At 58.5% G+C, this 54,791-nt stretch carries 61 protein-coding genes, 4 tRNA genes and 2 rRNA genes (1 of these 67 cut by a window edge); 56 read left to right on the forward strand and 11 right to left on the reverse strand.

The annotated features are described in order from the left end of the window. The first annotated feature begins 254 nt into the window (after positions 1-254). The 4 genes from ABGT79_RS07580 (at position 255) to ABGT79_RS07595 (ending at position 3,839) form a co-directional block, all read left to right on the forward strand. Entirely contained in the window at positions 255-632 is a 378-nt protein-coding gene (locus tag ABGT79_RS07580) for a RidA family protein (protein ID WP_346665689.1), read from the forward strand. Positions 633-809: 177 nt separating this feature from the next. Further along, positions 810-2,018, forward strand: coding sequence for a dicarboxylate/amino acid:cation symporter (locus ABGT79_RS07585; RefSeq protein ID WP_346665690.1), 1,209 nt, complete (start codon positions 810-812; stop codon positions 2,016-2,018). A gap of 2 nt (positions 2,019-2,020) precedes the next feature. Next, on the forward strand, positions 2,021-2,827 hold the full coding sequence (locus ABGT79_RS07590; RefSeq protein ID WP_346665691.1) for an amino acid racemase: 807 nt from the start codon (positions 2,021-2,023) through the stop codon (positions 2,825-2,827). Between the two features lie 13 nt (positions 2,828-2,840). After that, complete coding sequence (locus ABGT79_RS07595) at positions 2,841-3,839, forward strand: D-cysteine desulfhydrase (protein WP_346665692.1); 999 nt, start codon at positions 2,841-2,843, stop codon at positions 3,837-3,839. Positions 3,840-3,851: 12 nt separating this feature from the next. Here ABGT79_RS07595 and ABGT79_RS07600 read toward each other — a convergent pair whose 3' ends face one another. Then, positions 3,852-4,067 (reverse strand): hypothetical protein, encoded by a 216-nt coding sequence (locus tag ABGT79_RS07600; protein WP_346665693.1) that lies wholly within the window; start codon positions 4,065-4,067, stop codon positions 3,852-3,854. A gap of 102 nt (positions 4,068-4,169) precedes the next feature. Between ABGT79_RS07600 and ABGT79_RS07605 the strand changes: the two genes are divergently transcribed. Next, positions 4,170-4,838, forward strand: a complete 669-nt coding sequence (locus ABGT79_RS07605; RefSeq protein WP_346665694.1) for a GntR family transcriptional regulator — start codon at positions 4,170-4,172, stop codon at positions 4,836-4,838. A 489-nt stretch (positions 4,839-5,327) separates the two neighbouring features. On the opposite strand, the gene ABGT79_RS07610 is transcribed toward ABGT79_RS07605, so the two are convergent. From ABGT79_RS07610 to ABGT79_RS07620, 3 genes are all read right to left on the reverse strand, one after another. Continuing rightward, positions 5,328-6,440 (reverse strand): L,D-transpeptidase family protein, encoded by a 1,113-nt coding sequence (locus tag ABGT79_RS07610; protein WP_346665695.1) that lies wholly within the window; start codon positions 6,438-6,440, stop codon positions 5,328-5,330. A gap of 152 nt (positions 6,441-6,592) precedes the next feature. Beyond that, positions 6,593-7,891, reverse strand: coding sequence for an adenylosuccinate lyase (gene purB, locus ABGT79_RS07615; RefSeq protein WP_346665696.1), 1,299 nt, complete (start codon positions 7,889-7,891; stop codon positions 6,593-6,595). 8 nt (positions 7,892-7,899) lie between these two features. Continuing rightward, positions 7,900-8,217 (reverse strand): zinc ribbon domain-containing protein, encoded by a 318-nt coding sequence (locus tag ABGT79_RS07620; protein WP_346665697.1) that lies wholly within the window; start codon positions 8,215-8,217, stop codon positions 7,900-7,902. 430 nt (positions 8,218-8,647) lie between these two features. Between ABGT79_RS07620 and ABGT79_RS07625 the strand changes: the two genes are divergently transcribed. The 7 genes from ABGT79_RS07625 (at position 8,648) to ABGT79_RS07655 (ending at position 16,029) form a co-directional block, all read left to right on the forward strand. Continuing rightward, the gene (locus ABGT79_RS07625; RefSeq protein WP_346665698.1) at positions 8,648-9,055 is read left to right on the forward strand and encodes a PaaI family thioesterase; all 408 of its coding nucleotides are present in this window, start codon (positions 8,648-8,650) and stop codon (positions 9,053-9,055) included. Continuing rightward, positions 9,048-10,715, forward strand: coding sequence for a dephospho-CoA kinase (gene coaE, locus ABGT79_RS07630; protein WP_346665699.1), 1,668 nt, complete (start codon positions 9,048-9,050; stop codon positions 10,713-10,715). Before ABGT79_RS07625 ends, coaE begins: the two co-directional genes overlap by 8 nt. 574 nt (positions 10,716-11,289) lie before the next feature. Then, the gene (locus tag ABGT79_RS07635; protein WP_346665700.1) at positions 11,290-12,633 is read left to right on the forward strand and encodes a circularly permuted type 2 ATP-grasp protein; all 1,344 of its coding nucleotides are present in this window, start codon (positions 11,290-11,292) and stop codon (positions 12,631-12,633) included. 33 nt (positions 12,634-12,666) lie between these two features. Beyond that, the gene (locus ABGT79_RS07640) at positions 12,667-13,347 is read left to right on the forward strand and encodes an alpha-E domain-containing protein (protein ID WP_346665701.1); all 681 of its coding nucleotides are present in this window, start codon (positions 12,667-12,669) and stop codon (positions 13,345-13,347) included. Beyond that, positions 13,344-14,171, forward strand: coding sequence for a transglutaminase family protein (locus ABGT79_RS07645; protein WP_346665702.1), 828 nt, complete (start codon positions 13,344-13,346; stop codon positions 14,169-14,171). Before ABGT79_RS07640 ends, ABGT79_RS07645 begins: the two co-directional genes overlap by 4 nt. Further along, the gene (locus ABGT79_RS07650; protein ID WP_346665703.1) at positions 14,168-15,106 is read left to right on the forward strand and encodes a M14 family metallopeptidase; all 939 of its coding nucleotides are present in this window, start codon (positions 14,168-14,170) and stop codon (positions 15,104-15,106) included. The genes ABGT79_RS07645 and ABGT79_RS07650 overlap by 4 nt, the downstream gene beginning before the upstream one ends. Then, positions 15,103-16,029 (forward strand): M14 family metallopeptidase, encoded by a 927-nt coding sequence (locus ABGT79_RS07655; RefSeq protein ID WP_294487704.1) that lies wholly within the window; start codon positions 15,103-15,105, stop codon positions 16,027-16,029. The genes ABGT79_RS07650 and ABGT79_RS07655 overlap by 4 nt, the downstream gene beginning before the upstream one ends. Before the next feature lie 237 nt (positions 16,030-16,266). Here ABGT79_RS07655 and tgt read toward each other — a convergent pair whose 3' ends face one another. The 5 genes from tgt to ABGT79_RS07680 all read right to left on the reverse strand — a co-directional run bounded on the left by tgt (position 16,267) and on the right by ABGT79_RS07680 (position 20,728). Next, entirely contained in the window at positions 16,267-17,415 is a 1,149-nt protein-coding gene (gene tgt / locus ABGT79_RS07660; protein ID WP_346665704.1) for a tRNA guanosine(34) transglycosylase Tgt, read from the reverse strand. A gap of 18 nt (positions 17,416-17,433) precedes the next feature. After that, entirely contained in the window at positions 17,434-18,429 is a 996-nt protein-coding gene (locus ABGT79_RS07665) for a rhomboid family intramembrane serine protease (RefSeq protein ID WP_346665705.1), read from the reverse strand. A 117-nt stretch (positions 18,430-18,546) separates the two neighbouring features. Then, a complete protein-coding gene (gene rpmB, locus ABGT79_RS07670) occupies positions 18,547-18,759 on the reverse strand; it encodes a 50S ribosomal protein L28 (RefSeq protein WP_178581515.1) in 213 nt (70 codons plus the stop codon). Between the two features lie 370 nt (positions 18,760-19,129). Then, complete coding sequence (argF, locus tag ABGT79_RS07675) at positions 19,130-20,149, reverse strand: ornithine carbamoyltransferase (RefSeq protein WP_346665706.1); 1,020 nt, start codon at positions 20,147-20,149, stop codon at positions 19,130-19,132. Positions 20,150-20,173: 24 nt separating this feature from the next. After that, positions 20,174-20,728, reverse strand: a complete 555-nt coding sequence (locus ABGT79_RS07680) for an N-acetyltransferase (RefSeq protein WP_294487688.1) — start codon at positions 20,726-20,728, stop codon at positions 20,174-20,176. A gap of 291 nt (positions 20,729-21,019) precedes the next feature. Here ABGT79_RS07680 and gap point away from each other — a divergent pair, with 291 nt between their 5' ends. From gap to ABGT79_RS07860, 36 genes are all read left to right on the forward strand, one after another. Continuing rightward, the gene (gap, locus tag ABGT79_RS07685; RefSeq protein WP_294487683.1) at positions 21,020-22,066 is read left to right on the forward strand and encodes a type I glyceraldehyde-3-phosphate dehydrogenase; all 1,047 of its coding nucleotides are present in this window, start codon (positions 21,020-21,022) and stop codon (positions 22,064-22,066) included. Between the two features lie 138 nt (positions 22,067-22,204). Further along, positions 22,205-23,989: an NAD-binding protein gene (locus tag ABGT79_RS07690; protein ID WP_346665707.1), complete on the forward strand. Its 1,785-nt coding sequence runs from the start codon at positions 22,205-22,207 to the stop codon at positions 23,987-23,989. A 933-nt stretch (positions 23,990-24,922) separates the two neighbouring features. After that, the gene (rpsJ, locus tag ABGT79_RS07695; RefSeq protein ID WP_077071459.1) at positions 24,923-25,240 is read left to right on the forward strand and encodes a 30S ribosomal protein S10; all 318 of its coding nucleotides are present in this window, start codon (positions 24,923-24,925) and stop codon (positions 25,238-25,240) included. An 11-nt stretch (positions 25,241-25,251) separates the two neighbouring features. Continuing rightward, positions 25,252-25,881: a 50S ribosomal protein L3 gene (gene rplC / locus ABGT79_RS07700; RefSeq protein WP_294487674.1), complete on the forward strand. Its 630-nt coding sequence runs from the start codon at positions 25,252-25,254 to the stop codon at positions 25,879-25,881. Between the two features lie 23 nt (positions 25,882-25,904). Beyond that, positions 25,905-26,534, forward strand: coding sequence for a 50S ribosomal protein L4 (gene rplD, locus ABGT79_RS07705; protein ID WP_294487671.1), 630 nt, complete (start codon positions 25,905-25,907; stop codon positions 26,532-26,534). Between the two features lie 24 nt (positions 26,535-26,558). Then, entirely contained in the window at positions 26,559-26,846 is a 288-nt protein-coding gene (gene rplW / locus ABGT79_RS07710; protein ID WP_178579833.1) for a 50S ribosomal protein L23, read from the forward strand. A gap of 3 nt (positions 26,847-26,849) precedes the next feature. Next, entirely contained in the window at positions 26,850-27,680 is an 831-nt protein-coding gene (gene rplB, locus ABGT79_RS07715; protein ID WP_294487663.1) for a 50S ribosomal protein L2, read from the forward strand. A gap of 12 nt (positions 27,681-27,692) precedes the next feature. Next, positions 27,693-27,977 carry a 30S ribosomal protein S19 gene (gene rpsS, locus ABGT79_RS07720; RefSeq protein WP_077071454.1) on the forward strand — a complete coding sequence of 95 codons (285 nt, stop codon included), beginning with the start codon at positions 27,693-27,695 and terminating at the stop codon, positions 27,975-27,977. Between the two features lie 12 nt (positions 27,978-27,989). Beyond that, a complete protein-coding gene (gene rplV, locus ABGT79_RS07725; protein ID WP_077071453.1) occupies positions 27,990-28,328 on the forward strand; it encodes a 50S ribosomal protein L22 in 339 nt (112 codons plus the stop codon). Between the two features lie 3 nt (positions 28,329-28,331). Next, on the forward strand, positions 28,332-28,973 hold the full coding sequence (rpsC, locus tag ABGT79_RS07730; protein ID WP_294446848.1) for a 30S ribosomal protein S3: 642 nt from the start codon (positions 28,332-28,334) through the stop codon (positions 28,971-28,973). Continuing rightward, on the forward strand, positions 28,973-29,392 hold the full coding sequence (gene rplP, locus ABGT79_RS07735) for a 50S ribosomal protein L16 (protein ID WP_294446851.1): 420 nt from the start codon (positions 28,973-28,975) through the stop codon (positions 29,390-29,392). The genes rpsC and rplP overlap by 1 nt, the downstream gene beginning before the upstream one ends. After that, positions 29,389-29,580, forward strand: a complete 192-nt coding sequence (rpmC, locus tag ABGT79_RS07740; protein WP_077071450.1) for a 50S ribosomal protein L29 — start codon at positions 29,389-29,391, stop codon at positions 29,578-29,580. The genes rplP and rpmC overlap by 4 nt, the downstream gene beginning before the upstream one ends. A gap of 8 nt (positions 29,581-29,588) precedes the next feature. Further along, positions 29,589-29,855: a 30S ribosomal protein S17 gene (gene rpsQ / locus ABGT79_RS07745; RefSeq protein ID WP_294446855.1), complete on the forward strand. Its 267-nt coding sequence runs from the start codon at positions 29,589-29,591 to the stop codon at positions 29,853-29,855. A 30-nt stretch (positions 29,856-29,885) separates the two neighbouring features. Then, positions 29,886-30,254, forward strand: a complete 369-nt coding sequence (gene rplN, locus ABGT79_RS07750; RefSeq protein WP_077071448.1) for a 50S ribosomal protein L14 — start codon at positions 29,886-29,888, stop codon at positions 30,252-30,254. 11 nt (positions 30,255-30,265) lie between these two features. Further along, complete coding sequence (gene rplX, locus ABGT79_RS07755; RefSeq protein ID WP_294487654.1) at positions 30,266-30,586, forward strand: 50S ribosomal protein L24; 321 nt, start codon at positions 30,266-30,268, stop codon at positions 30,584-30,586. 13 nt (positions 30,587-30,599) lie between these two features. Then, positions 30,600-31,139, forward strand: coding sequence for a 50S ribosomal protein L5 (gene rplE, locus ABGT79_RS07760; RefSeq protein ID WP_294446857.1), 540 nt, complete (start codon positions 30,600-30,602; stop codon positions 31,137-31,139). Between the two features lie 10 nt (positions 31,140-31,149). Continuing rightward, positions 31,150-31,335, forward strand: a complete 186-nt coding sequence (locus ABGT79_RS07765) for a type Z 30S ribosomal protein S14 (protein ID WP_077071445.1) — start codon at positions 31,150-31,152, stop codon at positions 31,333-31,335. A 27-nt stretch (positions 31,336-31,362) separates the two neighbouring features. Then, on the forward strand, positions 31,363-31,743 hold the full coding sequence (gene rpsH / locus ABGT79_RS07770) for a 30S ribosomal protein S8 (protein WP_077071444.1): 381 nt from the start codon (positions 31,363-31,365) through the stop codon (positions 31,741-31,743). 44 nt (positions 31,744-31,787) lie between these two features. Further along, positions 31,788-32,330 (forward strand): 50S ribosomal protein L6, encoded by a 543-nt coding sequence (rplF, locus tag ABGT79_RS07775; RefSeq protein WP_294487650.1) that lies wholly within the window; start codon positions 31,788-31,790, stop codon positions 32,328-32,330. An 11-nt stretch (positions 32,331-32,341) separates the two neighbouring features. Then, positions 32,342-32,701: a 50S ribosomal protein L18 gene (gene rplR, locus ABGT79_RS07780; RefSeq protein WP_294446865.1), complete on the forward strand. Its 360-nt coding sequence runs from the start codon at positions 32,342-32,344 to the stop codon at positions 32,699-32,701. Between the two features lie 32 nt (positions 32,702-32,733). Further along, positions 32,734-33,240, forward strand: coding sequence for a 30S ribosomal protein S5 (rpsE, locus tag ABGT79_RS07785; RefSeq protein WP_346665708.1), 507 nt, complete (start codon positions 32,734-32,736; stop codon positions 33,238-33,240). Between the two features lie 19 nt (positions 33,241-33,259). Beyond that, entirely contained in the window at positions 33,260-33,436 is a 177-nt protein-coding gene (gene rpmD / locus ABGT79_RS07790; protein WP_294446867.1) for a 50S ribosomal protein L30, read from the forward strand. After that, entirely contained in the window at positions 33,436-33,912 is a 477-nt protein-coding gene (gene rplO / locus ABGT79_RS07795) for a 50S ribosomal protein L15 (protein ID WP_294487647.1), read from the forward strand. Before rpmD ends, rplO begins: the two co-directional genes overlap by 1 nt. 24 nt (positions 33,913-33,936) lie before the next feature. Beyond that, positions 33,937-35,217, forward strand: coding sequence for a preprotein translocase subunit SecY (gene secY, locus ABGT79_RS07800; protein ID WP_294487766.1), 1,281 nt, complete (start codon positions 33,937-33,939; stop codon positions 35,215-35,217). 2 nt (positions 35,218-35,219) lie between these two features. Further along, positions 35,220-36,020, forward strand: a complete 801-nt coding sequence (map, locus tag ABGT79_RS07805) for a type I methionyl aminopeptidase (protein ID WP_294487644.1) — start codon at positions 35,220-35,222, stop codon at positions 36,018-36,020. A 116-nt stretch (positions 36,021-36,136) separates the two neighbouring features. Beyond that, positions 36,137-36,250, forward strand: a complete 114-nt coding sequence (gene rpmJ, locus ABGT79_RS07810; protein WP_005027799.1) for a 50S ribosomal protein L36 — start codon at positions 36,137-36,139, stop codon at positions 36,248-36,250. Between the two features lie 18 nt (positions 36,251-36,268). Next, positions 36,269-36,637 (forward strand): 30S ribosomal protein S13, encoded by a 369-nt coding sequence (gene rpsM, locus ABGT79_RS07815; protein ID WP_077071437.1) that lies wholly within the window; start codon positions 36,269-36,271, stop codon positions 36,635-36,637. A gap of 65 nt (positions 36,638-36,702) precedes the next feature. Further along, on the forward strand, positions 36,703-37,092 hold the full coding sequence (gene rpsK, locus ABGT79_RS07820; protein WP_294487576.1) for a 30S ribosomal protein S11: 390 nt from the start codon (positions 36,703-36,705) through the stop codon (positions 37,090-37,092). 26 nt (positions 37,093-37,118) lie between these two features. Next, the gene (gene rpsD / locus ABGT79_RS07825; protein WP_294487570.1) at positions 37,119-37,745 is read left to right on the forward strand and encodes a 30S ribosomal protein S4; all 627 of its coding nucleotides are present in this window, start codon (positions 37,119-37,121) and stop codon (positions 37,743-37,745) included. 12 nt (positions 37,746-37,757) lie between these two features. Then, the gene (locus ABGT79_RS07830; protein ID WP_294487569.1) at positions 37,758-38,801 is read left to right on the forward strand and encodes a DNA-directed RNA polymerase subunit alpha; all 1,044 of its coding nucleotides are present in this window, start codon (positions 37,758-37,760) and stop codon (positions 38,799-38,801) included. Then, positions 38,791-39,180 (forward strand): 50S ribosomal protein L17, encoded by a 390-nt coding sequence (gene rplQ / locus ABGT79_RS07835; protein ID WP_294487566.1) that lies wholly within the window; start codon positions 38,791-38,793, stop codon positions 39,178-39,180. Before ABGT79_RS07830 ends, rplQ begins: the two co-directional genes overlap by 11 nt. A gap of 1,443 nt (positions 39,181-40,623) precedes the next feature. Next, entirely contained in the window at positions 40,624-42,327 is a 1,704-nt protein-coding gene (locus ABGT79_RS07840; RefSeq protein WP_294487564.1) for a glucoamylase family protein, read from the forward strand. A gap of 447 nt (positions 42,328-42,774) precedes the next feature. Further along, the gene (cynS, locus tag ABGT79_RS07845; RefSeq protein WP_346665709.1) at positions 42,775-43,215 is read left to right on the forward strand and encodes a cyanase; all 441 of its coding nucleotides are present in this window, start codon (positions 42,775-42,777) and stop codon (positions 43,213-43,215) included. 49 nt (positions 43,216-43,264) lie between these two features. Next, positions 43,265-44,629 (forward strand): CmpA/NrtA family ABC transporter substrate-binding protein, encoded by a 1,365-nt coding sequence (locus ABGT79_RS07850; RefSeq protein WP_346665710.1) that lies wholly within the window; start codon positions 43,265-43,267, stop codon positions 44,627-44,629. A gap of 108 nt (positions 44,630-44,737) precedes the next feature. Further along, positions 44,738-45,496, forward strand: a complete 759-nt coding sequence (locus tag ABGT79_RS07855) for an ABC transporter permease subunit (RefSeq protein WP_346665711.1) — start codon at positions 44,738-44,740, stop codon at positions 45,494-45,496. A gap of 24 nt (positions 45,497-45,520) precedes the next feature. Beyond that, the gene (locus tag ABGT79_RS07860) at positions 45,521-46,315 is read left to right on the forward strand and encodes an ABC transporter ATP-binding protein (RefSeq protein WP_346665712.1); all 795 of its coding nucleotides are present in this window, start codon (positions 45,521-45,523) and stop codon (positions 46,313-46,315) included. A gap of 221 nt (positions 46,316-46,536) precedes the next feature. On the opposite strand, the gene ABGT79_RS07865 is transcribed toward ABGT79_RS07860, so the two are convergent. After that, a tRNA-Arg gene (locus tag ABGT79_RS07865) sits at positions 46,537-46,613 on the reverse strand. Positions 46,614-46,721: 108 nt separating this feature from the next. Next, a tRNA-Arg gene (locus ABGT79_RS07870) sits at positions 46,722-46,798 on the reverse strand. A 188-nt stretch (positions 46,799-46,986) separates the two neighbouring features. Between ABGT79_RS07870 and hflK the strand changes: the two genes are divergently transcribed. From hflK to ABGT79_RS07910, 8 genes are all read left to right on the forward strand, one after another. After that, positions 46,987-48,159: an FtsH protease activity modulator HflK gene (hflK, locus tag ABGT79_RS07875; protein ID WP_346665713.1), complete on the forward strand. Its 1,173-nt coding sequence runs from the start codon at positions 46,987-46,989 to the stop codon at positions 48,157-48,159. Next, positions 48,156-49,007, forward strand: coding sequence for a protease modulator HflC (gene hflC / locus ABGT79_RS07880; protein WP_346665714.1), 852 nt, complete (start codon positions 48,156-48,158; stop codon positions 49,005-49,007). The genes hflK and hflC overlap by 4 nt, the downstream gene beginning before the upstream one ends. Positions 49,008-49,018: 11 nt before the next feature. Next, positions 49,019-49,708, forward strand: a complete 690-nt coding sequence (locus ABGT79_RS07885) for a helix-turn-helix domain-containing protein (protein ID WP_346665715.1) — start codon at positions 49,019-49,021, stop codon at positions 49,706-49,708. Between the two features lie 15 nt (positions 49,709-49,723). Then, positions 49,724-50,302: a flavin reductase family protein gene (locus ABGT79_RS07890; RefSeq protein ID WP_346665716.1), complete on the forward strand. Its 579-nt coding sequence runs from the start codon at positions 49,724-49,726 to the stop codon at positions 50,300-50,302. Between the two features lie 374 nt (positions 50,303-50,676). Further along, positions 50,677-52,224 (forward strand): 16S ribosomal RNA (locus ABGT79_RS07895). Between the two features lie 66 nt (positions 52,225-52,290). Then, a tRNA-Ile gene (locus ABGT79_RS07900) sits at positions 52,291-52,367 on the forward strand. Positions 52,368-52,372: 5 nt separating this feature from the next. After that, positions 52,373-52,448: transfer RNA gene (locus ABGT79_RS07905), tRNA-Ala, on the forward strand. 141 nt (positions 52,449-52,589) lie between these two features. Continuing rightward, positions 52,590-54,791: ribosomal RNA gene (locus ABGT79_RS07910) — 23S ribosomal RNA — on the forward strand (it continues 709 nt past the right edge of the window). Together the 16S and 23S rRNA genes with 2 tRNA genes alongside form the textbook arrangement of a ribosomal RNA operon.

Genomic DNA, 54,791 nt, shown 5'->3' on the forward strand with positions numbered 1-54,791 from the left:
GGCCGCCTTGTTTTTAATGCCGTTTGCGGCTAGTTTGTGAAAAACTGTTACAAGGAGGTGACGGAGGTTTCCGGTCTAAGGGCAGGAGTTCTTTGGATTTTGGTCCAAAAATGTGGATGCGTGCCCGAACCGCGAAACAAAAACATATTACTTTCATAAGAATTTCCAGAGGATCTTGACAAAAGGCAAATATTCACTAAAAATGTCGACATTCGACAACGTAGTTGCTCCATTTTTTATTATGTGAGGACACCATGATTAAAGTTGTTTCCACCACTGCGGCTCCTGCGGCCATCGGCCCCTATTCTCAGGGCATCCAGGCCTGCGGAATGACGTTCTTTTCCGGTCAGCTCGGCATTGATCCCGCGACCGGCAAGCTCGCCGAAGGCGGCGTGAAGGCGCAGGCCGAGCAGTCTCTCAAGAATATTGCGGCTCTTCTCGCCTCCGTGGGCGCGAAGCCTTCCGACATTGTGAAAACCACCATTTTCCTGGTGGACATTGCGGATTTCGCCGCAGTGAACGCAGTGTACGGCAAGTTCTTTGATGGCGCGTACCCTGCCCGTTCCTGCGTGGCCGTGCATCAGCTCCCCATGAACGGTCTCGTGGAAATCGAGGTTGTGGTGGCTAAGTAAGTTCGAGTGTCGGCAGGTTCCGGCTCTTGCCGGAACCTTTCGTCGCCGTCCTGAGAGGAGGAGAGGAGAACAGCACAAGAGGAACTCATAGAGGCAATGACGTGCGAGCCGAATCCGCGTGAAAGTGCGGATGCGGCCGTGAGATAAGGATTCAAGCAGTCAGTATTGAGAGTCGTTATGTCAAAACGTTTAGGTCTTCCCGCCCAGATGGGCATAGGTATGGTTCTCGGCATCGTTGTGGGTGCCATGGCTCCTTCCCTCAACCTGGAAGCCAGCTGGTTCAAGCCGCTCGGCGATCTGTTCATCACTCTGGTGCGCATGGTGGTTGTGCCGCTGGTGTTCACCACGCTCGTGGCCGGCGCGGCCAGTGTGTGCGACGTGAAGGAACTCGGCCGCGTTGCTTCAAAAACGCTTATTTATTATCTGCTCACGACGACCGTGGCCGTCGTTATCGGTCTTATTCTCGCCAATCTGCTCCGTCCCGGTCTCGGTCTGACGCTCTCCATGGAAAACCTGCAGGTGAAGGACGTTTCCGCGCCTCCGCTCATCAAGGTGCTCATGGACATCGTGCCGCTGAACCCGATTGACGCTCTGGCCAAGGGCAACATGCTCCAGGTCATCTTCTTCGCCATCCTGTTCGGCTTCGCCCTCAGCATGCTCGGCGACAGAGGCCGTCCCGCCTTCGTGTTCTTCGACTCCTGCGCCGAAGTCATGATCAAGGTGACCGGCATCGTCATGCGCTACGCTCCCATCGGCGTGTTCGGCCTCATGGCCTTCACCGTGGCCAACCACGGCCTGAGCGTTCTGCTGCCGCTCATCAAGCTGGTCGGCGTCATGTATCTGGCCTGCATCTTCCAGGTGCTGCTGGTCTATCTGCCCTGCGCCAAGTACTCAGGTCTTACGCCCAGCACGTTCTTGAAGGGGCTCTCTGAACCTCTCATGATCTCCTTCTCCACCTGCTCCTCCGCGGCCGCCCTTTCCTCCAACCTGCTTTCCGTGCAGAAGCTCGGCGCTTCCAAGTCCGTGTCCAGCTTCTCCATCCCGCTCGGCAACACCATCAACATGGACGGCGCGGCCATCTACATGGGCGTTGCGGCCATCTTTGCCGCGGAAGTGTACGGCATCCCCATGCCCATCGATAAGCAGCTCACCGTCATCCTGCTGGCCGTGCTTGCCTCCATCGGTTCCATGGGCGTGCCCGGCGCGGCGCTCATCATGATCACCATGGTGTTCACGCAGGTCGGCATTCCGCTGGAAGCCATCGCCCTCATCGCCGGCGTTGACCGTATCATGGACATGGCCCGTACCACCATCAACGTGCTCGGCGACGCCACCGGCGCTATCCTGGTGTCCAAGCTTGAGAACAACGGCGAGTGCAGGGGCTGACCGTGATTCAGCGTTTTGCCGATCATTCGCCCGTGCCCCGCACCATAGGCATCGTGGGGGGGCTTGGTCCCTATGCCGGGTATGACCTCGTGCGCAAGATCTTTCGCTGGACCAGGGCCAGCAAAGATCAGGATCATCTTCCCCTCATGCTTCATTCCTTCCCCGGGTGGATTCCGGAGCGTCCTGCCTTTCTGCTGGGGCAGACGAAGGAAAATCCCGGGGAGGATATCGGCGGCATCATGGCGCAGCTTGCCAGAAACGGCGCCCGCGTCATAGGCATGCCCTGCAACACGGCGCACAGCCCCCGCATTCTGAATGTAGCCCTGGAGCGCCTGCACGAAACCGGTCTGGACGTGACGTTCGTGTCGATCATTGAAAGCGCGGTGCGTCACATGCGCGCCATGTGTCCGAACGGAGGCCGCATCGGTCTCATGGGCACGGTGGCCACGCTGCAGACCCGCCTGTATCAGGACGCTCTGGAAAAGGCCGGGCTTGAGCCCGTGCTCCCGGACGACGACGAGTGCGCTCTTGTTCAGCGCGCCATCAGCGATCCTGAATTCGGCGTGAAGGCTTTTTCCGATCCTGTTTCCCCGAGGGCGCGTCAGATACTTCTCGACACCGCCCGCCGCCTTGTGGAAAAGAAACAGGTATCCGTCATACTTCTTGGCTGCACGGAAATTCCTGTTGCGGTCACGGAGACCAGTCTGCTGGATACTCCTGTCGTGGACGCCACAAGCGTGCTCGCTCGGGAACTGATCCGGGCCAGTTGTCCGGAACGACTTAAGGAACCCTCAAAACTTCAATTTTAGAGAAGGATGCATCATGAATCTCGCTAAGTTCCCCCGTCGTGGTTATGTCAAGGAAGCTACCCCCATCGAATATCTGCCCAACCTGTCCAAGGCCCTGGGCAACAAGGTCAACGTGTACATGAAGCGCGACGACCTGCTCCCCGGCTGCGCCGGCGGCAACAAGACCCGTAAGCTGGACTTCGCCATTGCCGACGCTCTGGCTCAGGGCGCCGACACCGTCATCACCTGCGGCGCCGTGCAGTCCAACCACTGCCGTCTGACCCTCGCCTGGGCCGTGCATGAAGGCCTCGACTGCCATCTCGTTCTGGAAGAACGCGTGAAGGGCAGCTACAACCCCGAAGCTTCCGGCAACAACTTCCTGTATCATCTCCTGGGCGTGAAGAGCATCACCGTGGTGCCTGGCGGCTCCCCCATGATGGAAGAAATGGAAAAGGTTGCTGAAAAGCTGCGCGCTCAGGGCAAGAAGCCCTACATCATCCCCGGCGGCGCTTCCAACCACATCGGCGCTCTGGGCTACGTTTCCTGCGCTCAGGAAATCATGCAGCAGATGTTTGAAATGGGCCTCAACTTCGACCACGTTGTGGTGCCCAGCGGCAGCGCCGGCACTCATGCCGGCATGATCGCCGGCTTCTACGGCAACAACATGGACGTGCCCATGATCGGCATCGACGTGAGCCGCCCCGGCGACGTGGAAGCAGCCATTGTTCACAAGCTGGCTCAGGAAACCCTGGACTACATCGGCGCCGGCGTGAAACTTCCTGAAGAAAAGGTCGTGTGCTTCGGCGATTACTATCAGCCCGGCTATTCCATCCCGAACGACGGCATGGTGGAAGCCGTGAAGATGGTCGCCCGCACTGAAGCCATTCTGCTTGACCCCGTGTACAGCGGCAAGGCCATGTCCGGCATGATCGACCTCATCCGCAAGGATTACTTCCCCAAGGGCGCCAACGTGCTCTTCCTGCATACCGGCGGTTCTCCGGCCCTGTACGCCTACCTGCCCACCTTCCGCTAGCAGGTAGCAGGGTCACCTGCTGAAACAGCCTCTCTCGTTCGCCCCCGGCGTCTTCACGATGCCGGGGGCGTTTTTTTCTTTCGGGTTTGGACCGATACGCTTTTCAAATGCAAAAAAATCTGACACAATCTTGAATTGAAGATTTTCTTTTGTCGGTTTCAGCGCTGCAGACTGTGTTTGCTTAATGACATCGGCGCAGAAAAACGGAATCTTTCCGCGATGTTTCATGGTCGCGGCGGTTGTAATTGAATCGCTCCGGGCGAAAGTTGTTTACCTTCTACGCATCCTTTCCGGAAAGAATGCCTTTTATTTATGATCCTTCCGTCAACTATGCAGTTTAAAAAAGAAACATACAGCATCAAGGCCGCCGAGTATATACGAGGTCTTATTCGTTCCGGAGTGCTTCAGCCCGGCCAGCCCGTGAGGGAAGCTCAGATATCGGAAAAGCTCAACATCAGCCGCGCGCCCATACGCGAAGCCCTGCTTATGCTGGCGCATCAGGGACTCATCTGCTCCGAACCCCAAAAGGGAAAATATGTTCGTTCCATGAGCGCCAAGGAAATTTACGACAGTTACGTTGTGGCAGGCATTCTTGAAGGCGCGGCCGTGGCGCACTCGCTGCCATCGTGGACGAACAAGGAGCGTGACGCCTTTGCCGAAGTGGTTCGTCGTCTCGACGATCAGGTGAACTATGCCGCGCATCTGGATACGCTTGCGGAAATAGACGAGGCCTTTCACATGACGTTGCTTTCCGCCTGCACCAACGAAAGGCTCATCGACATTGCCCGCACGTCCTGTTCTTCGCTGGCGAAGTTCCTTTACTATACCTATTGGCGTACTTTGTTCACGCCCAAGGAGTTTTACGACAGGCACATGATCATTGCCGACACCGTGGCCACAGGCGACGGAAGAAGCATCGAAATGGTGCTGCGCCGGCATTACGAGGAAGTGGGGGAACGACTTTCCCTTCTGGTGCACGAAGGGCACGAGGTTCACTGATCCGGAGAAGGCGAGAACAGGGGCGATTCTTTGTCGTTCATGGTGCGGCCCTTGGCGTCGTATGCGTGCAAGAGGGGGAAACGCGTAGTCTTCTCTGACCCGAGGAAGGAAGGGTCAATTCAGCCCTGCTTTTGTGACATTGGCTGATTTTTGATGCTCTGGACGCTGGGATGCATTGGCGCTGCGACGGGGCAGTCGTTGCGATGGGCCGAAAGCCGGAGCGAAGATTCGTGTCCTGAACTGCGAGACGCGATGAGTTCTGCGGAAGGCGCTCGTGTCGTTCAAGAGCGGCGCTTCATTCTCATGAAAAGTGGATGCAAACGCAGCGTGAGTGCGCTGCGCTTTCCCTGTGCGCCTGCGAAAGAGCTGTTCAACTTTACATCCGGCCGAACAGGAAGGCGGCCTTTCCGCGCACGCCTGCAAAGGTCGCGCCGCAACGCGCCTGCCGGACCGGCGCTTCTGCCGGAGTCGCCGTGAGACTAGCGGAACCTAGTTGTTTATCCACACCTCGCCGATGATGTGATACTCGCCGAGATCATCGGGAATCCAGTAGAGCGCCTGAAGACCGTGATGGTACTGCCCCTTGCGCTCGTAGCTCTTGATGAAGCACGACACCCAGTAGCCGGGCCCGGCCAGCAGCCGGATGCCGTCGCGGTCGAGGAAGAGGTCGTGCTGTCTGCGAAAGTCGGAACGCAGCCTCTTGCGCAGAGCGGAAAATTTTTCCCGGCTGGCGCGCGGGTAGTTTTCCCTGTCGTACATGCTGAAAATGTTTTCAGATTTTTGGAGCCTGTCGTCCATCCAGCGCAGGGTCTGGCGCAGCACCTTTTCATCGTCGCCGGAAGGCGTGACCTGCGGCGCAGCCTGCGGAGCGGACGCGGTCAGGGAAGCGCCCGGCGCGTCTGCCGTCGGCAACGCCGGAGCCTCGGCGGTTTCCGTGTGCTCCGTCAGCGGGGCGGGGACGCCGGGCAGGGTGTTGTCCTGCGCGGGAGGCGTTTGCGGCGGCATGTTGTCTTCGGCGCGGGGCAGCAGCGGCGAGGCTCCCGTTTCCGGCGAGGGCAGGGATGCCAGAGTCTTGTTCCGCACGAAGGGCTCGCCTTCGAGATGCTCCGCAATGACCACGGGCGTGCCCGGCACGAGCACGGCGAGCAGATCCGTGATTTCATGCTGATCGATGGCCATGCATCCGCGCGTGGTCAGGCCCTTTATGGGCTGGCCCTTGCTGTGCAGCCAGATGCCGCCGCCGGTTTTTCCGCGCAGCCGGTCGGCAGGATTGGGGTAGTTCAAATTGAAGGCGTGCGGCCCGTATTCCATGAAGTCGAGCTTCTGCGTGATCTTGTGCGTGATGAAGTACACGCCTTCGGGCGTGCGCAGATCGCCTTCCCGCTGCTTGTCGCCTTCGAGTCTGCCGTGGATGCAGTCGAACTGCCGCGTGATTGCGGCCTTGCCGTCCACGGTCTCTTCGACCTGAAAGAGCAGCTTGCGCGATTTGTCGGCGGCAAGAAAATATTCCGGAGTGCGGGAGGGCAGGCGGGCCGTCCAGTCGGCCGCGGCCTGGATGGGCAGCATGAGACAGAGAATAAGAAGGGAAAGGAGGCGGAACAACGGGAGTCTCCTTGGTTGTAACGTGGCCGGAGGATGCGGCGTCGATCGCCTTTCCGTTTTAAGGGAAAACGTTCGGGAACACAATGCGCAAAAAAAAGAGCGCCGCCTCCGGCGAACCGGGAGCGGCGCTCTTTCAGAATGCGGAAATCAGACTACTTTTCCGCGAGCACGCGGTCGATGATTTCGGCCTCGTAGCGGGTGTAGTGATTGATGTTGAAGATGGCGTCGAGTTCCTCGGGCGAGAGGTGCGCCTGAATTTCCGCGTCCGAACGGATGAGGTCCGGGAAGGACTTGTGGGTTTCCCAGCTTTCCATGGCGCGCTTCTGCACGACTACGTAGGCCTGCTGACGGGGCATGTTCTTTTCAATGAGCGCGGTGAGCACGCGCTGGGAGAAGAACAGGCCGTAGCTGCCCCAGAGATTGCGTTCCACGTTTTCGGGCAGAATGCGCAGGCCTTCGAGCAGGCGGTTGAGGCGGTGCAGAACGTAGTCCATGAGAATGGTGGAGTCGGGAGTGATGATGCGCTCCACCGAGGAGTGACTGATGTCGCGCTCGTGCCACAGGGCCTGATTTTCCATGGAAGCGAGCGAGTTGGACCGGATGACGCGGGCCAGACCGCACATGTTTTCCGCGGAAATGGGATTGCGCTTGTGGGGCATGGCGGAGGAGCCCTTCTGGCCCTTGGCGAAGCCTTCTTCCACTTCATGCACTTCGGTGCGCTGGAGGTGGCGCAGTTCCACGCAGATGCGCTCCACGGTGCCCGCGGCGATGGCGAGCGCGGTGAAGTAGTGGGCGTAGCGGTCGCGCTGGACGATCTGGGTGGAGATGATGTCGGCTTTGAGTCCGAGAATTTCGCAGGCGCGGGCTTCCACGGCGGGAGTGATGACGGTGTAGGTGCCCATGGCGCCGGAGAGCTTGCCGGTGCGGATGTCTTCAATGGCGTCGGCAAAGCGCTTCTTGTCGCGCATGAATTCGGCATAGAATCCGGCGAACTTGAAGCCGTAGGTCACGGGTTCGCCGTGAACGCCGTGGGAGCGGCCCATGCAGATGAGGCCCTGATGCTTGCGGATGAAGGCGCGCAGCGTGTCGAGCACGAGGTCGAAGCCGTCCATGATGATCTTGCCGGCTTCCACCATCTGGAGGGCCATGGCGGTGTCCACGATGTCGGAAGAGGTGCAGCCCAGATGGATGAAGCGCGCGGAGGGGCCGATCTTCTGTTCGAGATAGGTGAGGAAGGCGATGATGTCGTGGCGGGTCACGGACTCGATTTCAAGAATCTTGTCCACGTCGAAGTCCACGTCCTGCATGATGTTCTTCAGGTCTTCGTCGGGAATGACTCCCTGCTCGTTCCAGGCCCGGCACACGGCCTGTTCCACCTTGAACCAGTAGCGATAGCGGTTTTCCAGTGTCCAGAGTCCGGCCATCTCGGGCCGGGAGTAGCGTTCGATCATGGCGACCTCTATTTCGTTCCGGCGGGCGATTCCGCGCTCTTGGCGGGCGCCGGGCTTTCGGTTTTGGGAGCGGCGCTTTTTTCTTCCGGCTTGCTGTCGGAAACGGAGGGCACGCCCTTGCTTTTGTCGAAAAGGTTGCTGGTCCCGTGCCCGTAGGAGGAGGCGAACCAGCCGCCGCCCTTGAGGATGAAGGAAGTATTGGAAATCACCCGATGGCAGGAGGTTCCGCAGTCGGGGCAGGGCTGGGTTTCGGCGTCGTCGCCGGAACGGAGCCACTCTTCAAAGGTTTTCTGACACTGAGGGCAGGCGTATTCGTAAATAGGCATGGGAAAAGAAAAGGGTTGAGAGAAAAAACAGGAACGGCGTGTCTGCAGAAAAGAGCCGACACGCCGGAAACTGGCTCTGCAACCGGAAGGCCGCAGGAATCCGCAGACCAGAATTACTTCTTGGCAGCGGCCTTGGCTTCGTGGATGCGTTCCTTGATGCGCTGGGCACGACGATGACGACGGCGATCAAGTTCCTTGGCGCGTTCGATCTTTTTATGGGCCATGAGATTGCTCCTTAAAAGAAAATGTATCCAGAATGTATAAACTCTCCGAACGGCGCTGTCCAGTGAAAGAAGGGCGTCGGAGGCGCGCGGGCGGGCTTTTCCTGCGTTTTTTTCGGCGGGGCCCTGCGGATTCGCGGCTTGCCAGGCCGGGCCGCCGCGCGTATTCTCGCGCCCTGAAACGATTTTTACGCATGAGGAGTCGCACGATGGGCTGTGATGTCGTCACGGAAGGAACGCTGTCCGCGCTGCTGGGCATTCGGGTGGAAGGTTTTGACGCGGAAGGAAACGGCGAAGTTTCCATGCCGCTGGACTCCCGTCATCTCAACGTGATGGGAAACGCCCACGGCGGGGCCATATTCACGCTGGCCGACATGGCCTTTGCGGCCGGCTGCCGCGGCGCAGGCATTCTGTGCGTGAGCGCGCAGTGTTCCATTTCCTATCTTTTGCCGGGAACCTGCGGCCCGCTCCGGGCGAAGGCTTTGCCCGTGCGTCTGGGGCGCACGCTCGCGGTGTACGACATCATGGTGTACGACGGCGAAGGGCGCAACATCGCCAAGGCCGTCATGACCGGATACGTGCTGAAGAAGCTGGACTGCGGTGACGCCCATGACTGACGACACGCGGACGGAAGAGTTTTCCGGTGAGCTGGAATCCGCCGATGACGACGTCCTGCAGACGCCGTGCGACGGACAGAAGCGGCGCTTTGAGGTTCCTGCGGGTTCGAAGAAGATGCGCCTGGACGCCTTTCTCGGAACGGCGGCGGAGCTTTCCCGCAGCCGGGTGAAGAAGCTGGTGGAGCAGGGCGGCTGTCTTGTGGACGGCGCGCCCTGTGCGGATGCCGATTACAGGGTGCGTCCCGGTCAGATTGTGGAGCTCTCCATGCCCGGAGCGTCGGACGCGCTGGCGCCGGAAGAGGGGCCGCTCGACATCGTGTACAGCGATGCGGACATCGCCGTGGTCAACAAGCCCGCCGGGCTGACCATGCATCCGTGTCCGAGCTGCCCTTCGGGCACGCTGGTGCATCGGATGCTGTCGCGCTTTCCGCAGCTTGCGCTTCAGGAAGGGCCGCGGCCCGGCATCGTGCATCGTCTGGACAAGGACACCTCCGGCCTTGTGATCGTGGCGCTTTCGGAACGGGCCAGGCTGCGGCTCATCGAAGATTTTGCGCAGCGCCGCGTGCATAAGACCTATCTTGCGGTCACGCGCGGGGTGCCTCCGGCCGAAGGAACCAGCGATTTGCCCATCGGACGGCATCCTACGATAAAAACGCGCATGGCCGTGGTGCCCGAGGAGAAGGGCGGGCGCTGCGCGCTCACCAGGTGGAGCACGCTTTACGCGTCGCCTTCCGGCCGTTTTGCGCTGCTTGCCGTGCGCCTGTTCACCGGACGCACGCATCAGATACGCGTGCATCTTGCTCAGGCGGGCTTTCCGCTGTGGGGCGACGCCGTGTACGGCCCCAATGATAAGACTTCGCCCGCCGCGCGGCAGCTTCTTCACGCCTGGAAGCTGGAGTTTGCGCATCCGGTGAGCGGCGAGCCCATGAGCTTCACGTGCCCGCCGCCGGAAGATTTTCCCCGCGCCATGCTGGCGCTGGAGCGCTGCATGCGCCGGGTCATTCTCACGGGCATGCCGGGCTGCGGCAAGTCGGCCGTGCTCGAACGCATGGAGGCGCGCCGCATTCCCGTGTGGAGCGCGGACAAGGCCGTGGCCGCGCAGTATCAGCCCGGCGCGGACGGCTGGCGTCTCATGCGTCAGCGCTGGGGCGACGCTTTTTTCGACGACTCGGGCCGGGTGAACCGCGCGGCGCTCACCAGACTGCTTGCGGAAACGCCGGGCATGCGGCGCGAGCTTGAACGCATGATTCATCCGCTGGTGCGCGATTCCATGGAGACGTTTTTCCGGAAGTCGCAGGAGCGCGGGGAAGGCGTGGCCGTGGCGGAAGTGCCGCTCTGGTTTGAAACGGGGTGGACGTGCCCGGGCGCGGATATTGCGGTCATCGTCTGCCCGGACGACGTGCGCCATGCGCGCCTTCGCGAGACGCGGAGCTGGAGCGACGTCAAAATCGCCGCCGTGGAGAGCTGGCAGTGGAAGCAGGAGGACAAGATTGCGGCGGCTGATCTTCTGATCCGCAACGACGGCACGCTGGATGACCTCGACCGGGAAGTCGGCGCGTTTCTTGACGCGCTCGCCGCAAGGCAGAAGAGCGGGGAAGCCGTACTTGAGGAAAGGTGGCGCAAGCTGTGGAGCGGTGAAGAAGGGCAGACGCGGGACTGACGGCGGACTTTCTGCGGCGTTCGCGGGGCAATCCCCGCCGCAGTTCATGGCCGGGCCGCACGCGCCCAGCCTGCCGCATCTGCGCGGAATGCGTGCAGTGCCGGCAGCTCGCGGCGTTCGTACTGCCGCGCGTCTGAAAAGCGCGCTGCCGCACAGGCTCTTTGTCGGCCTTTGCGGCGTGCTCTGCCGTGCGCCGCGTTGCTCCCTTTGGCAGAAAGAGAGCCGTTTTCGTGGAGACGGATTTGTAAGTCTTGCGCGATGTTGAATACAAAAAAATCTTAATGATGTATCGGCAATACATTAATGCATTGTTGCCGAAACATGCCGACAACCGATAGTGTCTGTTATCTTGGGCACTTTCTGCATTATTTGCGTTCGGCTCCTGTTTTCGCCGCACAGAGCCGGACTAATGTCCTGTTTGCGCCTGTCTGAATACTGACGTTCCTTTTTTGTTCTTATATTTCAGCATTATGCCGTGAATGTAAAAAAGAAGCCCCGGGAGGGCTTTTTTTTTGGACAACCTGGTACATTTTTTGCATTATTAAAGTCGGAACATATCAAGCAGGAGTCCGACATGTATTCACTCGTAGAAAGCCGTGAAGCTGTGAACAACTGGTTGGAACGCTACGGCGTGCGCTTTGGAATCTATAAAAACGGGAAGTTCAAAGAACAGCTCTTCCCCTTTGATCCCATTCCCCGCGTCATTGAGCCCGAAGAATGGGCCTATCTTGAAAAGGGACTTGCGCAGCGCGTCAGAGCTCTCAATCTGTTTCTTGCCGACGTTTACGGCGAAAAGAACATCATTAAAAATAACATTGTGCCCAAATCCTTCGTCTATGCCTCCAAAGGCTATCTTCCTCAGTGCGAGGGCATTCGTCCGCCGCACGGCGTGTTCGCCCACATAGCCGGCATAGATCTGGTGCAGGCCAGGGACGGAAGCTGGTTCGTTCTGGAAGACAATCTCCGCATTCCTTCCGGCGCGTCCTATCCGCTCATCGCCCGCTCCATCTCCCGCAAGGTGAGCCCGGAAACGTTTGCCGCCAACCATATCGAAGACAACCGCGACTATCCGCAGCTTCTGAAGCACACCATGGACGACATGAACGTCAACGGCGGACTGAACGTGGTCTTCACGCCCGGGCGCTACAATTCCGCGTTTTTTGAACATTCCTATCTCGCGGAACGCACGGGAGCCGTGCTGGCGTTTCCCGGCGATCTTCTTGTGGAAGACAACCATGTGTACTATCAGGGCATTTTCCACGAAAAAACGCTGGTGGGAGCCATCTACCGTCGCGTGTCCGACGAGTATCTCGATCCCATGGCCTTTGAGCCGGATTCCCTCCTCGGCGTGCCGAACCTCATGCAGGCCTACGCCGCGGGCAACGTGGCCGTGCTGAACTGTCCCGGCAACGGCGTGGCCGACGACAAGGGGCTTTACTACTTCGTGCCCCGCATGGTGGAATACTATCTCGGCGAAAAGGCCATACTGCAGAATGCGCCCACCTATCTCCCCTATTACGAGGAAGACAGAGATTACGTGCTCGCCAACGCGGAAAGGCTGGTCATCAAGGACGTGAGCGAGGCCGGCGGCTACGGCGTGGTGTTCGGGCGCGACCTGGAACACGACCGCCTGGAAAAGCTGAAGGATCTCATTCGTTCCGAACCCCGCCGCTGGATTGCGCAGGAAGTCATCAATTTCAAGGATCTGGAAACCATGGAAGATCACGGCGTGGTCTATCGCAAGGCCGATCTGCGCGCCTTTGTGCTCTCTTCCTCCGACGGCGAGGTGGTCTGGAAAAGCGGACTCACCCGTTTTGCCCGTCAGGCCGATTCCTTCGTGGTCAACTCCAGTCAGGGAGGCGGCTTCAAGGACACCTGGGTCATGCGCGATCATCAGTCGCATCTGAAATCCTTGTAGAATCTTCCACCGTTATCGAAAAAAGGACGCGTCATGTCTTCCATATCTCCCGCCAAGGCCAATCATCTTTTCTGGCTGGGGCGCTACGCCGAGCGTCTCTTCGCCCAGCTTCATTTCCTGCGCCGGTACTACGATCTGTGCCTGGATGAAGGCCGGGAAGACGCTCTTCAGATCTACTGCCGCAAGCTTTCTCTGACCAACTGCCCTGCCGACAGGGAAAGTTTTCTGTATCAGCACCTTTTCGAGAATACGCCGGGCTCTCTGCTGTACTGCCTGGAATGCCTGAACGACAACAGCATCGTGCTGCGCGAGGAACTTACCACGGCCTCCATCAGCTATGTGAACCTCTGCATGGCCACGATCAATCATTGCCGCCACAAGCAGGACATCAACATCGTTCGGCTTCAGCCCCTCACCGACTATATTCTCGCCTTCTGGGGCTCGGTGTTCCAGCACGTGACCAATATTGCCACGCTGGACATGCTTTTTATCGGCAAGCATGTGGAATACATTGATATGTATTCAAGGTTCGACTACCCGTTCAGCCGCGTGGCCGCGGAGTGGGAAAGTCTGGATCATCGTCTCGGGCACATTGAAGACATGGTGGACGGGCGTTGCAGAAACAGGCTCAGGGAGATATTCTCCGACGGGCGCGACTACGGGAAGAAACTTCCCGACGTGCTTGGTTCGTTGAACTCCCTGGTCCTGGTATGAAGCAGTTTTTTTACCGTTACGAAAGTCATATTCATTTTTCCTCGCCGGTTTCCGCCCATTCCTGGCTTTTGCGGTGCGTGCCGAAGTCGGAGCCTTTCCAGCAGGTGGAACGGGCTCTGCTGCGCGCAAGCGTCGCGCAGGACGATGAGAACGAATTTGTACTGCCCGTCAGCGACGGGCTCGACGCCTTCGGCAACGCCGTGCAGACGGGGTACGTTGCCGGGGCGCATGTTCGATTCAGCATCGTGTCCGAGGGCGTGGTGCGTCAGACGCCGTACCGCATTTGCGGCACGGCGCACGGCATGTTTCTGGCGCATACCGCGCTGACCCTTCCCGACGAGGACATGAAGCGCTTTGCCGCGCAGGTGGGCAAAGGGGACTTCGCAGTTGCGGACGCTTCGGAAGAGATCGGCGGGCCCGCGTTTGCGAAGGCGCTTTCGCTGTGCGGGGCGGTGCATGCACGCATGAGCTATGTTCCCGGCGTGACCACGGTGAACACCACCGCGGCGCAGGCCTTTGCGCTGGGGCAGGGCGTCTGTCAGGATTACGCCCACGTGCTTCTTGCCCTGCTGCGTCTGTGCGGCATTCCGGCGCGGTACGCCTGCGGCTACCTTGTCGGCGAGGGAGCCAGTCACGCCTGGGTGGAGTTTTTCGATCAGGGAGTGTGGAGAGGGCTCGACCCCACCAACAACCGTTTGCTCCGTTATGGCTGCATCAAGGTGGCGCACGGCCGAGACAGCGCCGACTGTTCCGTGAACAGGGGCGTGTTCAGCGGCCCGGCCGCGCAGCGGAACACCCTAGACATCAAAGTGGAACAAGCATGATAAAAACCGTCATATCCACGGAGCTGCCCGTGGACGAGCATCTGCTCATCCGCAAGAACAGCATTGTTTCCGGCTCCGGCAAAAAACGCATCTGCATCGTCACCGGCACGCACGGCGACGAACTGGAAGGGCAGTACATCTGCTATCGCATCGGCAGCATTCTGCAGGAACATCCCGAATGCCTGGACGGCACGGTGGAAATCTATCCTGCGCTCAATCCGCTGGGAATAGACTCCATCACGCGCGGCATTCCCAACTTCGATCTGGACATGAACCGCATTTTCCCCGGCGATCCCAGGGGCAGCATGGCGGAAAATACGGCCTACAACATCATTGAGGATCTGAAGGGCGCGGATCTCGTGCTGGACATTCATTCCAGCAACATTTTCCTGTACGAGGTGCCGCAGGTCCGCATCAATCAGCTGACCGCGGAGCGGCTGGTGCCGCTGGCCAAGCATCTGAATCTGGATTTTCTGTGGGTGCATGAGGCCGCCACCGTGCTGGAAGCCACGCTGGCCTATTCCCTCAACGCCCTGAACACGCCCACGCTGGTGGTGGAAATGGGCGTGGGCATGCGCATTACCAAGAGCTACGGCGATCAGCTCGTGGGCGGCATTCTGAACCTGATGCGTCATCTCGGCGTCTGGAAGGGCGAGGTGCCTGAGCCTGCGCCCGGACACAAGACCATACTTTCCACCGGCGGCACCGTGGAATTCATCAACGCGTCCGCGTCGGGCGTGTTCATTCCGCTCATCCGTCAGTCCAATCAGGTCGAGGCCGGGCAGTCCATTGGGCGCATCGTCGATCCGCTGCGCGGCGTGGTGCTCCAGGAAGTGGCCGTGGAAAAACCGGGATTCGTCTTCACCATCCGGGCATACCCCGTCGTGTACGAAGGGTCGCTGCTCGCGCGCGTGTACAGGGAGGACAACGCATGAAACGTGAACGTCTTTTCGTCATGCCGTCTCCGTTCCGCGACGAGTTCCGCATTCACGGCTTCCGCTTCGGTTCCGGCAAAAAGAGTCTCGCCGTGGTGGGAGCCATGCGCGGCGATGAACTTCAGCAGCAGTTCGTCTGTTCGCGCCTTGTCCACAAGCTTCAGGATCTGGAAGAGCGCGGCGAACTCATGCCCGGCCATGAGATTCTCGTCATTCCCTCGGCGAACCCCTTTGCCATGAACATCGGCAAGCGCTTCTGGGCCATGGACAACACCGACATCAACCGGATGTTCCCCGGCTACGCGCTCGGCGAAACCACGCAGCGCATCGCCTCGGCGCTGTTCGAGCACATTCAGGGCTATGAATTCGGCGTGCAGCTCGCGAGCTACTACCTCGCCGGAGACTTCATTCCCCATGTGCGCATGATGCACACCGGCTACGAAAACGTGGAACTCGCTCAGGGCTTCGGTCTGCCCTACACGCTGGTGCGCAATCCTCTGCCCATCGACACCACCACGCTGAACTACAACTGGCAGATCTGGGAAACGCAGGCGTTTTCCGTGTACGCCGGACATACCGGCGTCATCGACGTCGCCACCGCCGACGACAGCCTGGCCGCCATTCTGCGCTTCATGGCGCTGCACGGCATCATCCGCTACCGCTCTCATCCGGGCTACTATTCCCAGGTGGTGCAGGAAGAGGAACTCATCAACGTCAAGGCCTGCCGGGCGGGCATCATGTACTGCACCTGCCGCCCCGACGACGTGGTGCGGCGTCATCAGCACCTTGCCAGCATTCTTGATCCCTATGACGGCTCCGTGCGCTGGGAGGTTCGCGCCCCTGCCGACGGCACGGTGTTCTTCATGCAGACGCGTCCGCTGGTGCTGGAAAATTCCATGCTGTTCCGGCTCATCGCAAGCTGAACGAGATTGCAGAGGCATTCTGGCCGGCGTCTTCGACGCCGGCCTTTGCGTTTAAATGCCTCGCCCTCGGGCGGGAAATTTTTGTGCCGGTCTGTTGCGTCGCCGAAGCTGCGGGCCCGGGGCCTTCCGACGCTCGCAGGGCGCGGCGGAGCAGAAGGGATCGACGCACGAAAAAGGGCGCGCCCGATCGGGCGCGCCCTTGCTGTGCCGACGGCGTCGGCAAAAACGGCGGATGAATTAAAGTTCCGGCGCGTCGAAGAGCGCGTCCTCTTCGGGGTATTTGGCCTCGTATTCCGCCTTGAAAGCGGCGTATCTGCCTTCGAGAATGGCCTTTCTTGCGCCTCGCACCATGTTGAGGAAGTAGGTGAGATTGTGCAGGGAATTGAGGCGGAAGGCGAGCAGTTCCTGACTGACGTACAGGTGGCGCAGGTAGGCCTTGCTGAACGTGCGGCAGGTGTAGCAGTTGCATTTCGGATCGAGGGGGCTGTCGTCTTCGGCATACTGGAGGCGCTTGATGTTGATCTTGCCTTCCGAGGTGTAGAGCGTGCCGTTGCGGGCGTTGCGGGTGGGCAGCACGCAGTCGAACATGTCCACGCCTGCCTCTATGCCGTGCAGAATGTCCAGCGGCGTGCCCACGCCCATGAGATAGCGCGGCTTGTCCTGCGGCAGCACGGGGTTGAGCACGCGCAGATTCTTCATCATGAGATTCTTGGGTTCGCCCACGGCCAGGCCGCCGATGGCGTAGCCCTCGAATCCGATGTTCATGAGTTGCCTTGCCGAGGCTTCGCGAAGCTCGGGGAAGGTGCAGCCCTGCACGATGCCGAAGAGAAGATTGCCCGCGCTTCCCGCCGGATAGGCGTCGCGGCAGCGCTGCGCCCATTCGGTGGTGCGCTTTACGGCCTTTTCGGCTTCTTCATGGGAGGCTCCGTAACCGAGGCACACGTCGAGCGGCATCATGATGTCGGAATTGAGATTGCGCTGGATGGAAATGACCTTTTCCGGCGTGAACATGTGTTTGGAGCCGTCGATGTGCGAGCGGAATTCCACGCCGTCGGGCTTCATCTTGTTCAGCTTGCTCAGGCTGAAGGCCTGAAAGCCGCCGCTGTCCGTGAGGATGGGCTTGTTCCAGCGGATGAATTCGTGCAGACCGCCGCGCCGGGCCACGAGTTCGTCGCCGGGGCGCAGGTACAGATGATAGGTGTTGCCGAGAATGATCTGCGCGCCGATGGCGTCGAGATCGTCGGGAGCGAGGGCCTTTACGCTGCCCACCGTGCCCACGGGCATGAAGATGGGCGTTTCGATGACGCCGTGCGCGGTATGGAGAAGGCCGGCGCGGGCGTTGCCGTCCTTGCCCAGGAGCTCAAAGGTGCCGGGGGCTTTGTCCATGAATGCCTCGATAGGATGTTAGAGTGCGAGATCCCAGCACAGCAGGAGGACGAGTGGCGCGGCGCAGCCGAGCGCAAATTCCAGCGGGCGGGGGAGGGCGTTATGATGCCGCAAGGCGAAGCTGACGGCAAGGCCGATGAGAAAGCCGGAAAGAAGGCCGAAAATATGCGCGGAGTAGTCCACGTTCTTGCCTTCCGCGCCGAGCATGGCCAGAAAGGCGAGGGCCGCGGCCACGGGCAGCGCCAGCCTGCGGAAGCCCCGCATGTGTGCGGGCGAGCGCACCACGATGTCGGCGCAGAGCAGGCCCACCATGCCGAACATGGCCGTGGAGAAGCCGAGGCTGGAATAGCCCGGATCGCGGTAGCACACGTTCATGGCGTTGCCCAGCATGCCGGCGGCGAGGGTTGAGGCGAGCGTGAGTCCGAGACCGAGACGCTGCGCGAGCAGAATGAGGAAGGGCGTGCCGAAGATGACGTTGCTGAAAAGGTGAAGCGTGTCGGCGTGGAGCGTGAGCGCGGTGGCTGTGCGCCACCATTCTCCGGCGCGTACTTCGGTGACGTTGAGCTTGCCGCAGCGCACCCAGTATTCCGGATCGGGCAGATGCTCGAAGGGCAGGGGCCACCAGCCCATGTAAAGCCCGTACCAGAAGACGAGAAAGAGCATGACGAGCATGGACCAGTGCGCGTTTCGGCGCAGGGGCACGGGCGGAGGCGGGGGCGTTTTTTCCGATTCCAGGGCGGCAAGCTCGCTTCGCGCCACGTCTTCAAACATGGCCGGAACAAAGGCCCGCGTCTGGGAGCCGTGCCCGGTGACGATATAGGGAATGTTCTTGGAGTCGAGCACGAGGCGCAGCAGTTCCATCTGCCGCGTGCCGAGGGCGGGGAGCGAGCGGCCCATGTGTCCCGGCCCGCGGAAGTCCACCACTCTCCAGCCTTCCGGCGCGCGCAGGGAACGACGCCACATGGAAACGTGGCTTTTCGGACGATGACGAAAGGCGGCTCGAAGATCGCTCATGACTCGGACGGCCCGAAGATCGCGGCGCAGGCGGCGCGGCGGAAAAGTGCGGGGGAATTATTAATCAAAAAAAGGCGGAGATGTTATCCCCGCCTTAGGAAAGATCGGCAAACCTGATTATTCGGCGTCATTCTTGACGACGGGCTTCACCACGGCGCCGGAACGGAGGCAGCGGGTGCACACGTTGATGGTGCGCACGGTGCCGTCGGCTTCCTGATGGCGGACAGCCTGCAGGTTGGGGTTGAAGCGACGCTTGGTCTTGATATTGGAATGGCTCACAAGGTTGCCCACCTGAGCTTTCTTGCCGCAGATTTCACACTGTTTACCCATGGTATATCCTCCATAAAAAAGCCCGTGTGGGGCGGAATGCTGCTGAAATTCGATACCTTTTGTATCGTAAGGACTGCTAGCAATAGCCTGAATTTTAAAAAAAGGCAAGTGGAAACGACCGCAAGTTCCGGGCCGGAACGCTTCCGCAGGCCGGAACGTTCCCGCATCTTTCCGCCGTGAACGCGCAAAACCGCCTGAATTTTCAGAACATTAAAAAATCTCTCCAAGAATTTCGGCGGCCGCCTTCGGAATCAGGCGTTTTCCCCCGATCCGCATTCCTCCAAACAAAAGTTTTCGGAAGGAGGATGGGGGCGCGGGGGGAAGGAGGAAAGCCCTTTTTCAAAAGGGGTTCCTCCTTCCCCCGCCCATCCTAGTCTTCAAAAAAGATGGGCGGCACGTCGGCGAGGGTGGCGACCATGACGGCCTTGATGGTGTGCTTGCGGTTTTCGGCTTCGTCGAAGACGATGGAGTTTGCGGATTCAAAGACTTCTTCGGTGACTTCGAGGGCGTCGAGGCCGAATTTCTGGTAGATGGACTCGCCCACGGCGGTTTCGCGGTTGTGGTAGGCGGGCAGGCAGTGCATGAACTTGCAGTTCGGGTTGCCGGTCAGCTCCATGACGCGGGCGTTCACCTGGTAGGGCAGGAGCTTTTCAATGCGTTCCTTCCATACTTCGTCGGGCTCGCCCATGGACACCCACACGTCGGTGTAGATGAAGTCGCAGCCCTTCACGCCTTCGGCCACGTTGTCGGTGCGCACGATGGTGGCGCCGGACTTTTCGGCTTCGGCGAGGCACATGTTGTAGATTTCGTCGCTGGTCTGGAGCGAGACGGGAGCCACGGAGCGGAAGTTCATGCCCATTTTGGCCGCGCCCATCATGAGGGAGTTGCCCATGTTGTAGCGGGCGTCGCCGAGGTAGGCGAAGGTGATTTCGTTGAGCGGCTTGTCGCTGTGTTCCGTCATGGTGAGGAAGTCGGCCAGAATCTGCGTGGGATGCGCTTCGTTGGTCAGGCCGTTCCACACGGGCACGGGGGAGAACTCGGCCAGTTTTTCCACGATGTTCTGTCCGTAGCCGCGGTATTCGATGCCGTCGTACATGCGGGAGAGCACGCGGGCGGTGTCGGCCATGGATTCCTTCTTGCCTATCTGCGAGCCGTCGGAAAGGTAGGTGGCGTGGGCGCCCTGGTCGTACAGGGAGGTTTCAAAGGCGCAGCGCGTGCGGGTGGACGTTTTTTCAAACACCAGGGCCACGTTCTTGCCCTTGAGGAACTGCGGTTCCTTTCCTTCCTTGCGGAGTTTCTTGAGGCGGGCGGCGAGGCGGAGCAGGTAGGAGAGCTCTTCCTGGTTGAAGTCCGCGATTTTCAGAAAGTCACGATTCTTGAGGTTGGTCATGGCAGGCTCCTGTAAGAACTGGCATCAGAAGTGCAGCATCATGCCGACTTCGTCGCATTTATAAAATTTCGGGCACTTGCTGCACTCGGCCCACACCACGGGGGAGAGCGTGTCGCGATCCACGGCGGAAAAGCCCAGCGAGGAGAAGAATCCCGGGGCCAGCGTGAAGGTGAACACGTGCGCCGCGCCGAGCGCGCGCGCGTCTTCAATGAGATCCTGCACGAGCAGGCGGCCTATGCCCTTGTGCTGAAGCTGCGGATGCACGGCCACGGAACGCACTTCGGCCAGATCTTCCCAGAGCACGTGCAGGCCGCCGCACGCAAGCACGATTTCCTTCTCGCCCGCGTTCACGGTGATGACCCGGTAGTCCTGAATGTTCTGATACAGGTACAGCGGCCCGCGGGCAAGCATGATGCGCGCCGAGGCAAACTCGTTGATGAGACTGGACATGCCGTCCACGTCCTGAATTTTTGCCTTGCGGCTGGCGAGCGTTGCCGGCAGCGAAATGCCGCTGATGTCCGGCAGCATGGACTGCTCGCCGGAAACGGCCGCCTGCGGAGCGGAAGCGAAACGATGCATGGGATTCCCCCCTCGGAAATAAAGATGAGTCAGAAAAAATATCCCCCTTGCCCCGGCTTTGCAAGGGCTTGGAAGGCTCCCGAATGTTTTTCCCGAAAGGAGAACCTCAGAAAGCATTTGCGCGCCGGGGCGTATTCTGCTATGCTCACTCCCGCTCTTGTGATTTTTTAAACACGGTGGCAGAATTCTCCCCGACGCCGGACGGAAAAGGCTGATCCGTCCGCAGACATCGGCGTCATGCCATGAGACGTTCACCGAAAGTCCCGGTCTGCCGGGCAAAGGAAAGGAATTATGAAAAAGGTTAGAGTTGCAATCAACGGCTTTGGCCGCATCGGTCGTCAGGTCTTCCGCGCCATGTACGGCAAGTACGCCGACAGCGCCGAAATCGTGGCCATCAACGACCTGATGGACGCCAACACCAATTTCCATCTGCTCCAGCACGACACCTCCTACGGTCCTTCCGCCTTCACCTGCGAAGTGGCTCCCGAAAAGACCTCCGTGGGCGGCGTGGACTGCACCATGGTCAAGGTCGGCGACTGGAATGTGGCCTGCCTCGCCGAACGTGATCCCAACAACCTGCCCTGGAAGGCTCTCGACGTGGACGTGGTGGTGGAATCCACCGGCATCTTCCGCACCGCTCCTCAGGCCGGCGTGCATCTGGAACGCGGCGCCAAGAAGGTCATCATTTCCGCTCCCGCCAAGCAGCCCGATCTCACCGTGGTCATGGGCGTGAACCAGGACATGTACGACCCCGCCAAGCACAACATTCTGTCCAACGCCTCCTGCACCACCAACTGCCTCGCTCCCGTGGCCAAGGTCATGCATGAGGAATTCGGCCTCAAGCTCGGCAGCATGGTCACCGTGCATTCCTACACCAACGACCAGCGCATCCTCGACCTGCCTCACAAGGATCTGCGTCGCGCCCGCGCCGCCGCTCTGAACATCATTCCCACCAGCACCGGTGCCGCCAAGGCCGTGGCCGAAGTGATCCCCGCCCTCAAGGGCCGCTTCTCCGGCTACGCTCTGCGCGTGCCCACCCCCACCGTCTCCATCGTGGACTTCACCGCCATTCTTGAAAAGTCCACCGACGCCGAAACCCTGGTGAACGCCTTCCGCGCCGCCGCCGAAGGCTCTCTCAAGGGCATTCTCGGCGTGAACGATCTGCCCCTCGTCTCCATGGACTTCAAGGGCGACTCCCGTTCCTCCATCGTGGAATCCGAATACTGCACCGTGCAGGACGGCAACCTCGCCAAGGTGGTGAGCTGGTACGACAACGAATGGGCCTACTCCGTCCGCGTGACCGACCTCATTCACTACATGCAGTCCAAGGGCTTCTAAGCCGGGCTCCGCTTTCGCGGAACCTCGGACGCGCGTTGTAAGATACAACCGGCAAACAGACAGGCCGCCGCTCCCAAAAGGGGCGGCGGCCTTTTTCAGACTCTTGCCTAGAAGCGCGGCTCGGAGCATACTGCCCCCATGAAATTTTTTCCCAGTCAGTTTTCTCTGTTGAGCCAGGGGAAGGGAGCGCGAAGAAACTTCGGATACTTCTTTCGCGTCATCCTCATTCTCACCGTGTTCGTGGCCGTGTTCAGCGTGCTTTTCCACTACATCATGGAATATGAAGGCCGCGACTATTCCTGGATTACCGGCCTGTACTGGACTCTGACCGTCATGTCCACGCTGGGATTCGGCGACATCACCTTCAATTCCGATCTCGGCCGCGCCTTTTCCATCGTGGTGCTGCTCACGGGCATCGTGGGGCTGCTCATCGTGCTGCCCTCGTCTTTCATTCAGTTCGTCTATACTCCGTGGCTTGAGGCGCAGAAGAAAAAGGAAGTGCAGCACAGTCTGCCGGCGTCGGCGCGCAATCACGTCATCATCGTGGGCGTGAGCCCCGTGGCGCGCAACCTTGCCCAGGTGCTGGCCAGATACGGCTTTCACAGCGTGCTTCTGTGCTCCACCACACAGCAGGCGCTGGACCTCATGGATCTCGGCCTGCACGCCGTGGTCGGCGACTACGACGACGTGCAGGTCTATCGGGGCCTGCACGCCCAGAACGCGCGTCTCGTGGTGGCTCTCGACACCGACGTGCGCAATATCAACGTGGCCTTCACATTGCGGGAACTCGACAAGAACGTGCCCATGGTCTCCCGCGCCGAGAGGGACGAATCCATCGACATCCTCAAGCTCGCGGGATGTTCCTCTGTGTTCCAGTTCCGCAAGTCGCTGGGGCGCTCCCTCACGCGCCGCGTCATCACCGACAAGCTCAGCGTGAGCCCGCTCGTCACCTTCGGCCCGCTGGTCATTGCCGAAGCCCCCGTGAAGCAGACCTCGCTTTCGGGCATGACGCTCAAGGAAAGCGATCTGCGCGGCAGAACGGGCATCAACGTGGTGGGCCTGTGGAATCACGGCGTGTTTGAGCATCCCGGGCCGGATACCGTGCTGGAAGAACACAAGGTGCTGGTCATGGCGGGCTCGCGCGAGCAGATGCAGGCCTTTTCGCGGGAGCTGGCCCGCAAGACGGAAACGGAAAAGCCCGCAGGGCGCGCGCCGGTGCTCGTCATCGGCGGCGGACGCGTGGGCACGGCGGCCGCCATGGCCCTCAAGGAACGCGGTCTCGACGTCGTGGTGGTGGACCGCTCCAACATCGCCTCGCGCATTCCGGGCATACGGGTGCAGGTGGGCGACGCTTCCGATCCGTTCACGCTGGAGCAGGCGGGCATCAAGACCTCGCCTTCCATCCTCATTACCACCCACGACGACGACACCAACATCTACCTCACCATCTACTGCCGCCGCCTGCGCCCCGACGTGCAGATCATCACCCGCACCAACCTCGACCGCAACGTTCACGTGCTGCACATGGCCGGCGCCGATCTCGTGCTTTCGCTGGCGTCCATGGTGTCCAGCCAGATCATCAACCTGCTGGAGCCGGGCAGGGTGTTCATGCTCAACGAAGGGCTGAACATTTTTCGCGCGGTGGCGGGGGAGGGGCTTGCGGGCCACAATCTCGTCAACAGCGGCATACGCAAGAACCTGCGCTGCAACGTGGTGGCCGTGAGAACCGCCCGCGGCGACATGCTGGTGAACCCCGATCCGCTGCGGGTGTTTCAGGCGACCGACGAGCTTTTCCTCATCGGCGACGCAGCGTCGGAAACCGCCTACTATGAGGAATACTGGCCGGACAGAGGCCGGAGGGAATGCGACCCCACCTGCGGCGACGAGAACAGGCACGAACCCGGACAGGGCTGGTTTGCCTGATCGCCGGGATGCCGAAAACGCGCCGACAGAAGCTCGTTTCCGGAGGCGTGCTCGGGGAAGCCTCCGGCGTTTTTTGGGAAATTTTTCCGTCGGGGAGCTTCGAGAGCATCTTCGGCAGGGCATTTAGCGGTGTTTTTTCCGTTTTTTTGCCGGACGGGGCAAAGTCGCAAAAATTTTTTTGAAAAAATGTGGAAAAGGGCTCGGAAGACATTGTTTCCGGGCCCTTTTTCGTGCGGAACATGCGGATTTAACTGCGCATGATCCTTAAGAAAAAATGAATTCTCCGTTTTTTGGCGCACACGCGGGAAAAAATGAAAATTTTTCAAAAAAAACTTGACTGCCGGGGGTAGTGAAGATACAAATAGACCTCGCCCAAGTTATGGGTGTTTCCCTGGACGGCAGGGAAGGGCAGATGGAATCTGTCCTGCTGTACTCTGAGCATTCGATCAGGGTTTTGACATTTGCAGGCGTCGCACATGCCTAAGATGTCAGACCGCAGCAATCCGGACTTCGCGGATTGCAAGGTTTTCCGGTGGATGGGCAATCCATGCGCCGGGTGTGTGTTGGCTCCTGCGGGACCACCTGTTTGACGGAATGTATTCCGTGCAGGCCGGGTTGGCGACCAGGATCGGCTTTTATGGACTTTTTGCAGGGCTCGAACGGTTGCCAATTGGTCCGTTCTTCTCTTTATCCCCCGCATACATATCCATGAGCCGAACGACTTTGATGCTTTTTCAAAGGCGTTTTTGGTCGTTGCCTGACTTTAGGTGTAGGAACGAAGGGCGCTTCTCCACGCAAGGTGAGCGTGAGCGCGCCTCATGAAATGACCGGTTCCTCTGACCGGTCAGCCGCCCTTTCGGCGGTGGATTCTCCGGTTGAAATACTCCGACAGGGATCAGCCGGAGCGGGTTTGCCAGAAAATGGAGATTCGCAATGACGACAGTTGGCAGTGATCGTATCCGTATCAAGCTTAAGGCTTACGATTACCGCATCCTGGACAAGGCTGTGGCGGAAATCGTGGACACTGCGCGCAATACCGGCGCGGGTGTGGCTGGGCCTATTCCTCTGCCCACCAACATTCACAAGTACACGATTCAGCGCTCGGTCCATGTGGACAAGAAGTCCCGTGAACAGTTCGAGATGAGGGTCCACAAGCGCCTTATGGACATCCTCGACCCCACGCAGCAGACCGTGGACGCTCTGGGCAAGCTTTCCTTGCCCGCCGGCGTGGATGTGGAAATTAAGCTCTAGAGAGGGGCGTCATGTCTGAAAAAATGGGTATTATTGGACGAAAGCTGGGCATGACCCGTATTTTCGCCGACGACGGCAGCGCTGTTGCCGTTACCGTGGTCAAGGCAGGTCCCTGCCCCGTGACCCAGGTAAAGACGGTGGAAAAGGACGGCTACAACGCTCTTCAGATCGCCTTTGAAGAAGTGGCTGAAAAGAAGGTGACCAAGGCTATGCGCGGTCACTTCGCCAAGGCCGGCGTGGCTCCCTGCCGCGAAGTTCGCGAGATCCGTCTCGCCGAACCGGCCGCCGTTGAAGTCGGTCAGGTCCTCACCGCCGAAGTGTTCGCCGCCGGCGACACCGTGAAGGTGACGGGAACCAGCATTGGTAAAGGTTATCAGGGCGTTATGCGCCGTTGGAACTTCCATGGCATTGACGATGGCCATGGCGACGAAAAGGTGCATCGTTCCGGTGGTTCCATCGGTAACAACACCTTCCCCGGACATGTGTTCAAGGGCAAGAAGATGGCCGGTCAGTGGGGCGCCGAACGCGTCACGCAGCAGGGCCTGAAGATCGTGGAAGTTCGCCCCGAGGATAACGTCATCCTTATTAAGGGTGCCGTGCCCGGACCGAAGAACGGTCTGGTGCTGGTGCGCAAGCAGTAGTGCGCAACACAGGAGATGAAGCAATGGCTGTTATGAAAGTTTACGATCAGAACAATCAGGAAGCCGGGGAAGTCACCCTCGCTCCCGAAGTGTTCGAAGTCGAAGTGAGGCCGGAGATTCTGAACCTTGTGGTTCGTGCCTATCGCGCCGCCCAGCGTGCCGGTACTCACGCCGCCAAGACCCGCGCCTTTGTGTCCGGCGGCGGCAAGAAGCCCTTCAAGCAGAAGGGCACTGGCAATGCACGCCAGGGATCCAACCGTTCGCCCATCATGCGTGGTGGCGCGATCGTCTTCGGACCCCAGCCGCGTGACTACAGCTTCAAGGTCAACAAGAAGGTGCGCGCTCTGGCTCTGCGCATGGCTCTTTCCTCCCGCGTGGCCGACGGCCTCATGGTGGTGAAGGGCATTGAACTTGCCGAAGCCAAGACGAAGCTTTTCGCCGGCGTCGCCAAGAACCTCGGCCTTACCAAGGCTCTGGTTGTGGCCGCTCCCGAAGAAAACGGCGTGAATCCCACGCTGGCTCTCGCTTCCCGCAACCTCCCTGGTATCACCCTCGTCACCCCCGATGCCGTGACTGTGTACGATGTGCTCAATTGCAAGCAGCTCGTGGTGCTGGAAGGTGCTCTGCCCCATCTGGAAGAGAGACTGAAGTAGTCGCTCGCCTTGAAAGGAATGGACATGGATTACACTAAAATTCTTCTTCGGCCCGTGGTGACCGAAAAGGCCACCGCTCTTCGTGAAGAAGGCGTGTACGCCTTTTTCGTCGATACCAAGGCCAACAAGATCGAGATCGGTAAGGCAGTGGAAGAAGCCTTCAAGGTCAAGGTCACGAATGTCAATGTCATTACGGTCAAGCCGCGCCGTCGCGTGCGTCAGGGCCGCGTGAAGGGTCGCATCCCGGGCTATCGCAAGGCCTATGTCACCCTCGCCGCTGACAACAAAATCGATTTCTTCGAGGGAGTCTAGTCAATGGCTGTTCTGAAGATGAAACCGACCTCGGCTGGACGTCGTTTCCAGACTGTGTCCGACTTCGCTGAGATCACCAGATCTACGCCGGAAAAGTCTCTCACCGAAGGTCTTACCAAGAAGAGCGGCCGCAACAACAACGGCCGCGTTACCAGCCGTCGCCGTGGCGGCGGTCATAAGCGCCTGTATCGCATCATCGACTTCAAGCGCGACAAGATGGGCATTTCCGCCCGCGTCGCCGAAATCGAATACGATCCCAACCGTACCGCCCGCATTGCTCTCTTGAACTATGCCGACGGTGAAAAGCGCTACATTCTCGCCCCCGTGGGCATTCAGCAGGGCGACGTGATTGAAGCCGGCGACAAGGCCGACATCAAGCCCGGCAACGCTCTGGCTCTGAACCGCATCCCCGTGGGCACCAACGTGCACAACATCGAGATGCATCCCGGCCGCGGCGGCCAGATGTGCCGTGCCGCCGGCACCTATGCCCAGCTCGTGGGCAAGGACGGCAAGTACGTCATCCTCCGCCTGCCTTCCGGCGAAGTCCGCAAGGTGCTCGCCACCTGCATCGCCACTGTGGGTCAGGTCGGCAATGTGCAGCATGAAAACATCAGCCTTGGCAAGGCCGGCCGCAACCGCTGGTTGAGCCGTCGTCCCAAGGTCCGCGGCGTCGCGATGAACCCTGTCGACCATCCTCTGGGTGGTGGTGAAGGTCGCAGCTCCGGTGGTCGTCATCCTGTGACTCCCTGGGGCATTCCTACCAAGGGCTACAAGACCCGCGCAAAGAAGAAGCCTTCCGGCCGTCTCATCATCAAGAGCCGCGGTCAGAAGTAAGAGGAGCCGGACATGCCCAGATCTCTTAAAAAAGGTCCCTTTGTGGACGGCAGCCTCATGAAGAAGGTAGACGCGGCCGTTGCCAGCAACGACCACAAGGTCATCAAGACCTGGTCCCGCCGTTCCATGATTCTGCCTGAAATGGTTGGTTTGACGTTCGCCGTGCACAACGGCAAGAAGTTCATCCCGGTCTTCGTGACGGAAAACATGGTCGGTCACAAGATGGGCGAATTCGCGCCCACTCGTACGTTCCACGGCCACGCTGCGGACAAGAAGACGAAAGCGGTCAAAAAATAGCGAGTAACGTTCATGGAATCGAAAGCAATCTGCAAGTTTCAGCGCGTTTCTCCCCGCAAGACCCGTCTGGTTGCCCAGAACATCAAGGGTCTTCCTGTGGAAGATGCCCTGAACCAGCTCAAGTTCACGCCCAACAAGCCTGCCGGTGTTCTTTACGGAGTGGTGCGTTCGGCGCTGGCCAACGCCTCCCAGTTCCCTGGCATTGATGTGGACTCCATGTACGTCAAGGACGTGGTGGTCAACGAAGGCCCCACCTGGAAGCGCTTCATGCCTCGTTCTCAGGGTCGTGCTATGCACATTCGCAAGCGTACCAGCCACATTACCGTAATTCTCGCGGAAGGACAGGAATAGGCTATGGGTCAGAAAGTACATCCTTACGGCTTCCGTTTGGGATATAATAAGAATTGGCAGTCTCGCTGGTTCAGCAAGAAGGAATACGCTTCCTTCGTGTTTGAAGATCACAACATCCGCAAGTACGTGAAGAAGCTTCTTTACAGCGCCGGTGTTGCCAGAATCGAGATCGAACGTTTCGGCGGACGCATCCGCCTCATCCTTTCCACCGCCCGTCCCGGCATCGTCATCGGCCGCAAGGGCGCGGAAATTGAAAAGCTTCGCGCTGACCTCAAGAAGAAGTTCGGCCGTGACTTCACCCTCGAAGTGAACGAAATCCGCCGTCCTGAAATCGAAGCTCAGCTCGTTGCCGAAAACATCGCCATGCAGCTGGAACGCCGCGTCGCCTTCCGCCGCGCCATGAAGCGCACCGTGCAGATGGCCCGCAAGTTCGGCGCCGAAGGCATCAAGATTTCCTGCGCCGGCCGTCTCGCCGGAGCTGAAATCGCCCGTTCCGAATGGTATCGTGACGGCCGCGTGCCGCTTCAGACCCTGCGTGCCGACATCGACTTCGGTTTTGCCGAAGCCCACACCACCTATGGCCTCATTGGCATCAAGGCGTGGGTTTACAAGGGTGAAATCCTTGATAAAGAGGTTGAACAGTAATGCTTGCTCCCAAGAGAATCAAATTCCGCAAGTGGCAGAAAGGCCGCCTGCGTGGCCCGGCCAACCGTGGCGCTACCATCGCGTTTGGTGAAATTGGCCTGAAGGCTGTCGAACATGGCAAGCTTTCCAGTCAGCAGATTGAAGCCGCCCGTATCGCCATGATGCGCCACATCCGCCGCGGCGGCAAAGTCTGGATCAGGGTGTTCCCCGATCATCCCGTGACCGCCAAGCCTCTGGCCACTCGTCAGGGTAGCGGTAAGGGTGCCCCTGTGGGCTGGTGCGCACCGGTCAAGCCCGGCCGCGTGCTGTATGAAATCAAGGGTGTTGACCTTGAACTTGCCAAGCGCGCTCTGACGCTGGCCAGCCACAAGCTGCCCGTGAAGACCGTGATCGTGGTGAGAGAGGGGGCCTTCGAATGAAAATGAAGGAATTGCGCGAAATGAGCGTCGAGCAGCTCCAGGCGAAGCTGACTGAACTGCGTCAGGAACTTTTCAACCTGCGCTTCCAGCATGCCACTGCTCAGTTGGAAAAGACGGCGTCCATTCCGGCCACCAAGAAAGATATTGCCCGTGTGCTGACGGCTCTGGCCGCGGCCGCGAAGAACTAGGAGCGGATATGAACAGCGCAATCGAACAGCGCAACGGCAGAACGCTCGTCGGTACTGTCATCAGCGACAAGTGCGACAAGACCATTGTCGTTCTCGTTGAAACCCTGGTGCAGCATCCGCTTCTCAAGAAGTACATTCGTCGGCGCAAGAAGTTCACCGCCCACGATCCTATGAATGAGTGCGGCATCGGCGACAAGGTCAAGATTGTGGAATACCGGCCCATGAGCCGGAACAAGCGCTGGCACCTGGTGTCCGTGCTTGAAAAGGCCGTCTAGTCCCATTCGGGCTGACTAAAAGGAAACACTATGATCCAGGTAGAATCCAGACTCCAGGTGGCCGACAACTCCGGCGCCAAGGAAGTGGCCTGCATCAAGGTGCTGGGCGGCTCTCACCGTCGCTATGCCACGGTGGGCGATATCATCATGGTGTCCGTGAAGGACGCCATCCCCCACGCCAAGGTGAAGAAGGGCGATGTCATGGAAGCCGTGGTCGTGCGTACCGCCAAGGAAGTGCGCCGCGCCGACGGTTCCTACATCAAGTTCGATACGAACGCCGCCGTGCTTCTGACCAAGCAGGGTGAACCTGTGGGTACCCGTATCTTCGGACCCGTTGCCCGCGAACTTCGCGCCCGCAACTTCATGAAGATCGTGTCCCTTGCCCCTGAAGTGCTGTAGGAGCCAAGGCTATGAAACAGTTTCGTATTCATAAAGACGACAAGGTGATGGTGATCGCCGGCAAGGACGAAGGCAAGATCGGCAAGGTTCTGAAGGTCCTGCGCAAGTCCGACCGCATTCTGGTTGAGAAGGTGAACGTTGTGAAGCGCAACGTGCGCCCCAACCCCTACAAGCGCGAAGCCGGCGGTATCGTTGAAAAGGAAATGCCTATCCACGTCTCCAACCTGATGGTGGTTTGCCCGCACTGCGCAAAGCCCACCCGCGTTGGTTATCGGGTGACCGAAGACGGGAAGAAAGTCCGTTTCTGCAAGAAGTGCAACGAAACCCTCTAGAAGGTGAACGACGATGACCCGTCTGGAAACGATATACCGTGAGAAGGTGGTCCCGGCATTGCAGAAGGAGTTCGCTTACAAGTCTCCTATGCAGATCCCTGGGATCGAGAAGATCTCCCTGAATATCGGTCTTGGTTCTGCCAACCAGAACCAGAAGCTGATCGACGACTGCGTGGCCGATCTGACCGCCATTGCCGGTCAGAAGGCCGTAGTCACCCGCGCCAAGAAGTCCATTGCCGCGTTCAAGCTGCGTGAAGGCATGCCCATCGGCGTGCGCGTCACCCTGCGCAAGGACGCCATGTGGGACTTCCTTGACAAACTCATGAACTTCGCCATGCCCCGCGTCCGCGACTTCCGCGGCATCCCGGATCGTGGCTTCGATGGTCGTGGCAACTTCACCCTCGGTATCAAGGAACACACCATTTTCCCCGAAATGGAATCCGACCGTGTGGAAAACCCCGTGGGTATGAACATCACCATCGTGACCTCCGCAACCACGGACAAGGAAAGCAAGCTGATGCTCGAACAGCTCGGCATGCCTTTCCGCAAGTAAGGAGTGAGCAATGGCTCGTACTGCTCTTAAAGTAAAAGCCGCCCGCAAGCCCAAGTTTGCTGTTCGCGCTTACAATCGCTGCCCTGTGTGCGGTCGTCCCCATGCTTTCATGCGTCAGTTCGGCCTGTGCCGTATCTGCTTCCGCAAAAAGGCGCTGAACGGCGAACTGCCCGGCGTCCGCAAATCCAGCTGGTAATTCCGGCTAACTTTCAGGAGATATACCATGTTGACCGATCCCATTGCCGATATGCTTACGCGTATCCGCAACGCACACCTGGCCCTTCACAAGGAAGTAAGTGTGCCGCGCTCGAAGATGAAGGAAGCCATGGCGTCCATCCTCAAGCAGGAAGGCTATGTGGAAGATGTTACCGTCGATGACCGTAACATCACCATTGCGCTGAAGTATGTGAAGGGGCGTCCGGCCATAACGGGCCTCAAGCGTATCAGCAAGCCTGGTCGCCGTGTCTATGTGGGCGCTCATCAGATTCCCCGCGTTCAGAATGGTCTTGGCATCTGCATTCTGTCCACCTCTCGTGGCGTTCTGGACGGCATGACCGCCCATGCGGACAAGACTGGCGGCGAACTTCTTTGCGAAGTCTGGTGATCGCGGCTTAACCGCCGTTGACCTTCAGCCAAGGTAGAAAACATATGTCGAGAATAGGTAAACAGCCCATCGAACTTCCCAAGGGCGTGGAAGTTAAGTTGGGTGAAGATATGGTCGAAGTGAAAGGCCCCAAGGGGACCCTGCAGACTCCGATTTGCAGCCTGCTGAACTACGAAATCGCCGATGGTCACCTTACCATCACCCGCAAGGACGACACCCGCGAGAGCAACGCTCAGCACGGCCTGCGCCGTACCCTCATCGCCAACTGCGTGGAGGGCGTGAGCAAGGGTTTCTCCAAGACTCTCGAAGTCGTCGGCGTGGGCTTCAAGGTGGCCGTGAAGGGCAACATCATTGACCTTTCCGTCGGTTACTCCCACCCCGTGCTGCTTGAGCTTCCCAAGGGTCTGGAAGCCAAGGCGGAGGGCACCAAGCTTACCATTTCCGGTATTGACAAGGAACTGGTGGGCGAATTTGCCGCCCGCGTCCGCCGTGTGCGCGAGCCCGAACCCTACAAGGGCAAGGGCATCAAGTATGAAAACGAAATCATCCGTCGCAAGGCCGGCAAGTCCGGCGGCAAGGGCAAATAGGGGTAACGGACATGATTCTTTCTAAGAATGAAAGCCGGAAGCGCCGCAAGGTGCATATCCGGAAGAAGATTTCCGGCACGGTCGAAAGACCTCGTCTGGTTGTGTACCGTTCCAACCTGCATATCTACGCCCAGGTTGTGGATGATGCCTCCGGCAACACGCTGGTAGCCACCTCCACCCTCGCCCTGTCCAAGGGCGGCGAGAAGGCTTCCTGCAACAAGGCCGGCGCAGAACGCGTGGGCAAGGAAATTGCCCGCCTGGCCCTGGAGAAGGACATCCACAAGGTTGTCTTCGATCGTAACGGCTATCTGTATCACGGTCGCGTGAAGGCTGTGGCCGAAGGCGCCCGTGAAGGCGGCCTCGAATTCTAGTGGTCCGCAAGGACAACAAGAGCAGGATAAATATGGAACAGCAGCAGCAAACGCAGCAGGATTCCGGCTACATTGAAAAGATCGTTAGTCTGAACCGTGTTGCCAAGGTCGTGAAGGGTGGCCGTCGTTTCAGCTTCAGCGCCCTCATCGTCGTTGGCGACGGCAAGGGCAATGTGGGCTACGGCCTCGGCAAGGCTCAGGAAGTTCCTGAAGCCCTCCGCAAGGCCACCGAACGCGCCCGCAAGTCCATGGTTCGGGTTCCCCTGGTGGAAGGCACTCTTCCTTATGAAGTGCTCGGCCGCTTCGGTGCCGGTCGCGTGATTCTGAAGCCCGCCTCCCGCGGTACCGGCATCATCGCCGGCGGCGCCGTGCGCGCCGTCATGGAAGCCGCCGGTGTCACCGACGTGCTCGCCAAGGCTATCGGTACCAACAACCCGCACAACGTTCTTCGCGCCGCCGTCGCCGGACTCAGCTCCCTGCGCAGCGCCGAGGAAGTTTCCGAAGTGCGCGGCAAGAAACTGGAAGCCCCCCGCAAGTAGGGTCATAAGGTAGAGTACCATGTCTGAAATCAAGGTGAAGCTCATCAAAAGCCGCATCGGCACGACCCCTGCCCAGAAGAAGGTTCTGGACGCCATGGGCCTGCGCCGTCGTGAGATGGTAAAAACCCTTAAGGATAACGCCGCCACCCGCGGCATGATCGCCAGCGTGTCCCACCTGGTTGAGGTCATTGCATAATGAGACTTAACGATCTGTATCCTTTCCCTGAAGAACGCAAGAGCCGCAAGCGCGTCGGCCGCGGTGCCGGTTCCGGCCTCGGCGGCACTTCCGGCAAGGGCCACAAGGGCCAGAACGCCCGTTCCGGCGGCGGTGTCCGTCCCGGTTTTGAAGGCGGTCAGATGCCCCTGCAGCGCCGTCTGCCCAAGCGTGGCTTCAAGAACTATCTGTTCAAGGTGACCTACGAAGTCATTAACCTCGATCGTCTGCTGGCGGCCTTCCCCGATCAGAAGGAAATCACGCTGGAAGACATCTACAGCCGCGGTCTCGTCAAGAGCGCCCTCGTGAAGATCCTGGGCGAAGGCGAAGTGACCCGCCCCGTCAGCATCGAAGCCTTCCGCTTCAGCCAGTCTGCCAAGGACAAGATTCTTGCCGCCGGCGGCGAAGTGAAGGAACTTCTCGCCGACGCTGAAGAACCCGCTACCTCCGAGGAATAAGACGTGGCGAACGGCGTGGACAAAATGGCGCAAATGCCTGAGCTGCGTAAAAAGCTGGCATGGACCCTTTTCATCCTGTGCATGTACAGGGTGGGGGTCCATGTTCCGGTGCCTGGCATTGATGCCGGCGCGCTGTCTCACTTTTTCGCCAGTATGCAGGGTTCGGTCTTTGCTCTGCTCGACATGTTCTCCGGCGGCGGCCTCAGAAACGTTTCTGTGTTCGCTCTCGGCATCATGCCTTACATTTCGGCGTCCATCATTCTGCAGCTTCTGCAGGTGGTGAGCCCCGACATCAAGCGCATGGCCAAGGAAGAAGGGCAGGCCGGCAGACGCAAGATCACGCAGTACACGCGATATCTCACTGTCGCGATCACCCTTATACAGGGCTTCGGCATTGCCGCCCTTCTGGAAGGCATGGTCAGCCCTGAAAATGCTCCCGTCGTCATGAATCCCGGCTGGGAATTCCGTCTGGTGACCATCGTCACTCTGACGGCAGGTACCATCCTCATCATGTGGCTTGGCGAGCAGATTACCGCCAAAGGCATTGGAAACGGCATATCGCTCATCATCTTCTCCGGTATCGTGGTCGGCATTCCGAGCGCGCTCATGCGCTCCTATCAGCTGATCAAGGCCGGCGACATGAATGTGCTGTTCGCCATTTTCATTGTCATCATGATGCTGGCCGTCACCGTGGGCATTGTGTTCGTTGAGCGCGCTCAGCGCAGAATACCCATTCAGTACGCCAAGCGTCAGATCGGCCGCAAGATGTACGGCGGACAGACCACGCATCTGCCCCTGCGCATCAACACCGCCGGCGTGATTCCCCCCATCTTCGCCCAGAGCCTTCTGCTCTTCCCGGCGACCGTGGCGGGCTTTTCCACCGCCGAATGGCTGCAGACCGTGGTGTCGTGGTTTCAGCCCACGTCCATCGTGTACAACGTCATCTTCATTGCGCTGATCTTCTTCTTCTGCTTCTTCTATACCGCGATCATCTTCGATCCGAAGGACATCGCGGAGAACCTGAAGAAGGCAGGTGGGTTCGTGCCCGGCATTCGTCCCGGTGACAAGACCCGCGAATACATCGACAACGTGCTTACTCGTCTTACCTTGTGGGGCGGCATCTACATTTCCATCATCTCCGTGCTGCCCATGCTGCTGATCGCTCAGTTCAACGTGCCGTTCTACTTCGGCGGAACCAGTCTTCTGATTCTCGTCGGCGTGGCCATCGACTTCATGAGCCAGGTGGAATCCCACCTCATCTCCCAGCAGTATGAAGGCCTCATGAGCAAAGCAAGAAAGGGATAGGCATGAAAAAGTTTCGGGGCATTTTTATCAAGAATGAGCATGAGATCGAACTCATGCGCGTGGCCAACGGCATGACGGCGACCATTCTTGACGAACTGGTGGCCAACGTGCGTCCCGGCGTTCCCACCATATTTTTCGACGAACTGGCCCGCAAGATGTGCCGCGACATGGGCGTTGTGCCCAACTTCCTCAACTACTGCGGCTATCCTTTTGCGCTGTGCTGTTCCGTCAACGAGACCATCATTCACGGTTTTCCTTCAAAGGACATCATTTTGAAGGAAGGGGACATTGTCAGTTTTGACATGGGCGTGAATTACAAAGGTTTCAACGGGGACTCCGCCCGCACCGCGTTCTGCGGCGAGGTGTCGGAGGAAGCCAGGCATCTTTCCGACGTGACGAAGCGCTGCCTCGAACTCGGAATTGCCGAGGCGCATCCCGGCAACAATCTCTATGCGATTTCGGCGGCGGTGCAGCGTCATGCCGAAATGGAAGGGCTCCATGTGATCCGTGATTTCGTCGGGCATGGCATCGGCGCCAGCCTTCACGAAAAGCCGGAAGTGCCGAACTTCGTGCCACGCGGCGGCATGGTGGACGGCGTTCCGGGCGGAACTCCGCTGAAACCTGGCATGGTTTTGGCCATCGAGCCCATGTTGGCAATCGGCACCCATGAGGTGGAAATCATGTCCGATGGCTGGACGACGAAGATGAAGGATCGGAGTCTGTCCGCCCATTGGGAACACACGGTGGTCATCCGGCAGGACGGAGCGGAAATACTCAGTCTGGCCGAGAACTACCGGCCGTGATTTTCGCGTCGTGAAACACTGTCCTTGACAGGGTGATGATAACAAGATAAGAGAAACGGTTCCAGGCGATTTTTTCGCCACAATCGTGTATCTAAAAGTAACTAACGGAGTGAGCGATGAAAGTCAGGCCGTCCGTCAAAAAAATCTGCCCTAAGTGCAAGGTTATCCGGCGCAAGGGTGTTTTGAGAGTGATCTGCGAAAACCCCCGGCATAAACAGCGCCAGGGCTAACCTTGCAGGAGTCTTAACGTGGCCAGAATTGCAGGCATTGAACTGCCCCGTGGTAAAAGAGCGGATATCGCACTTACCTATATTTATGGCATCGGCCGGGCTACTGCCCTGGAAATCCTTGCTGCTTCCGGCGTCGACTGGAACCGCAGCATCGACGATCTGAGCGCCGATGAAGTGAACGAAGTCCGTAAGGAAATCGAAACGAACCACAAGGTGGAAGGCGACCTCCGCCGTGAAGTGGCTTCGAATATCAAGCGTCTGATGGATATTGGCTGCTACCGTGGCCTGCGCCACCGCCGTGGTCTGCCCGTCCATGGTCAGCGTACTCACACGAACGCTCGTACCCGCAAGGGTCCGCGTCGTGGCAATGTGGGTAAAAAGAAGTAGGAAGCTGTATCTGATGCAGCCCATCTTCGGCTGATCGAGACACCATAGCTCCAAGGAAGTGCAAGATGGCAAGAGCCAAACGTGCAGTCAAAAAGAAGGAAAAGAAGAATATTCCGCTGGGCATAGCCCACATTGCGGCTTCTTTCAATAATACTATTGTTACCTTCACCGATACTCGCGGCAACACCGTGAGCTGGTCCTCCGCCGGCCAGAGCGGATTCAAGGGTTCCCGCAAGTCCACTCCTTTCGCGGCTCAGGTCGCGGCTGAAAACGCCGCCCGTCGCGCTCAGGACAATGGCATGCGTACTGTGGGTGTGTATGTGAAGGGTCCCGGCGCCGGCCGTGAATCCGCTCTGCGCGCTATCAACGCCGCCGGTTTCAAGGTTGCGTTCATTCGTGACGTGACTCCCATTCCCCACAACGGTTGCCGTCCTCCCAAGCGGCGCCGCGTCTAACGCCTTGAAGACAAGGAGAACTAGCCTTGGCAAAATATAATGACGCCAAATGCCGGCTTTGCCGTCGTGAAGGCACCAAGCTGTTTCTGAAGGGCGACCGTTGCTTCACTGACAAGTGCGCTCAGGACCGCCGCCCCTACGCTCCCGGCCAGCACGGCCGCGCCCGCAAGAAGCTCAGCGAATATGCTGTGCAGCTGCGTGAAAAGATGAAGGTCCGTCGTATTTACGGCGTGCTGGAAAAGCAGTTCCATGGTTATTTTGAAGACGCCGAAATGGCCAAGGGCGTGACGGGCGCCAACCTGCTCGTCATCCTCGAACGCCGTCTCGACAACGTCGTGTACCGCATGGGCTTCGCCAACTCCCGCAGCCAGGCCCGTCAGCTGGTCCGTCACGGCATCTTCACCCTCAACGGCCACAAGGTGACCATTCCGTCCCTGCAGGTCCGCGTGGGCGATGAAATCGCCGTTCCGGAAAAGAACCGCAACATCCCCGTGATCGCCGCCGCTCAGGACGTGCTCGCCCGCCGCGGCTGCCCCGCCTGGGTGGAAGTTGACGGCGCGTCCTTCAAGGGTGTTATCAAGGCCCTTCCCCAGCGCGACGATATTCAGACTCCCATCGAAGAATCCCTTATCGTCGAACTTTACTCGAAATAAGCAGGAACTCCCATGCTCAGCAAACAAGCCAACAGGCTCATCAACGCCCGCAACTGGGCGGTGCTCGTCAAGCCCGAACAGATCGTCCGCGAGAACGACCCTGCCGACACCATGTACGGCAAGTTCGTGTGCGAACCTCTGGAACGCGGTTACGGCACCACCATCGGCAATGCGTTGCGCAGAGTGCTTTTGGCATCCCTTCAGGGCGCAGCGTTTGTGTCCGTCAAAATTGCGGGCGTACAGCATGAGTTTACCACCATCCCCGGCGTGCTTGAAGATGTGACGGACATCATCCTGAACATCAAGCAGGTCCGTCTCGCGATGGATACAGACGTTCCTCAGACGGTCACTCTCAACGTGAACAAGAAGGGCGAGGTGACCGCCGGCGACATTCAGGGCAACCAGCACGTGACCGTGCTCAACCCTGAACTGCACATTGCCACGCTGACCGAAGACGTGGAATTCAATCTTGAATTCGAGGTCCGCATGGGCAAGGGCTACGTCCCCGCCGACATGCACGAAGGCCTCTCCGATGAAATCGGCATCATCAAGCTTGATTCCAGCTTCTCTCCCGTGCGCAAGGTCGCCTATACCATCGAAGCCGCCCGCGTGGGCCAGATGACCAACTACGACAAGTTGATCCTCGAAGTCTGGACGGACGGCTCCGTGACCCCTGAAGACGCCATTGCCTACAGCGCGAAGATCATCAAGGATCAGATTTCCGTGTTCATCAACTTCGACGAGCACATTTCTGACGAGAGCGGTCTCGGCGCCTGCGACAACGGGGAATTCAACGAAAATCTCTTCAAGAGCATCGACGATCTTGAGCTTTCCGTGCGCGCCACCAACTGCCTTCGCAGCGCCAACATCGCGCTGGTGGGCGAACTGGTGCAGCGTTCCGAAAACGAAATGCTCAAGACCAAGAACTTCGGCAAGAAGTCCTTGGACGAAATCAAGAACGTGCTTCTCGACATGGGTCTTGACTTCGGCATGAAGGTCGACTCCTTCGATAAGAAATACCAGGAATGGAAGAGGAAGCAGCACCATGAGGCATAGCAACTCTGGTAAGAAACTGAGCAGAAATCCTTCGCATCGCAAGGCTCTGCTTCGCAATATGTCCAAGGCCCTGCTTACGCACGGCCGGATTCGTACCACCGAGATCAAGGCCAAGGAGCTGCGCGGCGTGGTCGAATCTCTCATCACTCTTGCTCGTCGCAACGACGTGGCCGCCCGTCGTCTCGCTTACCGCGAACTGGGCAGCCATCAGCTCGTGCAGAAGCTGTTTGACGAAATCGCTCCCCGCTTTGCCGGCATCCCCGGCGGCTACACCCGCGTGGTGAAGCTGGCCATGCCCCGCCGCGGCGACTGCGCCCCGATGGCCATCATCGAACTGACCAAGCAGGCTGCCGACGCCCCTGCCGAAGCTCAGGCGTAAGCGTTTTCTGCATTGCGCATAGAGGGAACCACATTTGTGGTTCCCTTTTTTGTTAATCGGCTCCGCGTCGCACCAGGAACGGCTGCGACGCGTGCTTGTTGCTGGGCCCCGGCGGTCCTTGGAAACGCCTTGCGCCCTGTTGTCGTGTCGGGAAGGCCCGGGATTTTCCTTTGCAGCCTGCAAACGGAGCGCGCGGAGGCAGATGCCGCACGCCCGCAGCGGAATCTTTGCAAGGGGCAGAGCCATTGACGGAATGGCCGGTGAACAGCGGGCGTTGCCGCCGCTCTGCGGAACAGCCGCAGCCGGACCGCAGAAAAAGCATATCCTCCAGCCCTCGAAGAGCTGCGTTCCACCAGAAATCCTCATCAGGCAATCTGCAACATGATGCGCAATCATCATTTTTCAGAACAGATTTCGCGCAACAGCGCTCGGTTGCCGGTCTGAAACGTGCGGCCGTTGGGGGAGGCGAACATCAGGTCGCAGACGGTGCCCCGCGGTCAGTCTGCCGGGCAACACTGGGCCATCAGTCCGCAGGCGCACGGTCGGCGGAATCGGTGTGCCTTCCGACGCCCGCTGTCCGGTGTGAAAATTCGGAACGCCGGGGGGCGGCGGCTCCCGGCAGAGGCATGCCTGCCGGATGACCGGGGGGCTTGCCGCCAGCAAACGGAGCGTGGAGGCTGCACGTTGACTCGGTCTCGCGGATTTCTGGCGCATGCGCCGACGTCAGTATTCCCTCGTCTTCTCCCTTCCCTCTCCATTCTACTCAAGAGCCCGACGCCTGCAGCTCTCGACGCGCTCTTCCGCAGGTTCGACCCGGCGTCCGTCAGTCTGCCCCTTCGTCCGCGACTGCCCAGGCTTTGGGGACTGGTGCGCCAGTGTGTTGCACTTTCGTACTTTCCGCTGTGGTTCGTCCCGGCTGCCTGCGTACAAAGCAGGTCGGATTCCGGAATCATCGGCAAGATTTCGCTAGCATTCGCGGCTGCTGCGTCTACGTCTTTGCCTGCGGCGTGTGTCCCATGTTTCCGCGTTCAGATCGGATTCCGGAAACAGGGGCAGGGAGTCCGGATCTCTGCCTCCGTGCGCGATGCGCCTGTCAGGGAACAGGGGCGGAGTCGCGGCGAGAGTCCCGTCTGCAAATATCAATGCGGGGCGTCGGGCAGGGCGCCTGTCCCTGCCGATTGCGGCGAAATCGTTTTCCGTGCTACTTTTCGAATTACGCATCTGCATGCTCTTGATGACTTCCCATTTGAGGCGCGCGTCTGTGCGCTTTCGACGGCGCGCCGGAAGCGCTTCGTCCGGCAATTCCGTGACAGTCCGGCGACCTGGATGCTTGCGCAGCGGAACGTTTACGGCTACTTATAGGCGCGGGAGCCTTGCGCTCCCTGAAGCGTTTCCCCCGGGAAACGCCGTCAGAAAAAATGCCTTCAACCTCGGTGGATGGTTATGAATCTGAGAAAACATGTTTTTCTGGCTATGGCGCTTGCCGTTCTGCTCTTTCCCTGTTCCGTGTTTGCCGCACAGGCGCAGAAGCAGGCCGCCGCACCGCAGCCCGAAGCCGTTCAGGCCAATACGGCGGCGCTGAACGAATTTCAGCCCGACGACTCCTTCCGCAAGGATCGTCATCTCCTTGATCGTCTGCAGTACGACGCGTTTCGTTACATATGGGATCACACGTTCCCGGAATCCGGCCTGGCCTATGAGGACAGCCGCAACAAGGAAACCGGACAGGCCACCATCGGCGGTTCGGGCTTCGGCGTGGCGGCCATTGTCGTGGCTGCGGAACGCGGCTGGATCTCCCATCAGGACGCGCTGGATCGCGTGCTCAAAATAGCCACGTTCCTGCGCGACAAGACGGACAGAAAGAATCTGCACGGCGCCTTCCCGCACTGGCTGGACGGCCGTACGGGCAAGACGATTTCCTTCGGCGAGCAGGACAACGGCGCCGATCTGGTGGAAACGGCCTTCATGATGCAGGGACTGCTCATTGCCCGCGCCTATTTTACGGCGGACACGGAGCAGGAAAAGGCCCTGCGCGACTGCATTACCGAACTGTGGCACGACGTGGACTGGCACTGGTTCACGAAGTCGGAAAACAACGGCCTGTACTGGCACTGGAGCCCCACCGCCGATTTCGGCATGGGCATGAAGATTTCCGGGTTCAACGAAGCCATGGTGGCCTATGTGCTGGCGCTCGGTTCGCCGACGCATCCCATTTCCCGCGAGGCGGCCAAGTTCTGGTACTCCACGGAGGAATATCAGCCGAAAACCGGCAACGGCTACACCATTGAGGCGGCCAACGCCTACGGCGGCTGCATGTTCCTGTCGCACTATTCCTTCATCGGTCTGGATCCCCGCCGCATGGCCGACGAACACGTGCGTCGCGGCTACATGGTGCGCAACATTACGCACACGCTCATGAACCGCGCCTACGCGCTGGAATCCGCGCCGGCCGAGCATCAGTTCAGCGAAGGTTTCTGGGGCCTGACCGCCTGCGACGTGAAGGGCGGCTATCGCTACCAGTCCGCTTACAACGAGATTGGCACGGTGGCTCCCACGGCCGCGCTTTCCTCCATGCCGTACACGCCGGAATATTCCATGCGCGTGCTGTGGAACATTTACGACAACTACAAGGACAAGATGTGGGGCCCCTACGGCCCCTATGACGCCTTCAGCCTGAAGGACGCCTGGTTCGACAACAGCTATCTTGCCATTGACCAGCTTCCCATCGTGAGCATGGTGGAAAACTACCGCAGCGGTCTGCTCTGGTCGTTGTTCATGAACATTCCCGAGGTGCAGGAAGGTCTGGCCCGCATGGGTGTGCAGCCCCTGCCCGCGGTCAACGGCTTCCCGCAGGTGGTGGTGCCGCTGAAGAAGACGGAATCCGGCTACGAACTGGACGCGCTTGATCTGCGCCGTCATCCCGACACCGGACTTTATACCGTGCCCTACAGCTGCGAGAAGGACGGCATGGTCTTCTTCACGCTGGAAGACGCGTCGGGCAAGGTCGTCAAACGTTTTACCCGTGAAGGCCGCAAGGGTCCCAACCTGCTGGAATTTCCCCAGTTTATGCCTGCAACGCAGGAAAAGTATCAGCTCATCATGCACATCGGCGATCTGACCGCAGGACTGCCCATCCGTATGAACTGATCCGACGTGCGGCTCAGGCCCGCATGCGCAACGTTCTGCCGCCTCTGTCCGGAGATTCCGGGCCGGGGCGGCTTTTTTGTCCGGAACGAAACAGGGGTGGAAGCCTGACGCGCGTTCGGCAGGAGCAGGGCGATGTCCTCATGCGGCACGGCCGGAAAATTTCGGGCATGGCGGAAGGCGCTGCTTCATGGATGGCCGGGGATCGCCGCGCCGACGCCGCAACAGGCAGGCTGCCTGCTGGAGGCAGAACATGGAAAGAGCAGCCTCGCGAGTCGCTTTGTGTCTTTTCGGTTTTGTGACGGCATCACCGTTATTTGATGCGCATTTGTTCCATTTTCAGGTGCAGATAGAGAGTGTGGAATATATCTCATTGAAATAAAGCTATATTTTTACTGGCATGCTTCTTGCAATACATGTGACAAACAGTCATTGCAAAGGAGCAGTCATATGGAACGCAGCCAAGCTACGAAGCTGATAAAGGAAGCCAAACTCAGCAAGCATCTTTCCTGGGAAGAAATTGCCACTCATGTGGGCGGACATCCGGTATGGGTTACTTCCGCGCTGCTGGGGCAGAACAGCATGACGGCGGAACAGGCGGCAAAGGCCGTGGAGATTCTGGGACTTCCTGCGGAAGTGGCGGAAGCCCTGCAGGAGTGCCCCATGAAGGGAACGGACACCATCGTGCCCACCGATCCGCTCATCTACCGCTTCTATGAAATCATGCAGGTGTACGGCGGAACCATCAAGGAAGTCATTCATGAGAAGTTCGGCGACGGCATCATGAGCGCCATCGACTTCACCATGGACATCCAGAAGGAAGAAAATCCCCACGGCGACCGCGTAGTGGTGACGCTGAACGGCAAGTTCCTTCCCTACAAGAAGTGGTAATCGTTCGGCAGGAATCGTTTCACTATGTTTTACCTTCAAGGATATCATTATGTCTCAGCATCATGCCGGGCCGGCCAGTCTGGCCGATCCGTTCAGCTCCACCACTCGACTGGCCCATGATCATGCGGCCGTGTCCCCTTCGTCCCCCGTCGACGGCGAATCCGCCATGCTGCGCGCCGTGGAATCCTCCGTGGTCCGCAAGATATTCGGCGGCAACGACGTCAGCCGACGCTCATTCATGAAAATGCTCGGGGCGTCTTCGGCCATGGCCGTCATCAGCAGCATTTTTCCTCTGGACGCCGCCAAGGCCATGGCTCTTGATGCCATAGGCCCCATTGAAAAGAAGGATGTGAAGATAGGCTTCATGCCGCTCACCTGCGGCACGCCCATTGTTATGGCGCATCCCATGGGATTTTATAAGAAATATGGCCTTACGGAAGCGCAGCCCTACAAGGCTTCCGGCTGGGCCATGATACGCGACTGGGCGGTTTCCGGTCAGACGGACTATACCCAGATGCTCGCCCCCATGCCCATTGCCATGACGCTCGGCCTGGGCTCGCCCAAAATGCCTTTCCTCACTCCCGCTCTGGAAAACGTGAACGGACAGGCCATTACCCTGCGCATGGATCACAAGGGCGTGAAGTCCGCCAAGGACATGAAGGGCTTCGTGTTTGCCGTTCCCTTCGACTATTCCATGCACAATCTGCTGCTTCGCTACTATCTGGCCGAAGGCGGCGTGAACCCCGACACGGAAGTGCAGATCCGCATTCTGCCTCCGCCGGAAATGGTGGCCAACCTCAAGGCGGGCAACATCGACGGATTCCTGTCCCCCGATCCGTTCAATCAGCGTGCCGTGTACGAGAAGGCCGGCTACATCTTCATGCTGACCCGCGACATCTGGCCCGGGCACCCCTGCTGCGCCTTCACCTCTTCCAAAAAGTTCGCGGAAGAGGCGCCCAATACGTTCAAGGCCATTTTCCGCGCCATCATCGACGCCACCATGTTCAGTTCCGATCCGGCCAACCGCAAGGACATCGCCAAGGCCATCGCTCCCCGCAACTATCTCAATCAGCCCGTGGAAGTGGTGGAACAGGTGCTTACCGGCGAGTTTCCCGACGGTCTCGGCAACATGTGTCACGTGCCCGAGCGCATCAATTTCGATCCCTTCCCGTGGGATTCCATGGCCGTGTGGATACTCAGTCAGCTCAAGCGCTGGGGCTACCTCAAGGGCGACGTGGACTATCGCGGCATAGCCGAACAGGTCTTCCTTGCCGCGGACTGCGCTTCGGTCATGAAGGAAATGGGATTCACGCCCCCGACCTCGGCGTACAAGAAGCACGTCGTCATGGGCAAGGTGTTTGATCCCGACAAACCGGAAGAATACATCAAGAGCTTTGCCATCAGAAAGGCATAGTCTGTTTTCCCGACGGCCGGCGAGAGGCCGTTGTCCAAAGCACGGGGACAGAGGCCGGAATGATCGTCATGCCGGCTTCTGTCCCGCATCTTTTTTTCGGATACGCTCATGAACAGTAAATCCCTTTTTCTCTGTCTGCTGCTTGCCGCCGTTTTCCTTGCGCTGTGGCAGCTTCTGGCCCAGGGCACGGAAATGCCCACTCCCGGCGAGGTGGCGTCGGTGTCTCTGGAGTTTCTCAGCGATCCCTTCTACGACGCGGGCCCCAACGACAAGGGAATAGCCATTCTTGTGGGCTACAGTCTTCTCCGTCTGATTTCGGGCTTTGTGCTGGCAAGCGTGGTGGCCGTCATTCTGGGCGTGATTCTCGGCCGCAGTCAGATCCTGTTTGCCGCCGCCAATCCGTACATTCAGATTCTGCGCTCCATTTCGCCCATCGCGTGGATGCCGTTGCTTCTGTATTCCGTCAGAGACAGCGAAATGACGGCCTTTTTCGTCATTTTCATGGCCAGTTTGTGGCCCACGCTGGCCAACACGGCCTTCGGCGTGGGCAACATCCGCAAGGAATATCTCAACGTGGCGTCCATCCTGCAGATGCGGCCCTCGGAAAAGTTCTTCAAGGTCATTCTTCCCGCGGCCGGTCCCGCCATCGTTGCCGGACTGAAGATATCCATGGGCAGCGCGTGGGTCGCGCTCATTCCCGCCGAGGCTCTGCTCGGTTCCCTGGGACTGGGCTATTTCGTGTGGAACGAATGGAACAACCTGTCTCTGCCGAGCGTCATTTTCGCCATTCTCACCATCGGCGTCGTCGGCGTGATCGTGGACTGGCTGTTCACCAGACTCGCCAGACGCCTGGCCTACACGGACTGATTTCTTACCGTCAAAGGAGACATCATGACACCTCTTCTTGAAGTGGACCGGGTAAGCAAGACGTACAACGTTCCCGGCATGAAAGAACCCTACTGCGTGTTTCGCGACATTTCCCTGCAGATACGGGAAGGGGAATTCGTTTCCGTCATCGGGCATTCCGGCTGCGGCAAGTCCACCCTGCTCAACATCATTGCCGGCATCGACCAGGCCGATGAAGGCGTCATTCTTCTGAAGGGCAGGGAGGTGAGCAGTCCCGGACTCGACCGTATGGTGGTGTTCCAGAACTTTGCGCTCATGCCGTGGATGACCGTGTATCAGAACGTGCGCCTTGCCGTGCAGGCCGCGTATCCGCACTGGAGCCGCAGCAAGATTCACGAACGCGTGTCGCATTATCTGGAGCTCGTCAATCTGAAGGGCGCGGAGGGCAAGTATCCGTCGGCGCTCTCCGGCGGCATGAAGCAGCGCTGCGGCCTTGCCCGGGCTTTTGCCGTGCAGCCTCCCATGATGCTGCTGGACGAACCCTTTGCCCAGATCGACGCCTTGACGCGCGGCACCATTCAGGATGAGCTCATACGGATGTGGAACGATACGGGCGTGACCATCTTCATGGTGACGCACGACGTGGACGAAGCCATACTGCTTTCGGACCGCATTCTGCTCATGAGCGCCGGGCCGTTCGCGGAAATCAGAGAGGTGGTTCCCATCGAGATTCCGCGGCCGAGAACCAGGGCGTCCATCATCGAGCATCCCGACTATTACAAGCTGCGCAACCGGATCATTCAGTTTCTCAGTGAGAAGGGAGCCTCGCAGGCTGCATAGCTTTGATGCAGGATTCCCGGAATCGGACATGGCGTGCCGACGGCATGCGTCTTTGAGGCGCGCCGTCGGTGTGCTTTTTTTTGGGGGGGGAGGAAAAGGCCTCGCCGGGGAATCCGGCAGGGAAGAAGCTTTGAAGCGCGGAAGCGGAAAGCTCCCGGAGATACTGAAAAAGCATAAGAAAAAAGGCTTATGAGAATGTCTCATAAGCCTTTGCTCTCAAATGGTGCGCCCGGAGGGATTCGAACTCCCGACCTACAGGTTCGTAGCCTGTTGCTCTATCCAGCTGAGCTACGAGCGCTTGGTGAAAAAGGACATTAGTCGCGCTTCGGAAAAACGTCAAGCATTTTTTTGCCTTTTCCGAAGAAAAAGGCTTGCCTTTGCGGCAAGCCTTCCGACTGTCATGGTGTGGTGCGCCCGGAGAGATTCGAACTCCCGACCCACAGGTTCGTAGCCTGTTGCTCTATCCAGCTGAGCCACGAGCGCCCGACAACCGCCAACATAGGCAAAACGCCGGTGGTCGTCAAGCGTTTTTTTCTCATGCTCGTATTTTTTTCGTCAGAGGAGCCCGGAGCGCCCCGGCCTCCGGCGCGTCGTTTTTCCCGAAAGCCTTGCGCCGTAATCCCGCCTTGCGCCTTGACCATGGAAAGAACGTGTCATAATTTACTCTCATTATGAACTGGGACTGGGATAAACTACAGGAAAAGCGGCAACAACAGCAGAAAAACGGCTGGGGTTCCGCGGGCAGGGGCAACTGGGGAAAAGGCGACGACGATCGCGACGATTCCCAGAAAAACGACAACCGGAACAGGCAGGGCGGAGGTTCTCCCAAGGGCGGACGTCCTTCGTTTTCATGGCCCAAGGCTCCGCAGATCGACGGTCTGCCGAAAATGCGCTGGTGGATTCTTGGCGCGCTGGTGGTCTGGATGCTTTCCGGCATCTACATCGTTCAGCCCGACGAATCCGGCGTGGTGCTTCGCTTCGGCAAGTACGTGCGCACCGAAAATCCCGGACCGCACATTCATTTGCCGTACCCCATAGAAACCGTGTACAAGCCCAAGGTTTCGCAGGTGCGTCAGACGGCCGTGGGCTATCGCGCCCAGTCCGTGGGCGGCGTGTTCCAGCAGGGACGCGTGCAGGCGGTCAACGAGGAATCGGCCATGCTCACGGGCGATGAGAACATCATCAACGTGCAGTTCAACATTCAGTATCAGATCAAGCCCGACGGCGCGGTGGATTACCTGTTCAACGTGATTCAGCCCGATCAGGTGGTCAAGCGCGCGGCCGAGGCGTCCATGCGCGAGGTCATAGGCAAGACCACGCTGGATTCCGCGCTCACCGACGGGCGAGTGCAGATTCAGAACGACGTGGCCGATCTTCTGCAGCGCATTCTTGACCGCTATCAGGTGGGCGTGCAGGTGGTGGCCGTGCAGATGCAGGACGTGCAGCCGCCCAGAGAAGTGAGCGATTCCTTCAAGGATGTGGCGAGCGCCCGCGAAGACAAGCAGCGCAGCATCAACGAGGCCGAAGCCTACCGCCGCGACATTCTGCCCAAGGCGCAGGGCCAGGCCCAGGAAATGATAAACAAGGCCGAGGCCTACAAGGAAACGCGCGTGCGCGAGGCCGAAGGCGAGGCGCAGCGCTTCCTTTCCGTGCTCGCCGAATACGAAAAGGCCGAGGACGTGACGAAAAAACGCATGCTCTACGAAACCTTTGAAGACATACTGAGCAAGCCCGGCATGGAAAAGCTGGTGCTTCCGTCCGATACCGGCAGCCGTGTGCTTCCCCTGCTGCCGCTCGACAGCTGGAAAGGCGGCGACGCGGCAAAGGGAGGTACGCAGAAATGAAAGCCGTAAAGCCCTTCTTTTTTGTGATTCTTTTCATGGTTGTGATGCTGGGCCTGCAGCAGAGCCTGTTCATCGTGAATCAGACGCAGCAGGCGCTGGTCATTCAGCTCGGTCATCCTCTGGACAAGGTCTATGGGCCCGGTCTGCACGTCAAGCTTCCCTTCGTGCAGAAGGTGGTGTACTTCGAGGCCCGCATTCTGGATTATGACGCCCGTCCGGCTGAAGCCCTCACGAGCGATTTGAAATCCATCGTGCTCGACAACTACGCCCGCTGGAAAATCGTCGATCCGCTGCGCTTCTACCGCACCATGCGCACGGAACACAACGCGCAGGCCCGTCTCGACGCGGTCATCTATTCACAGATACGCGCGCACATCGGCCGTCACACGCTCACGCAGGTCGTGGCCGACGAACGCACGTCCATCATGGAGTCGGTGACGGAAAAGGCTTCGCAGCAGATGAAGGAATTCGGCATTGAGATCGTGGACGTGCGCATCAAGCGCACCGACCTGCCCGCCGAAAACCAGCGCGCCATTTTCGACCGCATGCGCGCGGAACGCGAACGTCAGGCCACGCAGTACCGTTCGGAAGGCGCGGAGGAATCCACCAAGATCCGTTCCGGCGCCGACAAGGAACGCGCCGTCATTCTTGCCGAGGCCAACAAGAAGGCACAGGTGCTCCGTGGTCAGGGCGACGCCGAGGCGGCCCGCATCTATGCCGAAGCCTTCTCGCGTTCTCCGGAATTCTATTCCTTCCAGCGCGGTCTGGAAGCGCTCCGCAAGTCTCTCGGAGAAAACACCCGCATGGTTCTCACGCCCGACAGTCCTCTGCTTCAGCCCATCAAGTAGCCGGGGGAAGCATGGAACGACTGGATATGGATCAGTTCGACGCGGTGTACGCCCGCATGCTCTTTGTGTCTGGAAAAAGGACGCAGTCGGAACTTGCCGAACTGCTCAATCTGCAGCAGGGAAGCATTTCGGAAGCAAAAAAGAGGGGCATTATTCCGCTGTCGTGGTGCGTCAGAGTTTCTGACCTGTTCCATGTCCGGATGGACTGGCTGCGCTTCGGCGAGCCGCCGGTGTTCATGAGCTCTGCGCGTCAGGAGTATCCGGCGAGGGATGAGGCGGAGCTGGGATTCCGACAGCCTCGCCCTACGCCGCTGGAGATGGCGCGGCCGGGAGAACTGCCCGTGTACGGCACTGTTCGTTCCTCCGACGGCACCTTTCCTGTGGTGGATCGTCAGATTTTTCCTCTGGAGTTCACCAGGCGGGGGGTGGAAATTTTCCGGATGCTGGAGTCCTGTATGACTCCGGCGATCAATGCGGGCGCTCTGGTGGCCGTCGTGCGGGAAGCCGAAGCGGAAAACGGCGCTCTGGTGGCGGTGCTCGGCGGCAGTGGTTTGCAGTTCCGCCGAGTGTTCATTACGTCCAATGGCTACGAACTTCGCGCCGAATGCGGCGAGGAACGTAAAAAAACAAGACTGGTGTCGAAAGAAGACTGGCCGAATCTCTATTATGGAAGATCCGTCTGGGCCTTCCAGCCCCTTTAATGGTTGAGGCGTTTCATGTTGATTTCTCTCGGGCCGCAGGCCTTCATTTCTCCGGCTCCCGTCATGCTGGTGGGAACCTACGATGCTGAGGGGCGACCCAATATCATGACGGCGACATGGGGAGGCGTAAGCTGTTCGCAGCCTCCGTGTCTTTCGGTTTCTCTTCGCCGCTCCACGTGGACCTGCCGCGCGGTGCAGCAGAAAAAGGCGTTTACGGTGAGCATTCCCGCGAGGGAAATGGCGGGACAGGCAGATTTCGCCGGACTGGTGTCCGGCAGTCAGGAAAACAAGTTTCAGACGCTCGGGCTCACGCCGGTGCCGGGCGATCATGTGGACGCTCCTTTCGTGGCGGAATGTCCCGTGGTGCTGGAGCTGCTTCTCCGTCACACTTTGGAACTCGGTTCCCACATCCAGTTTGTGGGTGAGATCATGGACGTGAAGGTGAACAGGGATTGTCTGACGCCCGAGGGTCTGCCCGATCCGGCCCGCATCAACGCGCTTTCCTTTGCTCCGCTGACCAAGGAGTATTACGGCACGGGCGAGTTTGTGGCCCGCGCGTTTGCCGTGGGAAAGACGGTGAAACGCTCTTCCTGACGGAAAGCGCCGGGGAAGGCGCAAAAAATCGGGCGGAGAGTCATCTTTGCCCGATTTTTTTATGCTGTATTCTCGAGATGTTACGAAGGAAAATGCAAAAAGAATAAAAAAACTGCAAAAAAGTGTTTGACAAGTCGGGGGTAAATGGGCATAACTCGAAAACGCGCTGAGGCACAGCGGCTCAAACGAGCGCCCCGCCGAAAGCGCCGCCTGAAAAAACTTGAAAAAAGTTGTTGACAGGTGAAACGAAAAGTTGCATAAAGCAACACCGCCGCAAGTGAGCGGCACGGTTCTTTGACAAGTGAAGAGCGAGTTGGGAAATAGAGCTTTGAGTTCGATTTGAGAACTTTATGTTCTCTGAATCAAATACTTTTCAACTGGAGAGTTTGATTCTGGCTCAGATTGAACGCTGGCGGCGTGCCTAACACATGCAAGTCGTACGTGAAAGGGTCTTCGGATCCGAGTAAAGTGGCGCACGGGTGAGTAACACGTGGATAATCTACCGGGAAGTGAGGAATAACAGCTGGAAACGGCTGCTAATACCGCATACGCTTCATATTTGTCTATGAAGGAAAGGGGGCCTCTGCATATGCTTCCGCTTTTCGATGAGTCCGCGTCCCATTAGCTAGTTGGTGAGGTAACGGCCCACCAAGGCGACGATGGGTAGCTGGTCTAAGAGGATGATCAGCCACATTGGAACTGGAACACGGTCCAAACTCCTACGGGAGGCAGCAGTGGGGAATATTGCGCAATGGGCGAAAGCCTGACGCAGCGACGCCGCGTGAGGGATGAAGGTCTTCGGATCGTAAACCTCTGTCAGAAGGGAAGAATAAGCATTGTGCTAATCAGCAATGCCCTGACGGTACCTTCAAAGGAAGCACCGGCTAACTCCGTGCCAGCAGCCGCGGTAATACGGAGGGTGCAAGCGTTAATCGGAATTACTGGGCGTAAAGCGCGTGTAGGCTGTATGGCAAGTTGGAGGTGAAATCCCACGGCTCAACCGTGGAACTGCCTTCAAAACTACCAAACTGGAGTGCGAGAGAGGATAGCGGAATTCCAGGTGTAGGAGTGAAATCCGTAGATATCTGGAAGAACATCAGTGGCGAAGGCGGCTATCTGGCTCGTAACTGACGCTGAGATGCGAAAGCGTGGGTAGCAAACAGGATTAGATACCCTGGTAGTCCACGCTGTAAACGATGGATACTAGTTGTCGGGTTGTATGACTCGGTGACGCAGCTAACGCAATAAGTATCCCGCCTGGGGAGTACGGTCGCAAGGCTGAAACTCAAAGAAATTGACGGGGGCCCGCACAAGCGGTGGAGTATGTGGTTTAATTCGATGCAACGCGAAGAACCTTACCCAGGCTTGACATCTAGGGAGCCTCTATGAAAGTAGAGGGTGCTCTTCGGAGAACCCTAAGACAGGTGCTGCATGGCTGTCGTCAGCTCGTGCCGTGAGGTGTTGGGTTAAGTCCCGCAACGAGCGCAACCCCTGTCCTTAGTTGCCATCAGGTAAAGCTGGGCACTCTAAGGAGACCGCTTCGGTTAACGGAGAGGAAGGTGGGGACGACGTCAAGTCATCATGGCCCTTACGCCTGGGGCTACACACGTACTACAATGGCGCATACAAAGGGAAGCGAGACCGTGAGGTGGAGCCAATCTCAAAAAATGCGTCCCAGTCCGGACAGGAGTCTGCAACTCGACTCCTCGAAGTCGGAATCGCTAGTAATTCTGGATCAGCATGCCAGGGTGAATGCGTTCCCGGGCCTTGTACACACCGCCCGTCACACCACGAAAGTCGGTTTTACCCGAAGCCGGTGAGCTAACTAGCAATAGGAGCAGCCGTCTACGGTAGGCCCGATAATTGGGGTGAAGTCGTAACAAGGCAGCCGTAGGGGAACCTGCGGCTGGATCACCTCCTTTTAGAGAAATCCCAACTCGCTCTTTACTTGCAAGGAACCGAGAGTTCTTTGAAAGTAGAGTATGTCAGGGCCTGTAGCTCAGGTGGTTAGAGCGCACGCCTGATAAGCGTGAGGTCGAAAGTTCAAGTCTTTCCAGGCCCACCATTATCGGGGGCGTAGCTCAGTTGGGAGAGCATCTGCTTTGCAAGCAGAGGGTCGTCAGTTCGATTCTGTCCGCCTCCACCAGACATACGCAGGTTGAATCTTGAGAGAAGGCTTCAGCGACGCTGAAGATTTCGAACCGGGATTCAGCCCGGCTGCTGCCGCGAAAGGCAGTAAGTTCTTTGACAATTGAACAGGGAAATGATGAGAGGTTTTTTTCGAGAAAAACAAGTTAGTAAGAGCAACGGGCGGATGCCTTGGCGCTGAAGGCGATGAAAGACGTGATAAGCTGCGATAAGCCTCGGGGAGGAGCTAAATATCCTTTGATCCGTGGATCTCTGAATGGGGCAACCCACTGGAAGCAGTTCCAGTACCTCTATTGAGGAGCTAACCTGGGGAAGTGAAACATCTCAGTACCCAGAGGAAAAGAAATCAAACGAGACTCCCAAAGTAGCGGCGAGCGAAATGGGAAGAGGCCAAACCGTGCAGTTTCGACTGTGCGGGGTTGTAGGGCCGCCGTACGTGATCTCGGAGTAGGCAGGAGAAGCTGGCTGGAAAGCCACACCACAGCGGGTGACAGTCCCGTATCCGAAACCGAAAAGAGCGCAGGCGGTACCTGAGTACTGCGAGGCACGTGAAACCTCGTGGGAATCCGGGAGGACCATCTTCCAAGCCTAAGTACGATCCAGCGACCGATAGTGAACCAGTACCGTGAGGGAAAGGTGAAAAGAACCCCTGTTAGGGGAGTGAAATAGAATCTGAAACCTGTTGCTTACAAGCTGTGGGAGCAGTTTTAACGACTGTGACCATGTGCCTTTTGCATAATGAGTCAGCGAGTTAATCTGTTGTGCAAGGTTAAGCGAGAGCGGAGCCGAAGCGAAAGCGAGTCTGAACAGGGCGTACAGTACAGCGGATTAGACCCGAAACCGGGTGATCTATCCATGAGCAGGTTGAAGCAAGGGTAAAGCCTTGTGGAGGACCGAACCAGTATCGGCTGAAAACGATTTGGATGACTTGTGGATAGGGGTGAAAGGCCAATCAAACCCGGTGATAGCTGGTTCTCCCCGAAATATATTGAGGTATAGCCTCAGGGATTGTTTATCGGAGGTAAAGCACTGACAAGGCTAGGGGTCCTACCAGATTACCAAACCTTATCAAACTCTGAATGCCGAATAAATGTACCCTGGGAGTCAGACGGCGGGTGCTAAGGTCCGTCGTCAAAAGGGTAAGAGCCCAGATCGACAGCTAAGGCCTCCAATTCCATACTCAGTGGTGAAGGTGGTGGAGTTGTTTAGACAGCCAGGACGTTGGCTTAGAAGCAGCCATCGTTTAAAGAAAGCGTAATAGCTCACTGGTCTAATGATTCTGCGCCGAAAATGTAACGGGGCTAAGTATGGAGCCGAAGCTTCGGATTTGTCTTTATGACATCTGGTAGGGGAGCGTTCTCAACGGGCTGAAGCTGCAGTGAAAACTGTGGTGGACTGTTGAGAAGTGATTATGCTGACATGAGTAACGATAAAACAGGTGAAAAACCTGTTCGCCGAAAACCCAAGGTTTCCTGGGTAAAGTTAATCTTCCCAGGGTTAGTCGGTCCCTAAGGAGAGGGCGAAAGCCGTATCTGATGGAAAACGGGTTAATATTCCCGTACTTGCATGGATGTGCGATGGAGGGACGCAGCAAGATAGGTGATCCGGGTGTTGGATATCCCGGTGCAAGCGTGTAGGAGTGCGAAGCAGGCAAATCCGTTTCGCTTATCCGAGACGCGAGTCCGAGCCGCAAGGCGGAAGTCATTGAGTCTACACTGCCAAGAAAAGCTTCTAAGTTTAGTCCATGTGAACCGTACTCGAAACCAACTCAGGTGGGTGGGATGAATAATCCAAGGCGCTCGAGAGAATTCTGGCTAAGGAACTCGGCAAAATGACCCCGTAACTTCGGAAGAAGGGGTGCTCCTCTGTGTGAGTTTATTTACTATGCAAGCACGAGGGAGCCGCAGTGAATTGGTGGTGGCGACTGTTTACTAAAAACATAGGTCTGTGCGAAGTCGCAAGACGACGTATACGGACTGACGCCTGCCCGGTGCCGGAAGGTTAAAAGGAGAGGTCAGCGCAAGCGAAGCCTTGAATTGAAGCCCCGGTAAACGGCGGCCGTAACTATAACGGTCCTAAGGTAGCGAAATTCCTTGTCGGGTAAGTTCCGACCTGCACGAATGGCGTAACGATCTCCACACTGTCTCGGCCAGAAGCTCGGTGAAATTGAAGTCGCGGTGAAAATGCCGTGTACCCGCAGAAAGACGGAAAGACCCTGTGCACCTTTACTATAGCTTGACATTGGATTTTGGCCCTACATGTGTAGGATAGGTGGGAGCCTGTGAACCCTGTACGCCAGTATGGGGGGAGGCACTGTTGAAATACCACCCTTGTATGTCTA

Origin of the sequence: uncultured Mailhella sp., assembly GCF_963931295.1 — a bacterium.
GTDB lineage: Bacteria > Desulfobacterota > Desulfovibrionia > Desulfovibrionales > Desulfovibrionaceae > Mailhella.

Coding starts and splice junctions, on each gene's coding strand:
- rplB (WP_294487663.1), top strand. CDS start 26,850: ATGGCTGTTCTGAAGATGAAACCGACCTCGGCTGGACGTCGTTTCCAG.
- rplF (WP_294487650.1), top strand. CDS start 31,788: ATGTCGAGAATAGGTAAACAGCCCATCGAACTTCCCAAGGGCGTGGAA.
- ABGT79_RS07860 (WP_346665712.1), top strand. CDS start 45,521: ATGACACCTCTTCTTGAAGTGGACCGGGTAAGCAAGACGTACAACGTT.
- rpmC (WP_077071450.1), top strand. CDS start 29,389: ATGAAAATGAAGGAATTGCGCGAAATGAGCGTCGAGCAGCTCCAGGCG.
- ABGT79_RS07840 (WP_294487564.1), top strand. CDS start 40,624: ATGAATCTGAGAAAACATGTTTTTCTGGCTATGGCGCTTGCCGTTCTG.
- ABGT79_RS07655 (WP_294487704.1), top strand. CDS start 15,103: ATGAAACGTGAACGTCTTTTCGTCATGCCGTCTCCGTTCCGCGACGAG.
- rpsS (WP_077071454.1), top strand. CDS start 27,693: ATGCCCAGATCTCTTAAAAAAGGTCCCTTTGTGGACGGCAGCCTCATG.
- ABGT79_RS07890 (WP_346665716.1), top strand. CDS start 49,724: ATGTTGATTTCTCTCGGGCCGCAGGCCTTCATTTCTCCGGCTCCCGTC.
- map (WP_294487644.1), top strand. CDS start 35,220: ATGAAAAAGTTTCGGGGCATTTTTATCAAGAATGAGCATGAGATCGAA.
- ABGT79_RS07850 (WP_346665710.1), top strand. CDS start 43,265: ATGTCTCAGCATCATGCCGGGCCGGCCAGTCTGGCCGATCCGTTCAGC.
- hflC (WP_346665714.1), top strand. CDS start 48,156: ATGAAAGCCGTAAAGCCCTTCTTTTTTGTGATTCTTTTCATGGTTGTG.
- cynS (WP_346665709.1), top strand. CDS start 42,775: ATGGAACGCAGCCAAGCTACGAAGCTGATAAAGGAAGCCAAACTCAGC.
- ABGT79_RS07830 (WP_294487569.1), top strand. CDS start 37,758: ATGCTCAGCAAACAAGCCAACAGGCTCATCAACGCCCGCAACTGGGCG.
- rplD (WP_294487671.1), top strand. CDS start 25,905: ATGGCTGTTATGAAAGTTTACGATCAGAACAATCAGGAAGCCGGGGAA.
- ABGT79_RS07650 (WP_346665703.1), top strand. CDS start 14,168: ATGATAAAAACCGTCATATCCACGGAGCTGCCCGTGGACGAGCATCTG.
- rplR (WP_294446865.1), top strand. CDS start 32,342: ATGATTCTTTCTAAGAATGAAAGCCGGAAGCGCCGCAAGGTGCATATC.
- ABGT79_RS07600 (WP_346665693.1), bottom strand. CDS start 4,067: ATGAAACATCGCGGAAAGATTCCGTTTTTCTGCGCCGATGTCATTAAG.
- tgt (WP_346665704.1), bottom strand. CDS start 17,415: ATGGACAAAGCCCCCGGCACCTTTGAGCTCCTGGGCAAGGACGGCAAC.
- ABGT79_RS07765 (WP_077071445.1), top strand. CDS start 31,150: ATGGCTCGTACTGCTCTTAAAGTAAAAGCCGCCCGCAAGCCCAAGTTT.
- rpsE (WP_346665708.1), top strand. CDS start 32,734: ATGGAACAGCAGCAGCAAACGCAGCAGGATTCCGGCTACATTGAAAAG.
- rplO (WP_294487647.1), top strand. CDS start 33,436: ATGAGACTTAACGATCTGTATCCTTTCCCTGAAGAACGCAAGAGCCGC.
- rpsQ (WP_294446855.1), top strand. CDS start 29,589: ATGAACAGCGCAATCGAACAGCGCAACGGCAGAACGCTCGTCGGTACT.
- rpsC (WP_294446848.1), top strand. CDS start 28,332: ATGGGTCAGAAAGTACATCCTTACGGCTTCCGTTTGGGATATAATAAG.
- ABGT79_RS07690 (WP_346665707.1), top strand. CDS start 22,205: ATGAAATTTTTTCCCAGTCAGTTTTCTCTGTTGAGCCAGGGGAAGGGA.
- ABGT79_RS07645 (WP_346665702.1), top strand. CDS start 13,344: ATGAAGCAGTTTTTTTACCGTTACGAAAGTCATATTCATTTTTCCTCG.
- ABGT79_RS07680 (WP_294487688.1), bottom strand. CDS start 20,728: ATGCATCGTTTCGCTTCCGCTCCGCAGGCGGCCGTTTCCGGCGAGCAG.
- ABGT79_RS07635 (WP_346665700.1), top strand. CDS start 11,290: ATGTATTCACTCGTAGAAAGCCGTGAAGCTGTGAACAACTGGTTGGAA.
- ABGT79_RS07605 (WP_346665694.1), top strand. CDS start 4,170: ATGCAGTTTAAAAAAGAAACATACAGCATCAAGGCCGCCGAGTATATA.
- ABGT79_RS07580 (WP_346665689.1), top strand. CDS start 255: ATGATTAAAGTTGTTTCCACCACTGCGGCTCCTGCGGCCATCGGCCCC.
- rpsK (WP_294487576.1), top strand. CDS start 36,703: ATGGCAAGAGCCAAACGTGCAGTCAAAAAGAAGGAAAAGAAGAATATT.
- gap (WP_294487683.1), top strand. CDS start 21,020: ATGAAAAAGGTTAGAGTTGCAATCAACGGCTTTGGCCGCATCGGTCGT.
- rplE (WP_294446857.1), top strand. CDS start 30,600: ATGACCCGTCTGGAAACGATATACCGTGAGAAGGTGGTCCCGGCATTG.
- argF (WP_346665706.1), bottom strand. CDS start 20,149: ATGACCAACCTCAAGAATCGTGACTTTCTGAAAATCGCGGACTTCAAC.
- ABGT79_RS07625 (WP_346665698.1), top strand. CDS start 8,648: ATGGGCTGTGATGTCGTCACGGAAGGAACGCTGTCCGCGCTGCTGGGC.
- rplX (WP_294487654.1), top strand. CDS start 30,266: ATGAAACAGTTTCGTATTCATAAAGACGACAAGGTGATGGTGATCGCC.
- ABGT79_RS07620 (WP_346665697.1), bottom strand. CDS start 8,217: ATGCCTATTTACGAATACGCCTGCCCTCAGTGTCAGAAAACCTTTGAA.
- rpmJ (WP_005027799.1), top strand. CDS start 36,137: ATGAAAGTCAGGCCGTCCGTCAAAAAAATCTGCCCTAAGTGCAAGGTT.
- rpmD (WP_294446867.1), top strand. CDS start 33,260: ATGTCTGAAATCAAGGTGAAGCTCATCAAAAGCCGCATCGGCACGACC.
- rplP (WP_294446851.1), top strand. CDS start 28,973: ATGCTTGCTCCCAAGAGAATCAAATTCCGCAAGTGGCAGAAAGGCCGC.
- rplW (WP_178579833.1), top strand. CDS start 26,559: ATGGATTACACTAAAATTCTTCTTCGGCCCGTGGTGACCGAAAAGGCC.
- purB (WP_346665696.1), bottom strand. CDS start 7,891: ATGATCGAACGCTACTCCCGGCCCGAGATGGCCGGACTCTGGACACTG.
- rpsH (WP_077071444.1), top strand. CDS start 31,363: ATGTTGACCGATCCCATTGCCGATATGCTTACGCGTATCCGCAACGCA.
- ABGT79_RS07585 (WP_346665690.1), top strand. CDS start 810: ATGTCAAAACGTTTAGGTCTTCCCGCCCAGATGGGCATAGGTATGGTT.
- ABGT79_RS07595 (WP_346665692.1), top strand. CDS start 2,841: ATGAATCTCGCTAAGTTCCCCCGTCGTGGTTATGTCAAGGAAGCTACC.
- rplC (WP_294487674.1), top strand. CDS start 25,252: ATGTCTGAAAAAATGGGTATTATTGGACGAAAGCTGGGCATGACCCGT.
- ABGT79_RS07665 (WP_346665705.1), bottom strand. CDS start 18,429: ATGAGCGATCTTCGAGCCGCCTTTCGTCATCGTCCGAAAAGCCACGTT.
- ABGT79_RS07640 (WP_346665701.1), top strand. CDS start 12,667: ATGTCTTCCATATCTCCCGCCAAGGCCAATCATCTTTTCTGGCTGGGG.
- ABGT79_RS07855 (WP_346665711.1), top strand. CDS start 44,738: ATGAACAGTAAATCCCTTTTTCTCTGTCTGCTGCTTGCCGCCGTTTTC.
- rpsJ (WP_077071459.1), top strand. CDS start 24,923: ATGACGACAGTTGGCAGTGATCGTATCCGTATCAAGCTTAAGGCTTAC.
- hflK (WP_346665713.1), top strand. CDS start 46,987: ATGAACTGGGACTGGGATAAACTACAGGAAAAGCGGCAACAACAGCAG.
- coaE (WP_346665699.1), top strand. CDS start 9,048: ATGACTGACGACACGCGGACGGAAGAGTTTTCCGGTGAGCTGGAATCC.
- rplQ (WP_294487566.1), top strand. CDS start 38,791: ATGAGGCATAGCAACTCTGGTAAGAAACTGAGCAGAAATCCTTCGCAT.
- ABGT79_RS07885 (WP_346665715.1), top strand. CDS start 49,019: ATGGAACGACTGGATATGGATCAGTTCGACGCGGTGTACGCCCGCATG.
- rpmB (WP_178581515.1), bottom strand. CDS start 18,759: ATGGGTAAACAGTGTGAAATCTGCGGCAAGAAAGCTCAGGTGGGCAAC.
- rplN (WP_077071448.1), top strand. CDS start 29,886: ATGATCCAGGTAGAATCCAGACTCCAGGTGGCCGACAACTCCGGCGCC.
- rplV (WP_077071453.1), top strand. CDS start 27,990: ATGGAATCGAAAGCAATCTGCAAGTTTCAGCGCGTTTCTCCCCGCAAG.
- secY (WP_294487766.1), top strand. CDS start 33,937: ATGGCGCAAATGCCTGAGCTGCGTAAAAAGCTGGCATGGACCCTTTTC.